Below are 57,671 nucleotides of genomic sequence, written 5' to 3'. Positions count from 1 at the left end.
GAATGGCAGCAAACTGCGAATATGCGTGCCTATTTGGGTTACATGTATGGTCAACCAGGTAAGAAACTTAACTTTATGGGCGCTGAATTCGCACAAACGGGGGAGTGGAACCACGATGATCAACTGCAATGGTTTTTGTTGGAGTTTGAGCGTCATAAAGGGGTACAAAACTTAGTCCGCGATTTGAACCACTTGTATCGTACACACAGCGCGCTGCACGAACTGGATTGTGATCCTCAAGGGTTTGAATGGCGTCTACAAGATGCGGCTGATGCGAGCATTATCGCTCATGAGCGGATCAATAGTGCAGGTGAGCGCGTGTTGGTGATCACCAATTTTACGCCAGTACCACACGAAGCGTTTCGTTTAGGTGTTCCTGTCTCGGCCACTTATCACTTGCTCTTGAATACGGATGAAAAGCGGTATGGCGGGAGTGGTTTTGACGTCTTATCGGTCGTCAACAGCGAGCGTGTGCCGAGCGAAGGGTTAGCACAATCACTGCGGTTACGTATTCCACCGTTAGCGACGTTATTTTACAAACTGAATTAGCAAAAAAAAGCCAGTCGCAATTGGGCGGCTGGCTATCTATTTGTGAACAAAATATTCACTAACAACGTCAGTTGGCTAGGTGACCCTCGGCTTAAAAGGGTCACTTATTACAATGCAATTACCGTGCCAATATTTTTTGGTGACAAAACCAGCAAAATGGACTGATTTTCGCAGTTTTATAGCGTCGTGTTTCATAATTGCATTTGCAAATTGCAATTGAGAGGCAGTTCGCAAAAAATCCGCCTCATTCAACATCCTTACATTACGTTCATCAAATAAGCGCCAAGCTTGAGAGTAAGAAAATCCCTAAGGTACAACTGATAAAAGAAAACACCGTCGTTAAGGCGATAATGTTTGCAGCGAGTGGTGCATTTCCTCCCATCGCTCTCGCCATGACATAGCTTGCGGCAGCGGTTGGTGCTCCAGTCATTAATAGAATAATCCCGACATCCATACCCCGAAAGCCAAACCATAATGCAGCGCTGGTGATCAACAGCGGTGACCAAAGCAGTTTGTAGCGAGTCGCAAACCAAGTCGATCGGGAATCATTTTTTAGTGATTGGATATTCAGTGAGCCACCGGTGCAGAGCAAAGCAAGAGGCAGAGTCATGTTGGCAAAATAGTGTCCTGCTTCGCTGATCATAGTAGGGATCGGTAGCGCTATCGCATAACACAACACCCCAAGTAGGATAGCGATAATCAACGGGTTCTTTGTCAATGTTTTGAGTATCGTTGTGAGTGCTTTTGTGCCTTGAGCTTCGCCTTTTGGCGTTAAGGCGATCACCGCTTGAATATTATATAAGACAGTGGTTGTTGCGACATAAATTGCGGCTAATGCGACGCCACTATTGCCATATAAATTCGCGACGTATGCCAAGCCTATGATTGCGGTATTGGCTCGAAAGCCGCCTTGAATGATGACACCTTGATCTTGAGGATGATCAAAGTGTCGCTGAGTCATCCAGCAGGTAAACAAGAAAAAAATAAAATTGGCAATGAGACCAAACACAATCAAGGACAGACTGGAAGAGAAGTCATGCTCGGCACCGACAATACTGAGAAAAAGCATCGCCGGGAGTGTGACTTGAAAAACCAGTTTTGAGGCGACATCAATAAAATTATCGTTAATCAACTGCACACGCTTGAGTAATACCCCCAACAGTAACATTAAACAAATCGGGCCGGTAATGGAGGCTGAAAATTGCAGTTGGGTGATGAGCGCTTGCATGATAGACCTTCCAATGGAGAGAGTTTTCATTCTTTCATAGATAAGCAAGAGCGAGAATAGCCAATCCATAAAATCTCTCTTTTGCTAAGGGGGGACCTTTGTTTAAGTCACGCTTTGTTGTGCAAACTTTGTTAATGATTTTCGTGCTGAGAAGCGCATTCATTTCAAGCTGTTAAATTGTTGCCCATAGTTTTGATAAGGTTAACAATTTCGCAATAATAATTATCCTCTCGTTTGAATCTATGGGATCATATTGGCTGCCGTTTGGCCCGATAAGGAAAAATAATAATGAATCGAAACGAGAATGTCCCATTGCCCAACAATACCCGTGAATGGTTATTCAACCGCAACAGCTTGATTGTGTTAGCGGATATTGCCCTGTTTTTTATCCTACTGAATACCTTACCTTTTGCCCCTAATGTCGTCCTTGGATTGAGCATTTTAGCGTTTATCGCTGTGCTATGGTTAACCGAAGCGTTGCATGTCACGGTAACTGCGATTTTAGTGCCGATATTAGCGGTGATATTTGGAGTATTTGAAACTCAGGCTGCACTGAATAGTTTTGCTAACTCGATCATCTTTCTCTTTTTAGGCGGATTTGCGTTAGCGGCTGCGATGCATCGTCAAGGGCTGGATAAAGTCATTGCTGATAAAGTGTTAATACTGGCACGTGGGCGCTTTAGTGTCGCGGTGTTCATGCTGTTTGGTGTCACGGCTGGCCTGTCAATGTGGATCAGTAATACGGCCACAGCGGCGATGATGCTACCTTTAGTGCTTGGTATTTTAAGTAAAGTTGACCAAGACAAAGGCCATAATACTTATGTATTTGTGCTGTTAGGTATTGCTTATAGTGCCAGTATCGGTGGTATTGCAACGATTGTTGGTAGTCCTCCGAATGCGATTGCCGCGGCTCAAGTCGGGTTATCCTTCTCTGAGTGGATGCAGTTTGGTTTGCCGACGACTATCGTCATGTTACCTATTGCGATGTTGCTACTTTATTGGATGCTTAAACCCGATCTAAAAGGGCAGTTCGAGCTCAATCACGAGACGGTGAGTTGGGATAAAGGGAAAGTGGTGACTTTGACCATTTTTGCCTTGACCGTTTCATTGTGGATATTCAGTAAACCGGTGAATGAACTTCTTGGTGGTTTTAAAAGCTTTGATACGATTGTCGCCTTAGGCGCGATTGTTCTGGTCTGTTTTGCACGAGTGGTTCACTGGAAAGATATTGAAAAAACCGCCGACTGGGGGGTATTACTGCTGTTTGGTGGTGGTATCTGTCTCAGTAATATTCTCAGACAGACCGGAACTAGCGTGTTTCTGGCCAATGAACTGAGCTCGATGATTTCAGACTTAAATATTTTACTGATTGTTATCGTGATTGCGGCTTTTGTGGTGTTTTTAACGGAGTTTGCCAGTAATACGGCCAGTGCCGCATTATTAATTCCGGTGTTTGCTGGTGTTGCTGAAGCTTTAGGTGTTTCACCCGTGATACTGTCGGTGTTGATTGCGATAGCGGCATCGTGTGCTTTCATGCTCCCTGTGGCAACGCCACCGAATGCGATTGTTTTTGCGACAGGACATATTAAGCAAAGTGAAATGATGCGAGTAGGGATGGCATTGAACATCGCTTGTATTGTGATTTTATCAGCGATTGCGATGTTATTCTGGAATTAATCGGGACCGCTCATCGTCTCTGCTGTTGAAAACGATAAAACCCCAAGCTTATCTTTGCATACTTGGGGTTTTATTATGGGCGAATATCGTGATGTTTACTGATTAATAAAGTGTTTGAACTTTTCTTGAGTGGCGGCATCAGCCTTGTTGTACCAGAAATACAGCATCTCTTCGGCGGTATTATCGATCGCCTGTGGAGTTTTCACGTTGGCGGGTGCTGAAGTGGTGGTGACGATGGCGGCAGGGCCTCCTGCACGATTGTATTCCAACAATTCTTGCTGATAGTTACGCCCTATTTGCATCCCGGGTTTGATCAGTCGATCTTGCTGGAGAGCAACAGACTGCCCGTTAGAATCTTGCAGTGACCAAGTCAGATGACGGATATTGTTTTCCGCGTCAACGGCGTTACGGTAGGTTGGTAGATCAAAGGTTAGATTGGTCTCTTGCGCAGAAAAAGTCGCAACAATCACTTCACTTTCCACTTGAATACGATCATTACCTTGTGTGAAATAAGGTTGATAGCGGAAGACGATCTGTTGTTGTCCATCTTCTAAAGTTAGTGTTTTTTTTGCAGAAAAAAAACCGCCAGAAACCGCAGGTTTCTCTCCATTAACCACCAACATATTAATACTATCAGGAATATCAATGGTGACTTTAGCTAGGGTTGCGGCACTAAAAACAATCGCAAAAAGACACGATAATGGCTTGATGGCATTCATCTATTTTATCCTATTGATTACTTGAAGAAGGGAAGACTGTCAGGGTGCCGCTTGTCCGTGATAAAAGCAAGTTTTCACATCGGTAATCACTGAGCGTTCATCAAAATATCATCTTTCGATTCGCTTCAATATACGCTTACCTATCCTCAATATGAAACGATGCGAGCATAGCCAAAAATAGCCGTTTTTCTACTCTATAGGATAAAAAATCCGTTTTTTTGGCTGAAGATTGCCTTTAGCATGTAACACGTTGAATCTGTCCCATTCATTGCTCGTTGTGCCTCGAAAACTCTGGAACTCCATTTTTCAAACGCTCACAAGTATCAAATACTGTCTCAGATGTTTAACCAATCATAAGAGAGACGGATATGAAGCGTACTATTCTGTGTTCGGCGGGGATGGCTTTTGCCTTGTCGTTCACTAGCACGGTAATCGCAGCGCCAAGCGCACCAAATATTGATGTATATGGCTCAAATAACCTGCAGTTTTCTAAAATACAGCTAGCAATGGAAACGACCGCGGGCTATCACCAAATGGTGCAGTATCGAGAACAAGCACCTATTTCGATTACCTTTAATCAATGGAGCGGTGAACGCGGGCATACTTATAAAATTTTATTTGATGGTGTGGAAGTGGCCTCTGGGCCGATCAGTGGCAGTCAAACCACCGCCAACTTCACCTATGATAAAGGTGGCCGTTATCAACTCCAAGTTGCAGCCTGTGATGATTCTGGGTGTACGACCAGTGCGCCAGCAGAGTTAATTCTGGCTGATACCGATGGTTCACACCTTGAACCTCTGACCATGAACGTTGATCCGAATAATAAATCCTATTCACTGGACCCTGATACCGTCGTTGGTACCTATTTCGTTGAGTGGGGCATTTATGGTCGTAATTATACGGTGGATAATATTCCAGCCCATAACTTAACGCATATCTTGTATGGTTTTATCCCTATTTGTGGTCCGAATGAGTCGGTCAAATCGGTCGGTGGTAATAGTTATAATGCCCTTATGACGGCGTGTCAGGGAGTCCCTGATTACGAAGTAGTGATCCACGATCCTTGGGCGGCATACCAAAAAAGCTTTCCTCAAGCAGGGCATCAGTATAGCTCACCGATCAAGGGTAACTATGCGATGTTAATGGCACTTAAGCAGCGTTATCCCGACTTAAAAATCTTGCCATCGGTTGGCGGATGGACGCTATCCGATCCTTTCTATGATTTCACGGACAAAGCGAAACGCGATACGTTCGTGGCATCGATGAAACGTTTTTTACAGACATGGAAGTTTTATGATGGTATCGATATCGATTGGGAATTCCCCGGTGGTAATGGCGCTGCCCCAGATTTAGGCGATCCGATCAATGATGGACCAGCTTATATTGCCTTAATGCAAGAGTTACGAGTGATGTTGGATGAACTTGAAGCTGAGACGGGGCGCTCTTACGAGCTCACTTCTGCGATAGGTGTCGGTTTCGATAAAATAGAAAAAGTCGATTATGGTCAGGCAATTCAATATATGGATTATATCTTTGCGATGACCTACGATTTTTATGGTGGTTGGAATAACGTCCCTGGCCATCAAACGGCACTGTATTGCGGTAACTTTATGCGCCCAGGTCAGTGTGATGGAACAGGCATTGATGAAAACGGTGAACCGTATAAAGGCCCTGCTTACACCGCGGATAACGCAATTCAATTATTGCTAGCCCAAGGTGTACCAGCCAATAAGCTTGTTCTTGGGGCTGCGATGTATGGTCGAGGTTGGCAAGGTGTGATGCCTGCTTCGTTGACCGATCCTACCGATCCGATGACGGGGGTTGCGACCGGCAAATTAACGGGCTCAACAGCGCAGGGAGTCTGGGAAGATGGTGTTATTGATTATAAAGGCCTTAAAGCGTATATGATTGGTGATAATAACCAAGGGATTAATGGCTTTGAATACGGTTATGATGCCCAAGCCGAAGCTCCTTGGGTATGGAATCGCACCACAGGGGAATTGGTCACGTTTGACGATCCGCGCTCGATTAAAGCCAAAGGGGCTTATGTTCGTCAGCTAGGTTTAGCCGGTTTATTCTCATGGGAAATTGATGCGGATAACGGCGATATTCTTAATGCTAAGCATGAAGGGCTTGCTCAAGGATCGAACCCGCCAGTTAATCGTGCACCAATTGCTGATGCAGGTATGGCACAAACCGTTGTCGCTCCAGCGACCGTAACCTTAGATGGCAGCGCTTCCAGAGATACCGATGGTACGATTGCCAGCTATTACTGGGAACAAATTGCTGGGCCAACCGTGCAACTCAGTGATGCGAATCAAGCTCAGGCGAGTTTTTCGATTGGTGAAGTCACTCAAACCGAAATCTTCCGTTTTAAGTTAACCGTAACAGACAATGAGGGAGCGAGTGGTTCCGCGACGGTTCAAATTACTGTTAAAGCCGAAGACGGTGGTGTGGAAAATACGCCTCCCGTTGCGATTGTCTCTGCGCCTTCTGAAGTGAGAACTGGTGAGCAAGTGTTGGTTGATGCTTCGGCATCTTATGATGCGCAGCAAGAGACGCTGAGCTTTGATTGGCAGGTACCAACTGGGCTTGAAGTTCAGATCAATGGCAGTCAACTGATCTTCACCGCGGGTTCTTATTCCGTTGATACCACGCTTAACTTTACGGTAACGGTCAGTGATGGTGAGTTGAGTAGCTCAGCATCCGTTTCAGTCATCGTTTTAGCGACCAGCAATAATGATCAATGTGACAATCTATGGAATTCCTCTGCCGTTTATGTCGGTGGCAACCAAGTAACATGGGCTGGTAAAGTGTGGGAAGCCAAATGGTGGACACAAGGGGATGATCCTGCTCAATCCGGTGCTTGGGGGGTATGGAAAGAGATAGGTGTTGCGGACTGCGCTACCCAATAATGCCTTATTACCTCTCAATGAGTGACATTGAGCGGTAGATTGACAGGCTTTGCCTTAGGGTAGGGCCTGTTTCTTTTTTTGCGTTATCTCCTGACAGATGATGCTCAGTTTCTTTACCTCACTCACACAATCGACCCAAATCGCTAACCTTTCTCAATCATGAACTATAATTTTTGATGCGAATAAACCATTTCGTAGAGAGTCTCTCATTTATTTCTAGCCTAAAAATTATAATGCAGGATGCCGAAAACAAATAAATAAGCGCTTCTCACACGAAGCACGACAAGGTCATAACGGGGGATAGCGTATGTTTAAAAACCTTTCACTAAAGAATAAGTTGGCTATCTCAGCCAGTATTGCCATCATCGTCGGTGGCGTATTGGTTGAAGCCGTATCGTTTAATGCCGCACTCGGGCGATTGGATATCGAAATCGAGCAACGTTTGCAAAGTGCGACCTCTTCTTATAATCAATACGTTTCTGATTGGCTGGTCTCGAAAGAGCGAGCGCTGACTTCTTTATCGCAAGAGGTGAAACCAGAGGCGATTGTTACCCACCTTAAACAGGTTAAGCACTCCGCCGATTTTGATAATGTATTTTTGGCTTATCCGGATGGCTCACAACAGAATGCCAATGGTGTGGTATTACCACCAGGCAATAACGATCCTCGTCAATGGGGATGGTACATTAACGCCAAAGCTAACCCCAATGCCGTGTTCATGGATAATCCTACCGTCGCCGCTGCGACCGGAGCCAATGTGGTTTCTCTTGGTAAAGCGATCAATTTACATGGGCAAACATTAGTGCTTGGCGCCGATGTGGAGATCACCGATATTCTCAATAGCATGAAGCAAACCATTTTGCCCGGCTCTGGTTATATGTTTATTGCTAATCAACAAGGCAATATTTTTACTCATGCAAACACTCAGTTATTAAATAAGAATGTCAGTGAGTTGGGACTGAATTTTCGCGATATTCAAACGGCACAGCGGTCTGGTCAATACAGTAAAGTGATGATCAATGGTCAAGAGAATGTGCTATTTGCACGTGCGATTGAAGGCACAGCGTTAAGTACGGTGATTGTTATCAATTATTCATCGTTGATTGCTCCTCTCTTTGATGCGCTCTGGGGACAGTTGTTGGTTACCTTTTTAGTCGTTGTGGTCTGTACGGTCTTATTCAATGTGCTGTGTAATATTTTATTCCGTCCGTTAAGCAATGTTTCGCATGCCTTAGAGCAAATCGCCAATGGGAGCGGTGATTTAACCCAACGTATTCAGGTTGAAAACAATGATGAAGTGGGAAAACTAGCAGAGAGCTTCAATACTTTTGTAGCAAGCTTACAACAACTGATTGGTCATATTCGTCAGCAATCTGAGCAATTAACCGCGCAGTCTGAGCATGGTGCGCAGCGAGCCAATCAATCGGCTTCTGAATTAAGCCTTCAGCAGCAAGAAGTCACCATGGTTGCAACAGCGGTGACCGAAATGGCATCGGCGACACAAGAAATTGCCTCTCACGCTGAGCAAACCGCTCAAGCAGCACAGAATTCAGCCACCAGCACCAATAATGGCCGTACTTTAGTGCTTAATACCAAGTCGTCGATTCATCATCTTGCTAAAGAGGTGACGCAAGCCAGCTCGGTTATTTCAGCCCTTAATCAACACGCACAAGAAATCTCCACCGTGTTAGCGACCATTCAAGGTATTGCTGAACAAACGAACCTATTGGCGTTAAATGCCGCGATTGAAGCGGCGCGAGCAGGCGATCAAGGACGAGGTTTTGCGGTGGTTGCTGATGAAGTTCGAGTATTATCACAGCGCACTCATACCTCAACCGAAGAGATAAAATCGACCATTGATACGCTCCAAGAAACGACTAAACGAGCCGTTGCATTGATGGAAAGTAGCTCAAGTTTGGCGAATAACTCTGTTGATGATGCCGATAAAGCGACACATGCATTAGAAGAAATCAATGCTGCGGTTGCTCTGATCAGTGACATGGCGACCCAGATTGCGACAGCGGCGGAGGAGCAAACGCACGTTACGGGTGAAATTACCCAAAATGTGACGGCGATTAAAGATGTGACTGAGCAGTTAGTGGAAGGGGCTGAAGATAGTTTGAGCCAATCGAATCAATTGAAGCAGCAAGCCGCCGAGCTGAGCGCGAAAGTGGCGACGTTTAAAGTGGGTTAGTTGACGCTTACCGCCTTCGCTTTGCAAGGCATACATTTGACCTAATCGGTCATTAAAACGGCCCCTCAGTGTAGACTCAGGGGCCGTTTTATCGTTCGTGTGCTTTTATTTATTGATGAGTTACCGTTTGTGAGTAACGACGGGATGGACGGGTAAAGAAAATCGCTACAATCGCCGCAAAAGCTAATGAAAAGCAGTAATAAGAGTGAGCTACAATCTCCAAGGGAGAGAGTTGGAAAATCGATCCAAGTAAGAGTACTTGTGCCCCATACGGCAGGATACCTTGCATCACACAAGAAAAAATATCCAACAAACTTGCCGAACGACGTGGTGTCACTGCATGCTCTTCGGCTAGCTGACGAGCAATACCACCAGAGACGATGATAGCAACCGTATTGTTAGCCGTACAGGTATTGACCATTGCGACTAAACCAGCAATACCTAACTCACTAGCGCGACTTTGCGCTGCTGGGGTTTGTTTTTTGGCTAAGCGCTGGATCCAACGGCTGACCAGTTGAGTTAAAAAAGCGAGTCCTCCTTGGCGACGCATCAGTTCACTTAAGCCACCAATCAACATCGACAATAAGAAAATCTCCTGCATATTGCCAAATCCACGGTAAATATCTTGTCCAAAATTCGTTAAGGCATAGTGATCACTTTGCCAAAGCCCGACACTACCAGCCAATACAATACCTACGGTTAAGACAACAAACACATTGATCCCCGAGATAGCCAGCACCAAAATGGTCATATAGGGCAATACTTTTAACCATTCAATAGCAGAAGTATCAGGGGTTTGTGTTGCGGTACTGCTAAACGCGAATAAGATTAAGGAGAAAAAAGCGGCGGGGAGAGCAATGCGAATATTTTCACGAAATTTATCGCGCATTTCACAGCCTTGTGAACGCGTGGCGGCGATGGTGGTATCTGAGATGATGGATAAGTTGTCGCCAAACATTGCACCGCTCAATACGACTCCAGCGGTTAATGGGAGGCTCATACCGGATGACTGAGCAATGCCTAATGCCACTGGCGCAACGGCGGCAATGGTACCCATTGATGTGCCCATCGCCGTGGCGATAAAGGCCGAAATAAGAAAAATCCCCGGTAAAATCATTTCACTTGGGATGGCTGACAGTCCCAAATTTACCGTTGCATCAACCCCACCAGATGCTTTTGCTACCGCGGCAAAGGCGCCGGCCAATAAGTAAATCATACACATCGCGATAATATCTTGATGGCCAACACCACGTAAAAACTGTTCGATAGCCCGATTCAGAGATTCTTTACTCAGCAATAGCGCGATGATCACGGCAGGTAAAATCGCGATAGGGGCAGGGAGTTGATAAAACGCAAACTCAACCCCTTGAAACGTGAGATAAGCGCCGACACCAATAAAGAGTGCAAGAAACACGAGTAGAGGGAGTAAGGCGATCGCCGATGGTGTAATGGGAGTAGATGAGTTTGAAGACATGGAACAACAACTTTAATGATCAACAACAAGGAGACGCAGCCTAATCGTTCCAGTAGGGTTTGTCAAATTTGGCCATCTAAACATCTAGATTCTTATATGTCTTTCATTGCACTATTGAATGGATAAGATAATGCGATTTTTTCATCTAATTTTCCCATTATTTGAGAAAGCAATGCTTTCAATCGTTTAGAATTCTCGATATATAAGAATGTAAGTTTGAGCGATAAAGCAATAAAGGCTAAAAAGAACAACATGAATGAAGCAAAAACAACAACCAGTCAGGTTAATGAGAAATCGCTACAGTTATTGATGCAAGTTGCCGTCAATCATGAACCGGTTTCGGCTAAAACGTTAAGTGATCAGCTGCAAGTGCCATTGAGTAGCTTATATCGACATCTTAAACTGCTTAAAGAATGGAACTTAATAGAAGAAAGCCCACACGATAAAACGTTAATTATTGGCCCTGCAGCACTGCTGCTCATGCACAGTTATGAGACCAGCCAACATAATTTAGACGCGGTAGAAGCCGTACTGAGTCGTTTACAGAAACAGACTGGTGAAATGGCGGCCTACATGGTTCCGGTGGGATACCGAGCTTTGTGTGTCAGCCAAAAAGAGAGCATGCAGGCACTTCGATGCAGCTTCGTCCAGGGTCAAAGTCAACCCCTGCTTCGAGGTGCCTCATCTAAAGTGATGTTGGCGTTTATGCCATCTCAGCGCTGTGAAAAAATACTGCGCTATTTTGGTGAAGATCATCAAATGGAAAAATGGCAAATCGAATTAGAGAAAATTCGTCGCCATGGTTATGCCGTGAGCACCTCTGAAATTGATCCTGGAGTTTCTGGGATCAGCGCTCCGGTAATGAAAGGGAGTAAATTGATCGGAGCAATTTCTGTTATGGCACCGGCTCATCGTGTCGAGACCCATCGGCAACGGATCATTTTACATGTATTACAGGCCGCGCGAGCGTTGCCACCAGAAAGGTAATTCATCATGCTTAGTCTATTCAAACGCTACCGTCTCAGTCGTCCTGAGTCTCAGTCGATGTCTGCTTTTACGTTTTGTACTGTGTGCGAACAGATAAAGCCGATGTCTCAAGTAGAATTTGAATTGGCTCAGCAAAGTTTAGAATTTGCCGCCGATTGGCTTTACCAACAAGGTATCCATGCCCATTACGCTGATGCTGGTCATTTGGTCTTGCATGATCCTGCCGATACTCGTTTTCGTGACTTGCTCAGTCATCATTTTACTTTGCATTCGATTCCGGTGATATTAGGCAATTGCCATGAATTGTTGCTCAATGCCTTACCGCTGTTAGCGCTCGATAATGACGAACTCGGGATTATTCATATTGGCCATGAATTTGAATTAAAACAGACCTTAGATCGTCAAATTGGGTCTGCCTATCATTTTGCATTATCTCGTTATGCTCAGACGCGGTTACTCTATTTAGGGATTGATGCCCAGCGAGTAAATAGCCAAACCTTAGATTACGCAGAAGATTTAGGTTGCGATTGGTTAACCGATCAAGAATGTCACTTTCGGCAACGAAATCAGGTCAAAAGCCAATTGAATCATTACATTGAGCACTGTGACCAATTGCTGATTTCTATTGATCTGGCTTCATTGATCCCATTGAATCGATTAGATGAGCATCATGTTATTGATTGCCAAATGGTGCTGCGTATGCTTCGTCAGCTGGTTCTCTCTGGTAAAGTAAAAATGATTCAGTTAATCGGAGCCAAAGATAAGTTGATCTACTCTAAGGAGACGAAAGCGATTATTGATGAGCTGAATCGGTTGTCTGTTGATATGGCTGGTTGAGTGTTTAAAGTGATGGCGGTTTGGCTAAGAACAAGTACCCTGATTAGGCGTCGATTATTGCGTAACCGTCGAAGATCGCGTTTTTAAAAAATTGACAAAGAAATGAATAGAGTTTGATAGAAGTGGATAAAAACTCGTTTACACTCCTTAGCCTCAAAGTGGAGGTGTAAACGTGTTGAAGCAACCAATTACTCAATCTAAATTTGGATTGATGCTATTAATAGCGCTCATGCTGCTATTAATCCCCATCAGTCTTGTCGGGACACAAGTCAACTTATTCGCTTTAGACGATGATCGTCTGACCCAATGGCTGGTCTTACTCACTCACTCTGCTGGTAAAGAAGGGTTTTTGCTGACTTTAGTGGTACTGATTGGCTGGACTTGGTATCGCGTGCCTGAGTGTCGACGCCAATGGCTAGATAAAGCGATGCAACTCGGGGTACTGTTAGTTCTGGCGATGATCCTAAAAACAGGCATCAAACACGTGACTCAAAGCCCTCGTCCTTACACTGAAGTGATGACTCAATCACTCACTCTGCCTTCTCCGCAACACTTTTATCGCTTAGATGCCCAGCAACAAGCGTTAGCGATGGAGCAAATGAACGGTAAAGTCTCTTCGGCACGTTTAGCAGTGTGGGAACAAGAGCGAGATTACTCTTTCCCTTCAGGCCATACCGTGTTTGCTGCACTCTGTTTGCTGTTTTTTGGTGGTATTTGGTTAGAGCAAAAACATCGATTAAGCGCTTTGCTATTATTAGCTTGGAGTGGCTCTATCGCTTTTTCTCGCTTATGGGTTGGTATGCATCGGCCGGAAGATTTATTTGCAGCGGTTTTGTTAATTGGTGCCTTGTATCTCTTCGTTCCGAAACGGTATCCTTGGGCTTGGCGCTATTTACCGTCTTTTTTACGTTATCAAAAACAATAAAAAATGGGCATTACGCCCATTTTTTTCGAGTATTAATGGCCTATAGTGCACTGGCCACGACACCAATTAAACCGCCAAAGACTCCGCCCCATACAACGAGCCAGCCTAAATGTTGTTTAATCATTTTCTGGACAATTTCTTTAACCATTTGTGGCGTTAACTCATGTAAACGTTGATTGATAATCTGCTCAATATTGGTTTTGATTTCATCCAGCATCGCCGGAGACTCAAGCTGGGTTTTTAAGGCGTTTTTGACGGAATCGCTCTGACTGATGTCGATCATGGACGCTTGCATCTTTTCAACAAAAGGAGTTCTAAGCGGTTGCAGTGCGTCGGCACCGCCAAACATAGCCAGCATTCCACCAAAGGAAGATTGCTGAATCACCTCAACCAAGGAATCAAACGCTGGATTAAAGTCAACCTGAGCAATTACCGGTTCAAGATTGATGGATTGCGAACTGCTCATTTCTTGATTGAGAAAACGCTCAATATTCGCATCAGTAAAAAACTGCTCCATCATCAGAGTCTTAATCGCGTGTTTAAAATCATCGAATCGCGCAGGGATAACCCCTGAACCATAAAGAAAAGGCACTTTTTCAAATAACATATGAATGGCTAGCCAGTTGGTCACCGCACCAGAAAAAGCGAATAATCCTGCACTAAACATCATAGGATAAGAGAAGTAATAACCACCGATTAATACCAGTAAGGCAATGAGGTTGGTCATAATGCTTTTGTTGTTCATGATAAAGTTACACCAAAATGAAATGTCCCAAAGGGACGAAAGAGATAGAAAAAATTAGCTAATATTGTTGAGTCGACGTCGTATGAACGTTGGTTGCATGGGAGGCAGCCAACATTCATCACTATGATGATAGGAAGTACTCACTTTATACCTATCGATTACGCCAAATCGTCTTCTTCACCACCAATAAAACCGCCAGTCTGATGTGCCCAGAGTTGTGCATAGATGCCATTTTGTTGAATCAACTCTTGATGAGTGCCCTGTTCAACAATGTGTCCTTTATCGAGTACAATCAAGCGATCCATAGCGGCAATAGTCGATAGCCGATGGGCAATCGCAATCACGGTTTTATTTTGCATCAGTTCATTGAGGCTTTCTTGAATGGCGGCTTCGACTTCTGAATCGAGCGCTGAGGTGGCCTCATCCAACACCAGCAGTGGCGCATCTTTAAGTAGCACTCGCGATATGGCAATCCGCTGACGCTGTCCACCTGAGAGCTTAACGCCACGTTCGCCAACCTGTGCATCATAACCGACGTTACCAAATGGGTCGGTTAAAGTTTCAATAAACTCATGAGAATGCGCCTGACGTGTGGCTCTTAACATCGCTTCTTCCGAAGCATTGGGGTTGCTGTATAAGATATTTTCACGAATCGAACGATGGAGCAAAGAAGTATCTTGCGTCACCATACCAATGGCTGCGCGCAATGAGTCTTGAGTCACTTCTGCAATATTTTGACCGTCGATTTTGATAGCGCCACCTTCTACATCGTGAAAGCGTAGCAGGAGATTAACCAACGTTGATTTCCCAGCTCCGGAGCGACCGACGAGGCCAACTTTTTCTCCAGGTTTAATGGTCAGGTTGAGGTGATTGATCACCCCTTTATTTTCACCATAATGAAAACTGACGTTTTCGAACTCGATTTTCCCTTCACGTACTTGCAAGGATTGGGCATTAGGGCTGTCTTCAATCGCAATCGGTTTAGAAAGCATTTTCATGCCATCGACCACCGTGCCCATGTTTTCAAACAGAGCACCAACTTCCCACATGATCCATTTTGACATGCCGTTGATACGCAGCGCTAAACTGATGGCAATCGCAATCGCTCCAACAGTGATCGCACTGCCCATCCATAAATAGATCGACATAGCAGCAATCGTAAAGACCAAGACATAATTGGCGATTTCGACGCAAATATTAAAACCGGTCACCAAGCGCATTTGGCGGTGCACCGTATCGAGAAACCCTTCCATGCCTTGCTCGGCATAATCGGTTTCACGTCGGCTATGAGAAAACAGTTTGACGGTCATGATATTGGTATAACTGTCAACAATTCGCCCAGTCATTAGCGACCGAGCATCGGCTTGCTCGGTAGAGACTTTTTTTAATTTCGGCACGTAGTGCACTTGAATCGCGATATAAGCGGTAAGCCAGAGCAACATCGGCAGCATGAGTCGCCAATCGGCTTGAGCTAAAATAAACAGCATGGCCGAGAAATAAACAATCACATAGACAAAAACATCCAATGTCTTCATGACCGTTTCACGTACCGCTAAAGCGCTTTGCATCACTTTCGTGGCAATGCGACCGGAAAATTCATCTTGATAGAAAGATAGGCTTTGTTTGAGTAAGTAACGATGTGCGAGCCAGCGTATCGACATCGGATAGTTACCCAGCATGGTCTGATGAATTAATAATGAATAGACTGAAACAAGGATTGGCATGCCCACTAAAAGGAGCAGCCCTAGACCCATCAGTGTATTGCGATTATCACTAAGAAATGTCTCTGGTTGGCTGGTGGATAGCCAGTCGACCAAGTGTCCCATAAAACCAAATAGAGACACTTCAATGACGGCGATTAAAGTACTTAACAGCGCCATAGTGATCAACGGTTTTTCAAAACCTTTGGTGTAGTGTAAGCAAAAAGCCCACAAGGTATTGGGTGGGCGCTGTGGCTCGTGTTTAGGGAAAGCATCGGTCAAACTTTCAAATCGTTTATACATGCAAAAACCTTAATCTACGCTCTATAGTTTGGGAGAAATAGCGTTTCTAATAAATAGGGGACATCAATGAGGAAGCGCTGTTATAACAGAAGTAGTGTGGGAGATCAAAATCGCTATTATCGACAGCAAGTAGGTGGTCGAGCCGATGAACACCTACTTGCTAGAGGCTATTTGTGCGATTTTTTCCGCGGATGGCTGTGCAAAATCGCCATCGACATGGGAAGGAGAACAACCTCATCTTTTACCGAATCTTGATGTACGGTACGCATATTCGTATCACAGATCACACACCATTCTTGCTCGGTTTCTCCTGGCAGTGTAAAGCGTGTATTGGCGTTGGTTTGATTAATCAAATAAGCGAGCTCTTGGCCATGATCACCAATGCCAATATGCAGTATCACCGAGTTACGTTGATTCCAGTCATCCTGCTCCATTAATGTCCCGTCATTGCGTCGCCAAAAAACACGGTTTGAATTGCGTGTTTCACCACTGAAGGCGCGAATAAACGGCACCATATAACGCTGACGAGCAGCAACCATCTCACCGAGCCATTGTCTGAAATATTCTTTACGTTCCGTCAATTGCCAGTTTAACCAACTGATGTCGTTATCTTGGCAATAAGCATTGTTGTTACCTTGCTGAGTATGTGAGACGACATCAGCGGTAAGAATATGTGGGATCCCAAACGCAAACAGTAAGCTAGCCATAAAATTACGTTTTTGTCGCTCACGAATGGTACGAATGACCATATTATCGGTATCGCCTTCGAAGCCATAATTATCTGAGCGATTATCACCATGGCCATCGCGATTTTGTTCACCGTTGGCTTCATTGTGTTTATGTTTGTAAGAAACGAGATCTTGTAGAGTAAAGCCGTCATGATAGGTGATGTAGTTGACGGTCAATTTATAGGGCCACTGTGAGGCGCTGTATAAATCGCGTGACCCCATGATTCGTGTGGCAAACTCTTTTAAAAAGCCTTGATCGCCACGCCAAAAACTTCGCGCGATATCTCGTAATTTATCGTTGGTTTCATTCCAGCCAAAAGGAAAGTTACCGACTTGATAACCATTTGGACCAATATCCCATGGTTCGGCAATCAACTTCACTTGTTGTAACACAGGGTCTTGGGCTACGGCTTTAAAGAACGCAGCTTCACGACTAAAATTATCGCCATTACGGCCTAAGGTTGCTGCTAAATCAAAACGAAAACCATCAATCTGATACTCATTGACCCAATAGCGCAAAGTGTCCATGACAAGATTTAAAGTGGGCTGATAAGTGAGATTAAGCGTATTGCCGCATCCGGTAAAATTAGCGTACATTGAGCCGTGCTTGAGGTAGTAATTAGGATCAAGCCCTTTCAGATTAAAAACGGCACCCCCTTCACCACCCTCAGCCGTATGGTTATAGACGACATCCAAAATCACTTCGATACCTTGCTTATGCAGCTCGCGGATCACGGTTTTCAATTCCTGTACCGCATCACTTTTAGCGTAACGTGGGTCGGGCACCATAAATAAATATGGGTTATAGCCCCAGTAATTGACTTTGCCCATTTCAAGTAGATGAGGTTCATGCATACAGGCAGCGATAGGCAGTAGTTGCAATGTATTGATATTTTGTTGCCGATAAAAGGTCAACATTGGTTCACTAATTAAACCCAAATAAGTACCGCGTTGTGATTTAGGGACATTGGGGTGAAGTTTAGTCAGCCCCTTGACATGGGTTTCAAAAATGACCATTTCATCACGTGGCCGTTTAGGGCGTTGCACGTCTTGCCAGTCAAATTGATCATCGACCACGACACATTTGGGCAAATCAAAACTACCAGTTGGTGTTAACGGCGGCTGATAGGTCAGCGGGCCATCTAAGGCCTGAGCGTAAGGGTCAGACAGATAAAATAGCTCGCCTTCGACTTGAGTAATAAAACCGTAACGTTGTCCCGCCTTAACGCCTTCCACGTAGGTGTGCTGGATACCAGCATATTCGTGATCCAAAGGATGGGTATGGTAGCTGCCATCGACATGAAAAAGCGCTAACACAATATCTTTGTTAGCGGGGGCGAAGACAGCAAAATTGCATCCATCGTTATCGAGTGTCGCACCGAGTGGGTACGGCTGAGAGAGCATGGCTTTCATGGTAAGTTACCGTTGTTATTCTATTTTCAGTCACTGACTTATTAAGTAAAAGGCTTTGTCAGCATAAGGTCAAGCGCCTAGTCACAAATATTATTATGTAATTTTATTTCACTCTTGCGGTTAACTTATTGTGAAACAGTGATCACTAATACATTTTGTATGAATTAATGGTGTTGGTTGGTACCTATCCCCCCCCTAATTCCGTGATCAACCTATTAAAAACACCATTCGGTAAAAAAACTCATCCTCTCTCATCCCCCCTAAATATCGTTGGGGTGGAGGACCTCACCCTTCTGTGCTTTTAGTAACCTTCTTCGTAGCTGAAACAACGGGAGATTGATCCCGTCTCACCTCTGCTTTTCGTGATTCATTTCTGCCTTTATGAGCCACGTTAAAGTTGAGGATAAAAAAGAGTAAAAACCCTAAATGGAGTTAACAATGAAAAAAGTAAGTGTAATTGCTGCCGCAGTGGCTGCTTCTTTAGCAGCAGGTTCTGTTTTTGCTGTCGATTTTAATGGTTACATGCGTGCTGGTACGGCCATCAGCAATCATGGTACTGGTGATCAAGCGTTTGAGAAAAATGGCGTAGGTCGTCTAGGGAATGAAAATGACAACTACTACGAGTTTGGTTTTGCCAAAGAGTTAAAAACTGGTGAGCAAACTTGGAAAGTTGAATCAATGATTGCCAGCTCGGACGAAGGTAAGAGTGGTTGGGAGAGCAAAGAAATTAACGTTGCTCAGTTTAACGTGCAAGCAAAAGGTTTGTTTGCCTCAGATCCTGATGCTGTTCTTTGGGCTGGTAAACGCTACTACCAACGTAAAGATATCCATATTACGGACTTCTATTACCTAAATACATCAGGAACTGGTGGTGGTATTGAGAATGTCTCTGTTGGTAATCAAAAACTATCTGTTGCATTGATTCAAGATGGTGCTCATGTAAACTCAACCGGCTATATTTTTGATGCTCGTCTAGCGAATATTGGTGTATGGGATAACGCTTCTTTAGAACTTGCTGTTGCTTATAACTTTGCTACTGATAAAGATAATGTCAGTGAGCAAGCAGACGATGGCGTACTACTTAGTGCGATTTTACATCAAGGTTTAAGCAATGGATTTAACCAAACTATCCTACAATACGGCACTAATGGTTACGGAAATCAAGTAGCGGATTTTGGCTCAGGTGCGTGGTATGACCGTGGTACGTCAGCTAATAATGATGCAAGCGCGTTTCGTTTGATTAACTGGGGTGTAATGAGCCTTGGCGAACAGTGGGAAATGGGCCACCAATTAGCTTATATGAACGGCTCAGATATCAGCGCCGCGAAGTTAAGTACAGACCAATACTCGGCAGTAGTACGTCCGATGTATAAGTGGAATGATACGATGCGCACTGTCTTTGAAGCCGGTTATCACGGTGGTAAGAAAGCTGCAGGTACAGAAACCGAAGACTTTGGTCATGCTAAGTTGACTGTTGCTCAAGCTTGGGCAATGGGTGATAGTTTCTGGTCTCGTCCTGAGTTACGCGTTTATGGTAGCTATCTACACGATACAAAAAATGATGATCGTTTCGGTACAGGTAATGATTCAGAGTTTGTTGTTGGTGTGCAAGTTGAAGCTTGGTGGTAAACTGCTAACAGTTTCACATTATTAAGTCCATAGATAAATAGCTGACTTAGGTCAGCTATTTTTTTAAAGGTTTATGCGAATCTTTAAAAAAATAAAATAGGGGATCCTTATGTATTTTCGAGCATTATTATTAGGAGGCTGCATTGCTTTAGCGGGGTGTCAGTCTAACCCGCTTATCGAACAGACTTCTGCAGATTCAGCAAGACAACAATTTGAAATGGTTGCTCAATTACAAGCTACCAAAGTAAGGCTGCCTAGCACAACGAAGGTCTCTATCACGCCTAGTACACAATATTTAAAGAATGATTTTATTTCTAGCCCTGTCGCGATGTTTGAAATCCCAGCAGATCGAGGTCAACTTTCTTTGACTGTAACGAGTGAAATTAAAGATACTGTTTTTTATCCACATGTCATGATTACCGACAAGCAAGGTCAAGTAATTGAGTCATTTGATAGCGCGAGTTTTGAGTATCGTAAACCTCGGCTTAATAAAGGAAATCGCTTAGTTTCTGAACTGGATTTTTTTCCACCTCAAGGATATAGCACACTCTATTTAATCGTTTATACAAAATCATCTGATCTTCAGGCAAGTACATATGTTGCACATCCTGGCCGCATTGACGCAGAGGCTCGCGGTAACTATATGCCTGAACTTAAAGATATTCCAATACCTCATCATTTAACGGGGACCATTGAGCTTGATGTTGCCGGTCCAAGTTGGTTGTCATTCAATCGTTCTCCATCTAAAACGTCAGTATCAACCGAAGCCGCAACAGTTCAGCCAGATACTAAAAATTATTATCACACCGCTATCCAACAAGCGGTTGCTGCAAATGATATTCCTAAAGCACTTGGTCTGTTGGATGAAGCTAAAGCCTTAGGTATTGAGAGTGCACAAGCTGTATTTGTGAAAGCTGTTAATAGCAGAACTCACTAATGAGCACTTTAGAACATTTGGGGTAGCGCTAGGGTTGATTTTTTAAGCCATGAACATGCCGCATTTTCTAATGCGGCATGTTCTTATTTAATCATCGAATGTGTTACTCTGCCTTGACTTAATGGTTAAAACCAACGTGTAGCTTTCTTTGTTTACTGAACGTTGTCGTCAGGAAGAATAATCAGTTTGATGATCATTAAGGTACTTTTATACACCAGCATCACTATTTTTCACGCTATGATTAGTCACAAACGGATTAAGAACTTTATTACATGAACACCATTGGAATTGCTATTGGCGCTACCGGTCTCTCACTCATCCTGATTTTTATCTGGATGATTTCGCTATCGATCCGTAAAAAACGCCTAGAAGCAGAGAAGAAAGCGCGTGAAGAAGCGTATCGTAAAACGTTAGAGCGAATGCGTGAGCAGGAGAAAAAAGATCGGCTTTTTAAAGCGGAGTCTGGTCATGTACCGACGATGCTGTTCCTTGCTAAAGAAGCGGAACGAAATAACCTCAAAGAAGCGTTGTTTTGGTATGAACGTGCAGCGAATTTCGACAATATTAATGGTATGTACGGCGTAGTGCGTGTCTGTGGGAAAATTCGTGAAGATGTGTTAATTAAAGAAAAAACCAAATTTTGGCAGCAATTTATTCGAGCGGTTGAAGGTGATTTGGCAGCAAAACTCGCCACTGGAGAGGCGTTGATTTATGGCCGAGGGACGGAAGTTAACGTCGTTAAAGGTGTTGAGCTCATTCAAGAGGCGGCAGAAAGCCAACACATTGACGCCATGCTGTTTATGGGAGAATGGTGTGTTTCAAAAGACAATCTATCACCATCACCACAAGATTCGTTTTATTGGTATTCAAGAGCGGCAGAGCTTAATAGCTTAGAAGCAATGATCAAGCTGGGCCTCAATTATCTCGATGGTGTGGGTGTGGCGCGAGATCATGCTAAAGGTTGTTATTGGTTAGAGCGGGCGGCAGAGAAAGGTCATCCAGAAGCGATGTACCTCGCGGGTAAGGCATGGATAGAGCAGGGAGAAAATGGCAATGAAGTCGCTTATATATGGCTATTTTTGTCGGCGGCTTTTGGTCATAAGCCAGCGATTTCTTTACGAGATCAGGTGGGTACTAAGATTGGCGTCGACTCCGTCGTTGAGTTGCAATTTCTTGCGAAGCCACTACAAAGGAAAATAGCCACTTATACCGTCAGCAATCATGGCATTATTCGTGCGCTTAATAAGTTTTATAAGCGTTCGGTACCCATTCCGAAGAAAGGGGAAGACATTGGCCCAGAGGAGCGAGTGGAAGTTCCTCAAGGTGAGGATAGCGCTCAAGTGAATGAGCTAACCGCCGATGTTGAAACCGATCCAGCACGATTGGACTTTTCACACAGTCCGATTGATAAACCTAAAATTCCTTAATCTTATCAAGTAATACAAAGTAGTCGTTGGCTGACTGAGCCATGCTATTGATTATCTCTGTTGGATAACTTGCCAACAAAAACGCCCCTTAATAAAGGGGCGTTTTGTATTGTGCACAGACGCTTTATCAGATTAAGCTTGGTTCTGTTTCGCCTGACAAACGGCAGCAGTAAACACCACATCGGTTGAGCTGTTGAGCGCTGTTTCAGCAGAATCTTGAATCACTCCGATAATAAAGCCAACCGCGACGACTTGCATTGCCACATCATTTGAAATCCCAAATAAACTACAAGCAAGAGGTATCAAAAGTAGCGAACCGCCCGCCACTCCAGAAGCACCACAGGCTGAAATTGCCGCGACAACACTCAATAATAATGCGGTGAAAATATCTATTTCAATGCCCATGGTATGAACGGCTGCTAGCGTTAATACGGTAATCGTAATCGCTGCACCGCCCATATTAATCGTCGCACCAAGGGGAATAGAGACGGAATAAGTATCTTCATCAAGCTTTAATTTCTCACACAGTGCCATATTCACAGGAATATTTGCTGCGCTTGAACGGGTGAAAAAGGCAGTCACTCCACTTTCACGTAAACACTGGAAGACTAATGGGTAAGGGTTACTTTTTGTTTTTGCATAAACGATGGCAGGGTTGACAATTAATGCAATGAAGAGCATCGCACCTAGCAAGACAGCCAGCAGTTGAGCATAGCCGATTAGTGCATCAAATCCGGTTGAGGCAAAGGTGGATGCAACAAGACCAAAAATACCAAATGGGGCTAAGCGGATAATAAAGCGAACAATTTGTGATACACCATGGCTAAGATCTTCAAATACCGACTTAGTGGTAGCGGAAGCATGATGCAGTGCTAAGCCAAGGCCAACCGCCCATGCAAGAATACCAATATAGTTGGCGGACATCAGCGCGTTGACTGGGTTATCGACTAACTTGTATAAAAGTGTTTGGATGACTTCGCTAATACCCTGAGGTGGTGTCGCTCCTTCAGCTCCGGCAACCAGTGTCAATGTGGTTGGGAACATAAAGCTTAACAAAACCGCCGTTAATGCGGCCGCAAAGGTACCGAAAAGGTAAAGCACCACGATGGGGCGCATATAAGTGTGTTTGTTTTTCTTTTGGTTAGCGATTGAAGCGGCGACCAAAATAAACACTAAAATCGGTGCAACGGCTTTGAGTGCGCCGACAAATAGATTACCAATCAGGCTCGCACTTTCTGCTCTTTCTGGTGAAATAATAGCCAGTGCGATGCCTAGCACGATCCCAGCTAAAATTTGTAATACCAGATTTCCACGAGCAAAACGGGCAAGGAGAGAGTTGCTTTGCATAATTATCCCTGTGTTCAAATGTAATTATTAGAGTGTTGAGCCTTGAAATCGAACCAATGGGCAGATCTGATCAGTGTTCAACGACGGATTCGATGCGTTGAGCAGCCAATGTGGTTGGTCATCATCCGTTTCAAGGCATTGTTAGCTTCAGCGATCTTGTTTAGTCAAGATCAATCCGTGCTATTTACTTCAGTGATGATTGACTGAAGGTAGCCAATAATAATCACCCGATATCTGGTGTCTAGGTTTAATTACTCACAATCATGAAAAATATCGATGTAAAATGAAAGTAATTGCATTACTTTTATGTTGTTAGATTATCTCGGTTATGTTGTTGAAGTGTGAATTCAATGGTGAGCACATGAACTCGCTTTAATGGCTCTGTTCACGCTGAGCAATTTTTTCTAGTCCAAGGACGATAATCACCGCACTTAGCATGCATAGTATGGCAATGCCTAATTGTGCTGGTTGATTGGTGAGTTGCTCGTAATCCCAAGGCAATAGGTTGTGCTGTAATACCGGAACTTCTTGGCCACTGGAGTTGGTTCGCCACGTTAACGTTTCTTTCCACGGCCAAATTTTAGGTAGTGTTCCCATCATCAGACCCGTTAAAAAAGTCAGAGTGACATCTCGATAACGTTTGAGTAGCCATGATAAAAGATGGGAAAAGCTGGTAATGCCTAGGATACAGCCAAACATAAATAAGCTCAGCATATCAATTTGTAACGTCTTGACAGCATTGAGGATCGGAGTATACATGCCGAGTAATAGAAGAATAAAGCTGCCTGAAATGCCAGGTAAAATCATTGCACAAATCGCAATGCTGCCTGCTAGCACGATATTGAATGTTGTCACATCGAGTTGAATAGGATTAATCATGGTGATGGTATAAGCGAAGACACCACCGACGATAAAAGCGAGAAAACGTGAAGCCTGCCGTTTTTCTACTTGCTGCAGCATATGCCACACCGAGACCATGATTAATCCGAAGAAAAATGACCACGTGGGAATAGGTTGGTTAACTAATAGCCAAGAGATGAATTTCGCTAAGGTAAGTATACTGGTAAATATACCACTGAATAAAACCAATAAAAATCCGCCATTGATATGGCGAAAAGTGGAGAGAAACCCATGTTGTCGCCAATGTTGGATTAGGTGTGGGTTAATACGCCGAATACTTTCTAATAAAGTATCATAAATTCCGGTAATAAAAGCGATAGTGCCGCCAGAGACACCTGGAACAACATCTGCTGCTCCCATAGCGATCCCTTTTAAAAATGTGCTGAGATAATTCATTATACTGACCTAAAGGTGGCTATTAAGCGATGGAGAAGTATAGCGAAGTCCACTTCCCCCTCCTACCGTTGTTATTGCTAACCGCGATTCATCACTGAGCTTGAAGGCTTTAATCGCTGCCGTGTTTGAGTGTGATCTAAACCTTGTTTTTCTGAGTTTAATGATGCTTTTTTGCAATTAACCGAATGAAAATATTAGTAAATATAACGCCAGTCACTGATTGCAACTTTAAATATAATTAAACCTAGTGCATAATTTGTTGCGGCCCTTCTTAAGCCGAGGGCCGTTTTAATCAACTGACGTTGTTAGTGAACGACAATTTGTTCACCCAATACAAGCCAGTCGCCGTGTTGCGACTGGCTATTTTTTTGTTGTTAAGAAAATGATGTTTTATTGAGATGATTTCGTCAGCATCAGTTTAGTACCATTGAACTTCAACTGTCCGAGCAGCGTTTTCGCACTTTCTCTTCCTGACTCGTCAAATTTCAAGCCATACCGAACGTGATGAATCGAGCGCTGTAGATTGCAAATTCGTCCAGTTAGAGGCGAAAAAACTTGGCTATGCTGTCGCTCAGTCGAGATATCAATACTGACATGATCGCCAACTTGCCAATGGCGGCTTAATGGTGGTGTGATAAAACGGCAACCATTTTTCGATAGATCTCTCACCTCACATTCAGAACGTTGGTTTTCACAAATCACACGAGCCGCTAAATTAACCTCATAACGGGGTTCTTGACGCAATTGCGTCACTTGCATGGTATTGGGGATAGAAAGTACCAAAAGAGCCAAAGGATCTTGAATGGTATGCAGTAGTTGGCTACGGAAATGAATTTTTGCCCCTTCACCGCGCGATGAAATAGCGCGAATATGGATCCAAAAACCTTGCTGGAAGTAATAATTCAAGTCATCGGCTGAAATTTTAGGCGTTTCAATCAGTAAATAAGTGTCTGAATGAGTACCAATAAACGTGGTTTTGCAAAGAAATTTTGTTCCTACCGGTGTGGTAATACTTAAGGTTAACTCACTGCCATGCTCTACCATCGCTAAAGCATCAATACTGTTGACCGTGGTGACGGTATCGGCTGTTGATGGTGGTTTAGGGTGAGCCAGTTTTTCATGATTGATTAATGACGTTGTATGCATAAATGCTCCGCGTTCAGACTCTTGGGTGTAATCGTTGCTTTGTCGATTTTTTATGGGGTCTGAATTCGCTTTTTGTTAAATTTATAAAAATAATCAACGGCCGATCTTAGGTGGATTCGAGGCCTTTTCCAAGCAATTTAAGCAAAAATTAAGCGTTTTAGATCAAGTTTGTAGTTGATGACTATTCACTACAAACTTGATTGCGGCCATTGGCTTTCGCTCTGTAAAGCGCTTTATCAGCACGATAGAAGGTTCGCTGAGTATTTTCACCATCACGATGGAGGGTGATACCAATACTGACGGTGAGACCTCGTTCGCCTAATATGGTTTGCCAATCGTAATTGACGATACGTTCTCGGAAGGTATCGGCATGCATGATGGCTTGATCTAATGAACAGCCTTCAAGAATGACTAAAAATTCTTCTCCACCAAAGCGCACACAGGAGGCTCCACGAAACTTAAAATAATCGGCAAGCGTTTCAGAAACATGAGTAATCGCTTTATCACCGACTAAATGGCTTAATTCATCATTAATCGATTTAAAGTGATCAATATCCACCACTAAAAAAGCAAAGGACGTCTCGTGGAGCAGTAAATCTTTCAGCTTTATTTCTAACCAACGGCGGTTATGTAATTGAGTCAATGGATCGGTGAACACGTCTTGTTGTAATTGAGCAACGGTGTTTTTTTGATGCTCAGTCGTTTCTTTTAGCTCACGATTTTCTTGTTCAGAGAGAATCAGTTTTAATTGTGGCTCAAAACGAGCCAAGCGGCGCAGCTGAGCCGCACCCAGTTCACCAATCGGAATACGTTTTACTAAGTCAGACTCTAAGCGAAAGCCTTTTTTCTCATAATATAAAGCGCGTTGATAGTCGCCTTGGCGTTCACACACTTCACTGAATGCCGCATACAGACTCTGCTCTAAAATCGGTACGTTAAGTTTCTTAAGACGTTTTTCCGTGGTAGTGAGTAGCAACGCGGCCATGTGTGCTTTATCTAACTCTAATAAGCAATAAGCTTGTTCAATGCGTATCATGTTAGATAGCCACATCGAATGGACGTTACCACTGACGTATTGGACATGGGATAGTCGAGTGACTGCTTGATCCAGTTGACCGTGTTGACGACATAACTTCGCTTGATACAGCGCAATTTGCCCCATCAAGGTTTTATCACTGACCAAGATACTGAGCTCTTCGCACTCCTTGAGTAAATCATAAGCCGCCGAAAAACGTTGAAGATGCAGATAGCAGGCCAGCATATGTAATTTATAACGTAAGCGTAACGATCGGCTACTGAGAGCGTGGTCAAGCGCATCGATTTTTTGGTAATAACGCAGCGCACGGTTATGATCGCCGTAAGCATCACATAAGTTTCCCATCCCAAGTACTGATTGTGCAAAGTCATCAATATAGCCATGGGTGACGGCAAGGTGGGAGATAGTCACGTATTCGTTGAGTGCCGCATGGTAGTGGCTAAGCTCAATTAAGCGTTCGCTGAGACTCTGTTTAATACTTAAAATTAGCTCAATGTTTTTGCTGGCACTGAGCAGTTCCAGTGCGGCATTTAACTCCTCAGAGCTGGCTGCTAATTGGTTTAGTTCCGCGCGATACTCGGCACTCAACGTAAGACACAAGGCTTTTTCTTCAGGAGAATTGGCGATATGTTGATAAACATGATGCCAAAAGATGATCGCTTCTTCCCCATTCACGGCGGTGACGTCTAACCCTGCATCCTGAATTTTATTGAGCAGTGTTTCCATTGGCCTCTTCCTGTGCTTGAAGTTGTTCTAATTGTTCCAAAGTAAACGGAAAACTCAAGATATCATGCCAAGTTAATCGTGGTTTTGGTCCGGTTAAGCCTTTGCGTTGCCATGGATAAACATCCAATATTTGCTCAAGGGTATGATAAAACTGCTGGGCTTGAGGGCCGGTTTCCGCCAACAATAACGCTAATCGTGTTGGGCTTAAACGAGATAATAAATCCGGCGCGACACATAAGGTATGGATGATTTCCGTGCAGGTATCTAAATAGCAGGGATCGTCATGACGAATGATCAACACGCAATGTTTACTTTGCTTTAATTCCGCTTTGTAAAGCATTAGCTGCTCCCACCAGTAGTTCTCGGATACCACATTAGATAAATGTTTTTGTGGATCATATTCATACTGGGAGCGGATACGATGAGTGAGTTTTCTAGCCCGCTGCTCCAATTGCCGTTTTGAGAGGCGCGCCTTATCTAACCCTAAGTGCGCGGTATGTTCACGTTGCATGCTAAGAGAAAGCTGTCGATATTTTTGAAAAGCGGCCAAGGCTTGCGGGTAATTACCACACTCTTCCGCGACTAACGATTGTTGATAGCAAATTTGCGAGAGTAGCTCTCGATCATCGAATTTCTCTGCAGATTGTTCGGCCAAAGCGAGTAACTGACCAGCTTTATCGATGTCTTTACGCAATAATTCTAATCGTGCGCGGCTAATATAAGCGTGAGCTTTCATCCATGGCAGGTTATGTCGCTCAGCTAAATCATGCGCGCGTTGTGTGGCTTGTTCGGCATCCGCTAAACGTTCTAAACCCAATAATGCGAGGCTACGAAAATCCCATATTTCTGCTTGCCAAGTTTGATCGGCATGAGTTTGCAAGGCTTCTTCTGCGCCATCGAGCACAGAAAGCATATCTAAGTAATGATTGAGCAGATAAAGGTCCCAAGCCCATAAAATCCGAGCTTTGCCTTCTAACCAAGCGATTCGACAATTATTGGCGACTTTGACGGCTAATTCATGGGTAGAACAAGCCAGTTGATAGTCATGAGTCATGCGCCAAATATTACCCAGTCCGATAAGGCTTTCGATTAGGATTTCGGTATCATCGACAAGGGAAGCTTGCTCAAGCGCATTAATCCAATACTGTTGTGCGGTGTAATATTTTGCTTGTCCCCAGAAGTGCAGAGCATGAACATGAAAAATTTCGGCGAGATAATCATCATTATCTTGGCTGTGTTGGTGGAGATAAGCTTGCTTAATGGTTTTCAAACCAAGGCGATAATCGCCATTGACCCAAGCGCAACGTGAGAGAATGATCTGTGATTGCAAGATACCCTGAGAATAATCCAACTGCTCGGCTCGAGATAAACATTGCTGAGCGATAGGGATGACCTGTTGAGGTTCAGAATCAATTCTCGATTTTAGTTGTTTAATTTCCTGTTCGAGGAGGCGCTGATACTTATCCAAATGATCATCCTTATCAGTACCATGCTGATTGATTAACCTTAGGCTATCTTTCCTAATCAAGGATGATTGAACCTTTTTGTGCATGGTCTTTAGGCTTAAGCTTATCTCTATCGACAAGTAATGTACTGTGAATTACTCGATGACACCGTATTTATTGATCTTAGTTCACATTTCTTGATTCACCCCAAGGTGCGGTAAGAAAGTCACTTCCCTCTTAGTTTAGTGTGAATACGTGATGGGGTCGATAGACCTTGTGTTCGAGTCTATAACCTTGATTGAGTACTGAATACCGCCCGCAGGGGATGAAGAGTGTTTTTGCGGGCGGTTTTTAATGCTGCCGGAGGCTGCGTTATGATAAAAGCTCTTTTAATGTTAAAGGATGTTGAGTTACACCTAAGTTTTGTGCTGCGGTGAAACCATATTTATCTTGATAACAGAGGTTATGCCAAGCACGGAAAATATCCAATAACGGCAAGATGCCACCGGGACGTAATTTACGACGCGGCTCATTAATCAGCGATTCAAACAGTAATTGGAAGCGCTGTTGGTAGAAAGCTATTTGACGGGTGGAAGCGATCGATAGCCAATGCTCGGGATCGGGCTGATTACCCGCTAAATAACAGATCCCTTTCGCGCTATTCTGATGATTAATAATCGCCCATCGATCTCGCCACCAGCCCATGAGAACGATATCGATTTTGTTGAATGCATGATGGTTTGACCAGGTTTCATCCTCTTCAACGTACATCAGATGTACGGTGTTATTTTGGATGCGAGGTAAGCAAACACTCATTGATGCGGAGCGTAATAAGGGATCTTGTGGCATGAAAATCGTCACAGGTTTATCGCTGTGACACAGATCGAGCACATGCAGATAATGAGCATACGCGGTATAGGGCGGGCGAATTAATGCTCCTTTTGAAGGATAATCAAAACGCGTTAAATTCCCCATTGGGTCTTCAACATTGCCTCGCGCTAAAATCGTTTGATATTTTTGATCAATCCGTTCCCGTAAAATAGATGAAGAAACTGACAGCGGGAGGTTTGATTCTGAAGAGTAATCTTTACTGACAAAACGTGCAGGTAGATGATAAGGATCGTGATCGTTCGTTCCTTGCGCCTGTTCATGGATTGAATAGTTGACATGCTGACACAAAATATAACCGGTTTTGGCATCACCCGTTGCCATCCACAGCGCACCATTATTGCTGCGAGGTTGTAGCGGCAAATAATAAGAGGCTAACTGATACGCCTTGGCGTGATTGACCCATCGCGCGTCAATCATGGCTAATTTACGTCGACATCGGCTGGCAATGTGTTCGACGTGATCATAAAAAGTTTTAGGATTGATGTGTAACTTGCGGCAAATCTCGCGCACAGAATATCCGGTAAACAGCAAGCCGAGTAAGCTCTCTTGTAATAAAAGTTTATTATTCGAACCTGACCATTTATCGACAAAAGTCGAGTGGCACTGTTTACAGCGATAACGCTGTCTGTCGCCACTGTAACCAAAAGCGTGATAAAGGTGTTTGTGAGTGTGCACCGATAAGCCAAAATTTTGACAATTATCGCGCCGGCACGCGGGCAAACCATCACTGTGTTGCTGACGTAAGCGATGCAGCTCATTAAGCACATCGCGATTATTAAGTAAGGGGGGGAAAGCTCCACACTCACGACAAACCATCGTTGGCCGCTTTGGGTTCGCATGTTGCAGAACATAATGTTTTGCGTCGCTCAAGCCAAAGTTATCACACGCCAATGTTTTACAAAAGTTGAGTTGCAAACCTTCAGCGGCCGCTGGTAATTGGTCGTTAGACACGATCTCCCCCTCGGGGTAAAAAATTAAAGGTTGATTGCCGTATCGAGCGCAATAGTCATCATCTCATGGAACGATTTTTGACGTTCTTCAGAGCTGAGTTTTTCACCACGCAAAATATGATCAGAGACAGTGAGAATAGCGAGTGCGCGAGCGCCGTGCTCAGCCGCAACACCATAGATACCAGCGACTTCCATATCGACACCTAAGATGCCTAGCTTTTTCATCTTTTCAAAAATTTCTGGCTCTGGAGTATAGAAGAGGTCGGCAGAGAAAATATTACCAACTTTAACTGGAATTTGATGAGCGCGCGCTTGGTTAACTGCGGTTTCTAGCAAGTCATAATCGGCCACTGCAGCAAAATCATGCCCGCCGAAACGGATACGGTTTACTTTAGAATCGGTTGATGCGCCCATCGCGATCACCACATCCATTAAGTTAACATCATCACGAACAGCGCCACAGCTACCGATACGAATAATATTTTTTACGCCGTATTCAGCCAGCAGTTCGTGTACATAAATGCTCGCGGATGGAATTCCCATGCCGTGACCCATGACGGACAGTTTGACACCTTTGTAAAAACCGGTGTAACCGAACATGTTACGGACATCACAAACTTGGGTCACATCGTCTAAATAGGTTTCGGCGATGAACTTTGCGCGAAGCGGATCGCCAGGCATCAAAATGGTTTCTGCAAATGCGCCTGCTTGTGCGTTGATATGTGGGGTCGCCATCATTTTTCTCCAAGAGTTAATCAGTCACAATAGTTAATTACGATTATTGTTGACTGATGAATGTTCAGTTGCAGCAATACTATCTTGTCGTACCAGTACTCCGTGAGAACTAAGTCACAAAAACACCTTGATAATCTTTTGAATCCCTTATTGATAACTAAATCTGTTTAATTTGATGGCGCAATCGATTTGTTAATCGTTTGAATCACAAAACACTGGTTTTCTCGCTGTAATTTTAGGCTTTTTAGCTGCTTAATCGAATAGGGAGACAAAAGATGCTCAGTTTCATGTACAAAAAAATAATTTGTATAACTTTGCGGAGCTGTGCTATACCTTATACAAATAAAATAATTGTACAACCGTGAGTGATGTTACCCAACATTATCGTCATTAGGAGAAAAAAGATGGAATCGACCCCTATTCGCGTTGGTATTAGCGCTTGTGTACTCGGTGAACCGGTTCGCTTTGACTCTGGGCATAAAGTAAGCAACTTTGTTACCAAAGAGTTGGCCAACTTCTTCGAATTTGTTTCCGTTTGTCCCGAAGTCGGTATGGGGCTACCAGTGCCACGACCAACCATACGTTTAATGTCGAATAATGAACGCATCGCCTTGGTGGAAACAAAAGATGCCAGCCGCGATCATACGGCGGCCTTACTCAATTATTCCGAGCAGAAAATAGAGCAGCTGCAATCTGAACATTTATCCGGCTATATCGTGTGTGCTAAATCGCCGACTTGTGGCATGGAAAGAGTCAAAGTCTACGGTGAACGAGGCGGTGCTGAAAAAAATGGCGTCGGGTTGTACACGCAACAATTAATGCAACGCATGCCTTGGTTACCGGTTGAAGAGGATGGTCGATTAAATGACCCTGTGCTGCGAGAAAATTTTATTACTCGCGTTTTTTGTTTAAATGATTTTTACCAATCGCTTGGCTCACAGCCAACGGCAGGCAAAGTCGTAGAATTCCATTCGCGTTATAAACTCTCTTTAATGGCTCATCATCCGATGTCCTACAAAGCTTTAGGGCGTTTAGTCGCGGAAGTGACCAAATATCCGACCGACACCTTTATCGAGCAATATCGCTTAGGCTTAATGCAAGCACTTACTCACCGTATTAGCCGCAAAAATAATACTAACGTGCTAATGCACATCCAAGGTTATTTTAAACGCTCTTTGACCGCACAACAGAAAGCCGAGTTAGCGCGAGTGATCGATGAATATCGTCAAGGTTTATTGCCTCTGCTCGCGCCTTTAACGTTAATTAAGCACTATTTATCCATGTATCCTGATGAGTATCTTAGTCAGCAGCGTTATTTGGATCCCCACCCACAAGCATTGAGATTACGTTATGGACTATGAGGCGAAGCACTATGCGATTCGTGAAGTTGCTGAGTTAACCGGCGTTAAGCCTGTAACGTTACGTGCTTGGCAGCGTCGCTACAGCTTGTTGCAACCTTTACGTACCGAGAAAGGGCATCGGCTGTATACCGAACAGGATATTCAGACGATCCAAACCATTCAGAGCTGGTTATTAAAAGGCGTCTCGATTGGCAAAGTAAGTCAGTTGTTACACAACAATCAGCTACCGGAAAGTGAGGTGCTGGACCCGGGTGGAGAGCTTGAAGCGTGTTCGGCGTTACTGGACGCGTTGGCTAAATTGAAACGAGCCAAAGCCGCGAATGTGATTGCCACGGTAATGAAAGAATACCCTTTGGATATTATTGAAGCGCAGTTTGTGTTGCCGGTGATTGAAGCTCTGGAAAAGGTCAAAGGACCATTACGCTCGCTGCAAAAGGGGCTGTTTAGCAGCCTGATGCTCAGTAAATTATCGAGTATTCTCGAATCGGAAAATAAAGCGGCGCATCGTGGTCCTTGTTTGTGTATCAGCTTTGATGGACACGGTAGCATTCTTGCTTGGCTTTGGGCGGTAATGTGGGCTGAAAAAGGCTATCAAGTGACGTTTATTGAAGGCGTTGACGATATGAGTGGCTTGCTCCAGCACGAGAGTTTGCACGACTGGCAAGGAGTGAGTGTGTTTTCACATCGAAGTTTAGCAGAAGCGCAGCGCTCTGCGTTGGCTCAGTTGAAAACCCAACTGCAGGATCACTTGGTCTTATCCAGTGTTTTGGATGTCTTAACCCATCAGGAGAATGAGTCATGAAACTGGTCTGGTTGCGCCGAGATTTGCGCGCGATAGATAACACAGCATTACAGAAGGCGATTGCCAGCGGTGAATCGGTTTCGGCCCTTTTCGTGGCCACACCTCATCAGTGGCAACGTCATGACTTGGCTCCGATCCAAGCGGATTTCATTTATCGCCGTTTGTTTACTTTGCAGCAAGAATTAGCGGCATTAAATATTCCTTTATTTTACAAACAGGTTGATGACTATCAACAAGCAAGTCAAGTGGTCAGTGAATTTGCACAAAGCTTGTCGGTCAATCAAGTGTTGGTCAATCGCGACTATGAATGGAATGAACAGCAGCGGGATAGCCAAACTGAACAGGCATTAAGTACGCTCGGAATTGGTTGGTTAGCTTGTGATGATAAGTGTTTACTTACGCCTGGGCAGGTATTAAATAAACAAGGCGAGTATTTTAAAGTCTTTACACCTTTCAAACGGGCATGGTTGAGTCGGTTTACACCGCCAGTCATCGTTTCAACTCCAACTGCCGCAGTCAATCCGTTGTTAGGTTCTGAACACAATGCGTTGTGGAATGAGAGGCAAGACTTTGCTTATCCACGAGTATCGAGTGATCAATGGCCCGTAGATTTTGAAACTGTACGCCACCAACTACGTCAGTTTTGCCAGCAATCGATCGATGATTATCATCAGCAACGTGATTTTCCTGCTCAGGAAGGCACGAGTCGGCTTTCTCCTTATCTGGCGATTGGCATGCTCTCGGTGCGGCAATGTATTGCGCGAATGTATGCGCAATCGCAATCCGCCCTGTTATCTTCTGGCGCAGAAATCTGGTTGAGTGAATTGATTTGGCGCGAGTTTTATCAGCATCTATTGGTGTTTGAAAGTAAATTATCGAAAGGCAAAGCTTTTCATTCATGGGGTGATCGACTGCAATGGTCGGATGATAAGCAAGCTTTTGCTCGTTGGTGTGAGGGTAAAACTGGCTATCCGATTGTCGATGCGGCGATGCGGCAATTAAATCAAACCGGTTGGATGCATAACCGATTAAGAATGATCGTGGCGAGTTTTCTGACCAAAGATTTGCATATCGATTGGCATTGGGGAGAGCGCTACTTTATGCAGCAATTAATCGATGGTGATTACGCTGCGAATAATGGCGGTTGGCAATGGTGCGCTTCCACCGGTTGTGATGGTCAGCCCTATTTTCGAATTTTTAACCCGATCACTCAAGGTGAGCGGTTTGATCCCAGTGGGCAATTTATTCGTCAATGGGTGCCTGAACTGGCCAGTGTGCCTACTGCCTATATTCATACGCCTTGGAAATGGCCTGGTGTTAAGTCTCTGTTATATCCTTCACCGATGGTTGATCATAAAGTAGCAAGAGAAGTAACCTTACGTCTCTATAAAGAAGCAAAGGATAATCCTATTGATGTTGCGTAACGGGTTTCTCATCGGTTTACTCTGGTTAAGTGGGCTCGCCTCTTTGCAAGCGGCAGTCTATGAGTTGCCTAAAGAGGGCAGCCGCCTAGTCGGGCGGATGCATTATCATGAAGTGCAAGAAGGACAAACGTTGGCGCAGATAGCAGGCCAATATGATGTCGGTTTTCTGGCTTTAATGGCGGCCAATAAAGGCGTCGACCCGTTTCTCCCCCAAGCGGGTCTAGTGTTGACGATTCCTTCACAGGTCATTTTACCTGAGGTTGAGTATCAAGGCATTTTGGTCAATCTTGCCGAGTTGCGTTTGTATTATTTTCCACCTAATACTCAGCAGGTGCATATTTTCCCGGTTGGAATTGGTCGAATTGGCCGTGATACGCCAGAAATGACCACGCAAATCAGCCAAATGCGCCGTAACCCAACTTGGACTCCGCCGCAGTCAGTACGTAATGAGTATTTGCAGCGTGGTATTGAGTTACCCGCGGTGGTTCCCGCCGGTCCAGATAATCCGATGGGTAACTATGCGATGCGCTTAGCCTATGGTTCAGGAGAGTATCTGATCCATGGTACTAACAAAGACTTTGGGATTGGCATGCGTGTGAGTGCGGGCTGTATTCGTATGGATCCTAAAGACATTGAGTGGCTCTTTCATCAAGTGGATCGCGGAGTAAAAGTGCGGATCATCGATGAGCCGATCAAAGTCACCTTAGAGCCTGATCGCAGTGTATACCTTGAAGCTCATGAGCCTCTAACCCGTAGTGATGGGAGTAAAAAATCCCTTGATTTGCCAGTTGAGTTAACCTGGTGGCTGAGCGCCTCTCATCAATCTGACGCACGTGCTCGAGCGGCCATTGCTGCGCAAAATGGTTTCCCGGTACAGGTGGTGGCGCCATCGGTCAGTGATGATTGGTGAGAATCGTTTACCTTTGTGATTATCCTAATTCATATTTTTGTCACATATTTGTAATAATGTGCGTTCCGCCAATGGGATAGGGTTACCTAAAATCGTGGTTCCTGTGCTATAGTCCGGCCCGGTTATGGCCATGCAGCCTGTTGCGAACTTGAGTTTTTCCTTGGTTTCGACTCACAACCTATCCATGAGTCAGAGTATTCCACTACGATAGGAACAAGTAAATTGCAGGCTAGGGCGTGTTGATTTTTAGCTGAAAAAACATCGCTAAAGGTCAATTCGCCCTAGGGACATCTTCTCTTGTTCTATCCCAAATGATTTGGCGATAGAGGTTATAGCCACAACGCTATCCGATAGCATCGGTCATTTCTGTTGATGTAAAGGAGCCTATTGGCCCAGAAAGACCCGCTTTCGCGCACGCTCAACAGCAAAAAGGAGCGCAACCACCCACTTGTGGTGTGCTCCTTTTTACATTTTAAAGGGTAAACAGCGTGAGTTAACCATCGCTTATTCCACCCATTAAATCAGCCTAAGGCGCACAACATTGGTTGAGATACGTATCTTTGTGAACGTGAGCTATCGAATAGACTATCCCATTAACCCTCAATCATCATGGAGGATGAAGAGCATATTATGATGAGGTTGTATGAATCATTTAATTTCAGTTGGGGCACTGGAGTCCTTTTTAGTGGCGATCAGCGTACTGTTTTTAGGCCACTTTGTTAATGCTAGGCTACCGATTTTAAATAAATTCAATATACCAGAGCCGATTGTCGGCGGTTTAATTGTTTCATGCCTGATCAGCATGCTGCATTTTTATGGTATGGATTTAGAGTTTGATTTACCGCTGCAAAATACCTTTATGCTGATGTTTTTTGCCACTGTTGGCTTAGCGGCGAACTACACGCAACTTATCAAAGGCGGGGCCAAGGTGTTTCTCTTTTTGGCCATCGCGTCGTTTTATATCATTATCCAAAATGGCATCGGAGTCTCTATGGCGACTGCGTTAGGCTTGGATCCATTAATGGGCTTAGTGGCAGGGTCGATTACGCTTTCTGGCGGACACGGTACTGGTGCCGCTTGGTCGCAAACTTTCCAAGAGATGTATGGCCTTGATAATGTGCTTGAGATAGCCATGGCATCGGCCACCTTCGGTTTGATCATTGGCGGCTTAATTGGTAGCCCGGTCGCTCAGCGTTTGGTAAACAAACACAATATGGAATCTGTGTATGGTCGAAGCTCTAAAACCCATGAACGGCATCCTGAAATTATCACCTATAACGAAAATGAGGAAGATAAAGTCACCGGAAAAAAGGTGGTTGAACAGCTGTTCTTTTTGATTGTTTGCGTGGTTGGAGCGCGATACGTTTCACAATGGGCAAGTACTTTAGAAATCCAATGGCTGATGATCCCTGATTTCGTTTATGCCTTGTTTATCGGAGTGATCATCACTAACGTACTCGAAGTGACGAAAGTTCGTAAGCTCGATACTGAAACCATCGACATGCTGGGAACCGTCTCGCTGTCCTTATTTTTGGCGATGGCGTTGATGAGTTTAAAGCTGTGGAATGTGCTCGATTTAGCCATCCCATTTTTAATTATCCTCACTGTACAATCCATCGTCCTCGCTTTCTTTACCTACTACGTGACTTTTAAATTCATGGGTAGCAATTATGATGCTGCGGTGATTGCTGGTGGGCATTGTGGTTTTGGCTTAGGAGCGACACCAACCGCAGTGATGAATATGGGTTCGATTGTCAATCGTTATGGTCCTTCACCACAAGCCTTTATGGTCGTGCCGATTGTCGGTGCGTTTTTTATTGATATTGTTAACCTGATCGTTTTGCAAGGGTATATTAGCATCTTTGGTTAAGTCTCGTTTTGAGACGATGACTGAGGTTAGCGTTTGAATTACCTCCAATAGAAAGAAAGCCCAAGTCGCTAAACGCCGCTTGGGCTTTCTTTTTTCCTTCCTCTTTTTCTGCCATTGTTCATATCTCCTTCCTACTTGCAGCTGTAGGGGTGTTGGCTACGTTCGTTCACCCTAATCACATAGCTTATCTATGCTCATGGGGATGGTGAGAGCCATCCGTGGCTCTCACCAAAGGCCAGCCTACGGCTGTTCAAATTTGTTCCAGACAAATTTGTCACTCACTTGCCGCCTAACTGCAACTCCAAGTTGTTTGGCTATAAGCAACCTTTTTCAATCATGATTCTGTGTGAGGGCTGATGCTTGCCTTTTTCTTAAATTACGAGAATTAATAGCGATTAATTTGCTTTTTATTCTTATTTTTTGGGAATTAAACAGCAATTGGTTCTAGAAATAGAAGCTATTGCTAGGCACCCTGCCAAAGTACCCATTTCAATTAGGGAATCACCGAAATCATACATGTAGTTGAGAGGTAACATGAATCAGGTTATTGCTATTGGTCCCCTAGAGTCTTTTCTAGTGGCAATCAGTGTGCTTTTTTTAGGGCGTTCTATTAATTTTCACATCCCGATCTTGAAGAAATTCACCATACCAGAGCCGATCGTCGGTGGCTTGGTGGTCGCCAGCGTATTGACCATATTACATTTTAATGCGGTAGATATACGTTTTGATTTGCCGTTACAAAACACCTTTATGTTGATGTTTTTTGCTACCGTTGGCCTTGCCGCGAATTACACTCAATTGGTTAAAGGCGGTCTCAAAGTCTTTTTATTTTTGGCTGTCGCTTCTGTTTTTATCGTTGTTCAAAACGCCGTAGGCATTTCGTTAGCGACTTTGCTTGGGTTAGATCCGTTAATGGGGCTGATTGCGGGTTCGATTACCCTGTCAGGCGGTCATGGGACCGGAGCGGCTTGGGCACAGACTTTTCAAAATGCCTATGGCTTAGATAATGTGCTCGAAATTGCCATGGCTTCTGCGACTTTTGGCTTAATCATTGGTGGGATCATTGGCAGTCCAATGGCGAAAAGATTGATTGATAAACATCATCTACAATCTGACTACGGTATTGGCAATCAAACCCATCAGCGCTTTCCTGAGCTTGTCACGTACAACGAGCATGAAGAAGACCGTGTGACTGCTAAAAAAGTAGTTGAAAGTTTAGCTACGATTTTACTGTGTGTCACAGGGGCACATTATGTTAGCCAATGGGTGGCACATTTTCAGATCGCTTGGTTAATGGTTCCGGATTTTGTTTATGCGCTCTTTATCGGTGTTGCTATCACCAATCTGTTGGAGGTGAGCAAAATGGGTAAGATCGATACCGAAACGGTCGATATTCTAGGCACTGTATCGCTGTCATTATTTCTCGCAATGGCGCTGATGAGCCTTAAGTTATGGAATGTGTTTGATCTTGCGCTGCCCTTTTTAATTATTCTTAGCGTTCAATCGGTGATATTAGCGCTGTTCGCGTATACGGTGACTTTTCGAATAATGGGCAAAACTTATGATGGCGCGGTGATGGCGAGTGGCCATTGTGGTTTTGGCTTAGGGGCGACACCAACGGCAGTGATGAACATGGGATCGATAGTCAACCGTTATGGACCTTCTCCCCAAGCTTTTATGGTCGTGCCGATTGTCGGGGCCTTCTTCATTGATATTGTGAATCTGATCGTTTTGCAAGGGTACATCACTCTATTGCGCTAATGTTGATTATCCCCTTTCGAGTTAAAGCGGTAGCGTTAAGTCGGAAAGGGATAAGTTCCGTAATGCTCTCTCGATGACGATTAACGCTTTTGTAGGGTGATGAATCAGATTTTACTGACTATTCATTTTGCGCATCTCTAGGTACGATAACCAGATACCATTTGATACTCTCACCGTTAGTGACTGGCGAAAAGGTAGGTATCAGCAAATGGGTTTGGTTGATCACGCGAGGAGTTGGTTAATTAATCGACGATCACGCTAAGGTTAAGTCAGTAAATCGAATCTTGTTCTATACTTATGCATATTGTTCATTACCAAAATATGTGTATTTATTTGAGCGCTAGAAGTTGTGATGCTTGGCTCAACGGAATCAATCAGCGGTCGTCATTCGCAGGATAGTAAGCAGCACATAGCAGGAGGAGAGGAGCATGCATCGTCAGTGGTTTAAAACAGCAATTACCCTGCTGTTGCTTGCTCTGTTAGTCGCTTGTAGCCAAGAAGAATTAGAGCGTCTGGCTGATAGACCGACGTTCTCTTTTGAAGGTAAGTACGATAATCAGCATAATCAAGATATGCTGCTCTTCAAAGACGGTGAAGTGGCGTTTGAGTCGAACGGTACTCGTTTGTGGCAACGCAGTTTTATCGTTAAAGATAATCAATTGGCGATACAGTTTCGGCAAAGTTCGAAAGAGAAGCGGGATGATTTAGTGATGCGTATTCACGGTGGCGGGGAAGTTTTAACCTGCAGTGCGTGTGCGTTGTACCAGATGAGCCATGTCTGGGTACGTTTAGATGCTGATCCACAAAACAACTAACGGCAGTGTATGGTTTAGCGGTACTACCGTAAATGCTGGTCGTTGATCAATAAAAGCAAGGCAGAGGATTTGATGATGATCATCCCTCTGCCTTGATTTATTGAGCGTTGCTAGCGGTGTCGATGACGGTTTTCAACACCATAGCAATGTTGAGACAAGGTTAGGTAAATAGTCCTTGGTTGAGCAGTAGGTGCACGGCAATACTCGCTACGTAACCCAGCATGATCACCGGAGCCCATTTTAAGTGGCCGACAAAGGTGTATTTACCGTGTGCTGCCCCCATTAAAGCCACCCCAGCCGCTGAACCAATAGAAAGTAAGCTACCACCAACGCCCGCAGACAAGGTAATTAATAACCAGTTGCCGAGCGACATCTCCGGTTCCATACTCAATACCGCAAACATAACAGGGATGTTATCGACAATCGCCGACAAGATACCCAGTGCAATATTTGCCCACACAGGATCCCATTGGGTATACATCAGCTCCGACATCAAACCTAAATAACCGAGCAGGCTTAGCCCGCCGACACACATCACTACGCCGTAGAAAAACAGGAGCGTGTCCCATTCGGCATGAGAAATACGTCGAAAAACATCGAAAGGAACCACAGAACCGAGACGTTTTAACGCGGCCTCATCATTTTTCGCCATCGCCATTGCGGCTTTTTTAGCTAATGAGCTGGCTAATGTTTTTCTGAGGAAATAACCAAAGAATTGTAAATACCCAAGGCCCATCATCATGCCAATCACGGGTGGGAAGTGGAATAGGGCATGAAAAGAGACGGCGGTTGCGACGGTAAAAATAAACAGTGCGACAATTCGTCGTGCGCCGCGTTTCATTTCTACCTGTTCATAAACTGCGTCTGGCTGCTCTTTGGGTAAAAACCACGACATAATGAAAGCAGGGATCAGATAATTGACCACTGAAGGTACAAACAGATCCATAAACTGCATAAACGTGACATGACCGGCTTGCCATACCATGAGAGTGGTAATATCCCCAAATGGACTGAATGCCCCCCCTGCGTTAGACGCTAAGACAATATTGATACACGCCAGATTGACAAACTTGGTGTTGCTACCACCAACTTTCATCACGACCGCGCACATCAGTAGTGCGGTGGTTAAGTTATCGGCAATCGGTGAGATAAAGAAAGCCAAAATACCGGTTAGCCAGAATAAAGTTTTAAAATTAAAGCCTTTACCGACCATCCAAGCTTGCAGCGCATCAAATAAGCGTCGCTCTTCCATCGCACTGATGTATGTCATGGCAACCAGCAAGAACAGCAATAGTTCTGCGTATTCCAGCAAGTTATGTTCGAGCGCTGCTCGTGCAATATCAACATTACCATGCTGTTGATAGGCATAGCCAATCATCGCCCAAATCAGTCCGGCAGCAAGCAAAACCGGTTTCGATTTACGCAGTTGTAAGTACTCTTCTAGCATCACCAGCGCATAGGCGAAGCAAAATAAAATTAAAGAGGCATAGCCAATCGTCGAATGAGTAAGTACAAGTGGTGCGTCATGGGTGGCATTACTTGCAGACGCGAGTTGAGGGATCAATAACAAGCCAAAACCGATCCACAGTCGATTCATTATAGGTACTCCAATAGTCAAAAACCGGCAGAGTGTACTGATTATTAGCTAAGTTGAATGTGAGATAGGTTATAAATGTTTAATTTGTTTTGCTTTTGTATCATTTTGTTAAATTTATCAATCAATAGCAGCATCAGCTTGATTCTAAAGCGTTACGTTGCCTTTTCTTGCTAAAATGACACAATACCGATTAACGGCGCTATGAATGCCCAGAAAAGAGAAAAGAGAAAAGAGATGGCTCGTCCTAAAATTCCCAGACACATTTGTGGTGTGCCTGCACAAACGTGTTTCAAGCCTAACGGTATTCCGATGGCACAATTACCACGCGTCACATTAGCAGCCGATGAGTTTGAAGCGATCCGATTAGTCGATTACCAAGGTTTACAACAGCAAGAGGCGGCGTTGGTCATGGGCGTATCGCGGCAGACACTCGCTAATTTAGTCAAAGCGGCCAGACGTAAAGTCGCGGACTGTTTATTGCATGGTAAAGCGCTGATGATGGAAACGCCCTCTGAATAAGTCGTGGGTATGTTTTCAATCACCAGCGGTTTGATACGAAGTGCAATATCGTCTGAAGTTTAAACAGCTTTAGTGTCGGAAGCGGTCATAACGAAGAAAGTGGTCGATTTGCTCGGCAACGGAATGATTAAACAGCATGCTCGTATGAGTGGTCGATATCGCGATGTGATCCGTCATGCCAGCTATTTTGGTTTCTTGTACGGTAACGGTGCCATCGGAGTCCAGTTGATCACGCAGTAAAAGGCTGCGCAGACCTAAAGGTATTGTACCGGCAATACTGCCAAGCTTTTGCGGATAGCGCCATTCGTCGTGGTGTTGTTTTAACCCAAATTCGGCAGAATTACCTAATGCTGCCCCTAAACCTAATTGCTCAATTTTATTGACGATCGAAGCGCCTTGCAAAGGAGAGCCAATGGCGACGACATGGGAGACGGTATCACCAGAAGGCGTGCGTGATTCTAGATAACGTTTAATCACCAATCCGCCTAAACTGTGTCCGACTAAAGCATTGTGGGAACCATGAGCGATCGCCCGGTCAAGGCGGCGGAAAATAGTCTCATCATCAATGGCTAGTGAGTTGTAGCTAATGGTTTGAGTACGATAACCCAATTTATGCAGACGATGGCTCAGAGGATGCATTACCAATCCATGCATATAGAGTCCATGAACAAGAATAATCTGCATTGCTTCCTACCTATCTATTATCAGTTGACCTCATCACCGTTACTGTACATGATTTTCGATCGGTTAACCTCGTAAACAGGTTTGAAAATAGGTCACTTCGTGACTAGCCAGACGATAAACGGTGGCTGGCTTGCCACCTTTGCCTTTACAAGAGGCGGCCATCTTATTGGTACTGACGATCACTCCGGTATTGATCAAGCGGCGTTTAATGGTCATACGATTGACTTCGACACCAAATTTGGCGTAGGCGTCAATAATGTCAGCCACTAAAAACTCTTTTTCTAATGAAAATAATACTACCGACGTGTATTCAACCGCAGCGCGTAATTTTTGCCATGCATGCTGAATTTGTGCGACATGATCAAAAGCCAGTGCCATTTCCCCGTTAAGTAGGGGAGGAAGATCAAACCAATTGGCTCGTTCGGGGTCGATGCCAAAATCTTCGATTTGTTTAACATTAGAAGCGTTTAATAAAGCGTAATGAGAAATGCTGACACTCCAGCCATTCGGATCGCGTTTGGGGTTGCCATCAACCAGCGGATCGCTGATAAAGTTGGGATAGGTATGGACTTTTTGCCGACAAATACGTCGTCTCGCCGCATCAAAATCCTCATCGACCGGTTCACCACCATGAGCGGTCATATCTTCGTCATAGACTATCCCACCGGGCAATGCCCATTTACCACAATCCGGCCGGTTCGGATTAGACCGTTTCACCAATAAAACTTGGATAGATTTTGGCGCAAGACGCAGGCAAATCATATCGATAGTGACAATCATAATGGGCTCTCTTATCAACAACGGGTCTATTCTAGGTAAGTGGATGATGATGGTCAAATGTAAATAACACTTTGTGACAAACATGATTTGGATAACAAACGTGCTGCATTGTACCTATTTATAACGAGGTTAATTGGCGGGTGACTAGGTTTGTCACAAAAGTTGACAAACTTGCAAGGGTAATTTATTGTTCGCCAAAAGTTAGCAACACGTTGTTACTAACGCAATGACTGAATAAAACCGAACGAAAGGATGGCATCATCATGAGCGATCGCCTGTTTTCTCCTCTTTTTATCCGCAGTTTGCTGGATCTTGATGCCTATAAAATCAATATGATGCAGGCTGTTCATTCGTTGTATCCGGATGTTGAGGTGCGCTATGAATTGATTGTACGCAGCGATGAAGACATCAGTGGCTTATTAGAAGAAGTTCGCCAAGAAATCAATCATTTGGCTTCACTGCGTTTTTCGGATGCTGACATTGTTTATTTAGAGCAACATGCCCCACACCTTAATCACACTTTTTTACAGTCATTACGCTATTTCCATTTTCAACCAGAGCGTCAAGTGGAAATGGGGATCATTAAGCAAGAGGGCAAGCGCCAGCTACGCATAGCGATTCAAGGTACGTGGCGAGACACCATTTTGTATGAAACATTAGTGATGGCTTTGATCTCGGAAGTTCGTAGCCGTCGTCACTGGGCGCAAGTGCCCGCCGAGTTACCGATGCAAGTATTGGCTGATAAAGTGCAAGCTTTAAAAGCAGAAATTGCTCAGCGTGGGATCAGCAACTTCTCATTAACCGAAATGGGTACGCGGCGACGCTTTTCCAGCCAAGTTCAGCGAGATGTGATTGCTTACTTACAACAAGAAATTCCCGAGCAGTTATTAGGCACCAGTAATTATCATTTTGCTCGTGAATTTAATCTCAAGCCGATTGGTACGATTGCTCATGAGTGGTTTATGGGCCATCAAGCGTTGGTTAATGTCGGAGACTCACAACGCGTTGCCCTTGAACAGTGGCTGCGCGCTTTTGATGGTCAGCTTGCTATTGCGCCAACCGACACCTTGAATATTGATGCTTTTCTCAACGATTTTAACGTCCATTTAGCGAAAGCGTACGATGGGGTACGGCATGACTCAGGTTGCCCATTTATCTGGGGTGATAAGATGATTGCTCACTATGAGAAGCTTGGCATTGATCCACGTAATAAGCTGTTTATTTTTTCTGACGGGCTTAATTTTGCGCGAGCACTTGATTTGTGTGAATACTTTGCTGGTCGGGTGCCAGTTTCGTTTGGGATTGGTACTTTCTTGACTAACGATCTGGCGGATTGGAAAAATGCGCAAGGCAAAGTCTATAAGCCACTGTCTATCGTGATTAAGTTAACGGAATGCCGCGGTCGACCCGTCGCCAAAATCAGCGATGAGCCACAAAAAGCGATGTGTGAAGATCCTATCTTCCTCGCCAATCTCAAACAGCGTTTCAATATCGAGGTCGATATTGATGCGTTGATAGCCGAGCTGAAACAAAAAAAGCATACGAAACGACATTACATCGCCGCCGCTTAATTGAGTTCTATTTGCTAACCACTATCTTTTTGATGGTGGTTTTTTCTTTTATGGGCTGCTGACTATCAAATGCTTTCTATGATAAACAAACCTTTACCCCAAGAGCGGCATTGGGCATGATGAAGATAGTCTCGACATACTAAAAGAGAAGATTCAATTATGACTTACCACCCAATAAAAACCGCCGTTATTGGCTATGGCTACTCGGCAAAAACCTTCCATTTACCTTTTATTCAAAGTTTACCTGAACTGACATTGTGCGCGATCAGTTCCAGTCAGCAAGCGGCGGTCGAAGCTGATTGGCCACAAGCTCAGTGGTATCAAGATGCAGAGAGTCTGCTGGATAATAGCGATGCTGAGTTAGTTATCATCACCGCGCCCAATGATGTCCATTTTCCTCTAGCAAAGCGAGCGCTAGAAAACGGTAAGCATGTGATCGTCGAAAAACCATTTGTCACCAGTGTCGAAGAGGGACGGGCCTTGATCGCTCTTGCGCATCAGCAAGGTCTGTTACTGAGTGTCTTTCATAATCGACGTTGGGATGGGGATTTCCTCACCGTGCAAAAACTGATTAAAGAGGGACGATTAGGTGAAGTACGCCTGTTTGAGTCACATTTTGATCGCTATCGCCCGCAAGTACGTCAACGCTGGCGTGAACAGTCACAACAAGGTGGCGGAATATTGTTTGATCTTGCTCCTCACCTACTTGATCAAGCGCTGGTGCTGTTTGGTTTACCACAAGCCATTAATGCCCAATGCCGTATAATGCGCCCCGATGCGCAAACCATTGATTACTTCAACCTCATCTTACACTATCCCGATCACCTGGTGCATCTGCACGCTAACCTCTACAGCCCAGAGCCTAATTTACGTTTTAATGTGTTGGGCACGAAGGCCAAGTTTGTTAAGCAGGGGCTTGACCCACAAGAAGACTATTTAAAGCAAGGTAGAGTCCCCGACAGCCCTGAATGGGCAAAAGAAGATTTGACTCTCTATGGGCAGCTATACAGTGAGCAAGGCTCAGAATTAATCGAGACAGAAGTCGGTGGTTATCAACACTACTTTAAAGCCATTGCCGATGCGATTCGACTTGGCAGCGACAACCCAGTACCCGCAGAGCAAGCGCTACAAAATATTCAATTGATAGAGATGGCGCTGCAAAGTAGCGAGACAGGGAATATTCTAATTGTTGATATTTAAAGAATAAATCAGTCTTGCACTGTAACTATTATTTAATTAAAAAGGGGATTTTCTTATCCCCTTTTGATATATAACTCATCATGTATTAACCTTTTTATCACAATCTAATCGTTTTCTTGATCTACTTTATTATTTGCAATGTGAGATAACTCAATAATATTTTTCGCATTGAGTTTTTCTAATATTCTATTCTTATAAGTACTTATTGTTTTGCTACTCAATATCATTTCTTTTGCTATTTCTTTATTGGGCATACCAGAAACTAAATAATTGAAAACTGTCAACTCTCGTGGAGAAAGAATGGATAGATCATTATCTTTTTCTATTTGTTGTTTAAAATTTAACGAATCAGGAAAATATTTATATCCAGAAGAAATAGCTTTAAGAGCCTCAATAACATATGATATATCTGCATTTTTAGATAAAAAACCGGATGCTCCCGATAGAAGGGCTCGATTAGCATAAAAGTTGCTAGGTTGCGCAGTTAAAACTAAAACTTTAGGTGGATTATCAATATTCTCTAGCCTTTTTATAACTTCCAGACCATCTAACATAGGAATACCTATATCTAATAAAAGAATATTAGGTTTTTTAAGTTTAGTTAAATTTAAAGCATCTACACCATTATCAGTCGTAGCAACAACTTCGTAACCATGTTGAGTAAGTAAAGCTGACAGGGCCATTACAATAACTGGATGGTCGTCAACAATAATGACAGTGTTTTTATTCATCATAAGAGAGTAATCATCATAATACAGAAAAAGGATGTAAGAATAAAACAACTATCCCTGATTTTATGTAGGGTAATTCTTATGTCTCATTGGCTTTATTCCTATAGTTTAACTTTTAGCTGTAAACTATATTGGATGATTATTAAGTCACTTGGTGTTTGATATGATTGCGGCTATTGTTGATAATAATAATTCTTATTTCAAATTGATGTTAGAATGTAGAGAGTTAACTAAAAAATTACAGATTGATTCAATAATGTTTTTTAAAGATAAAGCAAGTTTAATGGAATGGGATTCTAATTATACTTATAATGATTCTAAGTTGTTTTTAGTTAATCCTGAGTTTTTAAAAAATGAAGATCTTATATACATGTTAAATAGAGAGGGTGGGGTGAGCAATTATTTGGCAATAATTGCTGGGAGAAGTGATAAAATAGATTTGTCTTGTTATATAGAATATGTGAATTGTAAGTATTTAGGTATGTTAGATAATGATTCAACTTCAATTAAAAAAGTGTTTTTTATATTAAAAAGATTAGAGTTATTACAATGAAAAATGAATGTAAAATTGATCTTAATATAATTAAAGATGGAATTGTCAATAATGAGTTTTTTGGTTTTTTTCAGATGAAGATTGATATTCATAATGATATGATAATAGGTTTTGAAGTTTTAGCTAGGTGGGATTGTAGATGGTTTGGAAAAATATTAGATCCTAAGTTTTTTTAAATGGAGTTAAAGAGCTGAATCTTCTTGATAAGATGTTTATTTCCATTTACAAGTATGGCCTTGATTTCCATAAAAAATTAAGTTTTATAAAAAAAGACTTCACTTTTTCTTATAATTTAGATATTAGTCAGATAAGAAATAGAGAGTTAATGGAGGAGATTGATTGGCTGGCGGAAAAGTTTAAATTAGATAAAAGTTTAATTGAGATTGAAATAACAGAGGACGAGAAGGATTATTATCCAATTGAAACAAAAGAAAATATTTTATATTTGATTGGTAAAGGATTTAAGGTATCTATAGATGATTTTGGTACGGGATATTCTTCATTGGAAAGACTTTGTTATTATCCATTCTCAGCTATAAAGCTTGATGCTGTTTTTATAAAAAATATAGAAAACAGCACAAAGCAAAAAAACATAGTAAAAAATATATTAAATCTAGCAGATGATCTTGGTGTAGATGTTATATTAGAAGGTGTTGAATCAAAAATCCAGTTAGATACTGTAAAGTTGTTAGGTTGTAAGTATGTTCAAGGATTTTATTATTCTGTTCCTTTGTCTAAAAATAATACTTTTAAAAAAATAATAAAGTATCAATAGAAATTATATTATTAATTACTTCTATCGTTTACGCAGATAATGTTTAGTCTAGATGATGTTGGCATTATTGTACTTTTTCCTGTAAGGAGCAGTCCTTTTTCATCATGCCCCCAATAAGGTAAATCCTTTGGTAACTTCTCATCAATAAAAACTTCAGTTAGTAACAAATTTTTCCATTCATCATGAGATGGAAGTCTCATATTAATATATTCACAGACTTCAGTAGCTTCTACATAATTAAGTCTATTCCATGCCTGATTGTTCTCAACATAAAATGGAATTTTTGTTGATGTGACATAAGGAAGAGAAAATTGTAAATTTTTAACTATCTTAGACATTCTTATGCTTATAGGGTCGCCATTAAAATTTTTCTTCTCACTATTATTTATATTTTTCATATTATGCTTACTACTTATGGTATCTTTATTGGTTTTATTTGAATTTATAAAAACTTCGCGTAAAAACGCATTTTCAAATCCTTTGATTGATTGTACGATTCTTAGTGTGTCTTTAGCTTGGTCATATTTTTCTATTGGACCAATAAGGCATCTATCAGCTTTAAATTTTTCATCAGGTTTTAATAAAATATCATAAGATATTTTATTATGGAAATGACTAAGATCATTCAAAAAGAAAGGTTTTCTGAACATTCCACATTGAATCCAAAATACTGAATCGATATTTTTTGGTTTTTTATCATGCCATAAACTACTACCTATTGGACAGGAAGACTCTAATATAGGGGGTAGATTATTATTTTCTTGGTTAACTTTACAGGGGAAACCATTAGCAAATCCTTGAGTGGGAAGTAGAATGATAATGAATAGAGTTATGTATAAATACATTGATTTATTATTAAATTTCATAGTGTTACAAAATAGTTATTTAAAGAGTTAGTTTACAATATAAACTATAAATTTTATAAAAAAAAGTAGAAATAATAAATTTTTAGATAAATATAAACCCAATCCATGCGAGGAATTTTCCTACATTCTGCAAAGAATGATACTACATTCGAGGTGTTATTTTTAGTTTATTATATAACTGAATTGGTTAGCCCAATTGAAAAAGCAGTGTAACTAAATGAAATTTAATAATTTAATAATTTAATAATTTAATAGAGAGTAAAATTATGTTTAATAAAAAATCAGTCTTAGCCGTTGTTGTTGGTAGCTTGGTTTCAGGTGCAGCGTTTTCAGCAGTGGATGACACTGCTCGTGTTGATAACCTTAAGTGGGTCGCTGATATTACTACTCAAGTACCAAATGGTAACATTGTTATTACAGATATTAATGATAAAATTATTGAAGCTGGTCATGAGTTTGACTTAGGTCGTGTAGCTCCAGATTTAAGTTTTGACTACAACTTTGGTAGTGAAGCGATTCTTAAAGCCTGGGGCTGGGAAGATGCGAATGACGACGGCAAACCACAACAAAATGAATTAACCGATCTTGTATCTGCGGCATGGACTGTGAATTCTGTCCGTTATCACGCTGTTTCAGGTGGTGCTGTTACGCCACTATCAAGCGATATCACTGTACAGATTAATGGTCAAGAGGTGACGTTAGGTGCTGAGGATATTACAGAAGCTTCACAACTTTCAATTCTTCTAAAATCTGATGCTCCAACGGAAGAACTAGAAAATGTCTCTAAAGTTGTGGCAACGATGTCTATTACTGCACGTCAAGACGTTTAATTAGTATAACGTTTCTAATATAGTCTTAGGCTGTATTTAAAAGCCTGCAGTAAAAACTGCAGGCTCTACTTTAGAGGGTGTTATGTCATTATCTATAAACCGCCAATTAGCATATTTCATTACAACTATATTGTTTTTGTTTAATAACTATGCACTTGCAAAACCTATAGCACATAGTATGACAGTTAGCACCTCAATTGACAAAAGTGCATTTTTTAATGGTGATATTTCCATTAAATTCAAAGATGAAATTCTTTATCCAGAGATAAATAAAGATACAGATGAAATAATGCCAGTGATGACACAAGTCTACGTTGAAGCAACATTACTTAATGATTCATCAAGTAAGCAAGTGAATCATGCAATTACATTAACCAGAAATGTGTCACAATGCTACAAATTTAACGAACAAGGGATTAAAACAGGTATTGATGATATTACAGATAATGATAGAAAAGAATTTACCACTGTATACTTAGATGGAATTATTTTAAAAGATAATATGCCATTGGTACTTCATTTTCAAAACAAAAACACAGATGAGAATTTTTCATCTTTGTATGAGTTTAAACTAAAGTTTGGAAAAATTCCTAATGAGGCCATTTCCTGTTCCGGTGATATCCAGTTGATGGTAGGGTTTGATCTATGATATTCAAGAAAACATTTCTCGTTACTGGCTTACTTATAACAAGTTTTAGTTTAAGTTCATCTCCTGTTCCTGATGAATTCAAAAACCTTTTTGAAGTTAAAAATCGTGAAGTTACAGCGGTCGGAATTGATGGAACGGAAGTTACTATCCTAATTTATGCTGGATATGATTATATTCAAATTAAAGATAAGGCATCACTAGAAATCTATAAAAATTTTTTAGAACGTAACGGAATTGAAAAATCGCAAGTAGATAAAATAATCTCTGAATTGAGCTATGGCCGAAAAAATAAACCAGTTTGTTCTGGTCTGATTGAGCGGTGTGTTCACATTCCAGAAAAATATGACATCTACTTTGATTACTATACAAATAAATTTTATTTTTATGCGAACCCAAACATTTTAGTTAAGAATATAAATTTTAGTGATGAAATTATTTATGTCGATCCTTTGAAAGAAAATTGGTCTATCATAAATCATATTGATGCTTATGCTAATGTATCTAAAGATAATGAAAATAGCTTTAGCCTTTATAATAGTTCGGTTTTAGGTTTACCATATGGGAATGTTGTTAGTGATATTTATTATCAAAATGGAACTAATGATATCAAGCTAAATGAATTAAATTATAATTTAGAAGTAGAAAACTATCGTTATGTTTTAGGTTTAACACGCTATGGAGCGAATACAAACTCAACCTCATTTTTAAACGCTAAGAATAATAATAAAGAAATAGGTTTAACGGTCAGTACATCAAAAAACTTGATATCTGGTCCTAAAAACCAGACTCAAAAATTATTTTTCTTTGCTCCTAATGAAGGTGTATTAACTGTATATAGAGATGACAGAATTATTTTGCAGAAAAATGTTTCTGCGGGTCAAGGATACATTACAAATGATGAGTTACCGAGAGGGCGCTATGAAGCTATTTTTGTGATTTCTTCAGGAGGAAGTGAAATATCCAAAGAAGTAAAAAGTGTTTATAACACCAATAGTGATGTACTTGCAGTTGGTAGTTATGACACTTCTTTTACTATGGGAATATTTGATGGATATGCAAGTACTCAACAAGATGATCATGACTTTTCCGGCAATGGTTTCTTTAGAAGTATGCTTTCTTATCGCCCTTTTGAACCACTAGTTGTTGGAGCTAGTTCAGTTTTTACTAAAACAGACTCTGCTTTTACATTAGGAGCTAACGCCTATTTGCCAATGAATGCTCGCTTAACATTAATCGGTGAATACTTTATTAGTGATGCTTATTACTATGACATGTCATTAAATATAATTGGATGGGATCTTTCTTACCAAAAGTTTAGTGGTTCAGAGGAAGCTAATTTTGCACGTTACTTCTATGGAAGAAATAATTTTTCTAGAGCGACGATTGGCAAAGGATTTGGTTTGCCTTACTCTATTTTAGGTTATATGAATTATTCATATTATAGCAATGATAATATATCATCGGAAAAATCAAATAAATTTGAATCATCTCTGTTAGGGTTAGGATTGAGTACCTATATTTTAAATGGGACCTCTTTACAGCTAAATTTAGACTATGACTTCAAACAATCTAATAGTGATAATTTTACAGCACAACTGGCAGTAAGCATTCCGTTCGGTAATGATTTTTCAGTTCGTTCTCGTATGGATACAAGAGGTGACGAACTAAGAAGCTTACGAACAACGGTAAAAAAGGAAAATTTATTTTCTAACACAAATAACATACAAGGTGATTTAACAATTGGTCATAATTACTATCCAGATAATCATGATGAACATACCTATGATATGTCTGTCAATACAACATTAACAGATGATGCTTATAAGTTAACCTCGTATGTGTACGCAAATAGTAATAATAATCTATCGGGAATTGGATCATTTTCTTCAAGTCAGATCATTACAAAAAATGGTTTTGCAGCAACAAAAAATAAATCAAATTCTTATTTAATTATTGATTCTCAAAACAAAATAGACTCTGAACATTGGAAAGAACAAACAAAAGGCTTATTGCTTGTTGAAGAAAATGGTAAAGCTAGAACTAAGAGGTTTATAGAGAGAAATAAAGAGGTAGTACCTCTTCGCGACTACCAAAAATATCGTTCTTTTATTGATAGTGATACAGTTGGTCTTAGAAATTCGGGTGAAAAATTTGCCGAATCCTATTCTTTACCAGGAACAGTAAAATATATTAAAACTGATATGGCGAGAGTGTTATCTTTCATATCAGGTTTCAGAGATATTTTCGATAATGAGATTTTAGATATCAATTGTAAAGGTGATGCTTGCTTATCCAATGAGATGATTACTTACGGAATATATAAAGTCTCAGTAAAAGAAGGAGTAGGCTTTCATTTAGGAAACGAACAACTGGTATGTTTCATTCCACCAGTGGAAAAATCAACCATGTTGAATTTTGGTTACAATTATTGTGTGCCAAAATTGGAGCCTATGGAGCAATACGTAAGTAGAAACGAAGATCAATCAATAACACTAAAATTTGTCGGTGGATTTAATAAAAAAGATTACAGCCAATTTATTAAAAAACAGATTGAATCAGTTATAGCTAAAAATGAAGATGTTATTGAAAAAGAAATTGGAGAAGTTGTCTATGTATATGTAAATAACCAACATACAGCGATGAGTAATAATAATGTAGAGTTATTGTATAACATACAACGTTTTGCTAAAGATAATGAGCTGTTAAATGGTGAAAGCATTTTCACTTTAGTTAATCTATAATCAATTAATTTAGGAAACATAGATAATGAAAAAGAATTTTATTTTTGGTTTGATTTTTTTATATCAAATATAGCTAACGCCCTGTCAATAGATACAATGTTACTTGTCGGTGATAAATCAGGTAATGGTGTTTTTACATTAACGAATGATGACTCATATACTACCTATGTATCGGGTTCTATTATCAAATTTGATGTTCAAGGAGAAGAAATCATTAGGACTCCATACGATAATTCAAACCTAATGGATTGGGAGATTACATTAACGCATCCACAAGTTATTATAGAATCAGGTTTAAAAAGAAATGTCGGTGTTCGTTCTTTATGTATTGGAGAGTGTAATTTTGATAAAGATAGAGTATATCAAATTAACTTTGCTCCAGCTCCATACTCTGAAAATGAAGGGGAAGCTCCAGTCGTAGCATTAAATGTTGGCTATGCACCACTTTATATTATTCCAGCACATGAATCTAAAGTTTCATACAATATAGAAAACAATGGCGAATATCTTTATGTAGAAAATACAGGTAATACTTTCCTTAGAGTAGGTATTGATCAATGTACTAAAGAAATAATTAATAACTGTCGTGCGGCTTTTACTGTTTTAGCCGGAAGAAAGAAGAGCTTTTTGTTACCAGAGGGGATACAAAGCCATACACTGAATGCGGTGATTCTTAATCATGATAGTACTTATGTAAGAAGAGTTAGGCTGACACAATAGTAAAAACTCAGAGGAATTATAATGTATAGATGGCGAATAATAGTATTGGCATTTTGTTTTGTTGCATTTCCTAGTCTATCCGCAACACTAAATATTAGTCTTAACGGTGATGAAATGTTACTCAGAAATGCACAGCAAACATCATCGACTCACCTTTATACTTTGAGTGACTGGCAAGTAGTCAGTAATTTAGCTCCAACTACCCACTGGCAGCCGGGTATGATAATGACAGCGATTAATAAATTTGAACTAGTTGGGCCTGGAGGTAAAGTTGATTTGCCAATAAAATTAGTTGGTATTGAGTATAATACGGCAGGTGTTTCAGGTTTAACTCGTGAGGCTATTCCGATTGTCACTGGAACGGTTTGTAATAATGGTACTTCGTTTTCAGGAACGAGTGTTTCTCTCTCGGTCTTTCCTAACTCATTAACATCGATTGGTTTATCATCAGAAAGTTGTTTTTCTAATACCAGTTTTCTACTTTCAAGTAACGTTCAGCCTTTTTATTTTGTTAGACCTATATTTTATTTAGATAAAGATGCACTTGTCACTGCATTTGAAGGTTTAAGTGACCCCATTGGTGGTATTTATACTGGTAGTATACCTGTTAGTTTAAAATATTATTATAAATCCAATGGTATTACTACTTATCGTAATATACCCATGTCTTCATTTTCTGTACAATTAGAATATAGCCCAGAGTATTTAAAAGAGATCATTGCTGATTCCAAGAAAACTATTGAACCCATTTATGATACAACAAATTATACAGCATCAGGTGAAACACAATTCTCTATTAATGTAAATGGTTATTTTCAATCAGGTATAAGGATGGTTTTTCCTAATAGAGAATATAAAATGAAAAGGCTAATAAAAGATGAAACATTTTTCAAAAAAAGTGAGATAAACTATTACATACGTTGTCCTAGTTGTGAAGTGGTTTCTATTGTTGAAGATGGTCAGCTAACTGCACAAGCAGCTCAACCAGTAGAACGGCGAGTATCAACAGCAACTAATTCATTTGAATATGAGCTTTTAATTGGTTATGAACATGTCTCTGCAGAAGAGCTAGAGTCTGGTGAACATATAGATACGTTTACAGTTATTTTTGAAGAGATATTATAATGACTATACAAAAAAAATTACAATTATATTTTTATCATTTTTATCATTTAATTTTGCTCATTCTAATGATGATGTTTATAATGAAAGCGAGAGTTATTTCTATGCTGGTCAGAAATTAGGATGGGCTAGGTATAGTAATAATTGTGATGATAAAGTAAATTGTAAAATAGATACTTTCGGATACTCTGTTTTTTCTGGTTTCCAGTTTAATCGTTGGTACGCTCTAGAAGCTTCGATCAGTAGTTATGGTAGTCCAGATTATAAAATAAATTCTGATTTTATAGAGAGTAATACGAGTATTTGGGGTGGGGAAATATTAAGTAAATTTAGAGTTCTCGATATAACTAGTCATTTACATGCCTATGCTAAGTTGGGATTGGGGTATCAATACCTTAATCAACCTTCATCATATACAAATAAAAGTCACTATTTTGGCTTACTGGGAGCTGCAGGTTTAGAATATGACATAACAGATCAATGGTCTTTAAGAGCAGAGGTTCAGCATATAGATTTTAAAGAAAAAGAGGACAACTTTAATCAAGGTAAAGATGTTACATTTAGCTCAATTGGTTTGAGTTATAAGTTTGGTCAGTCCAGAACGAAGACAGTTTTTCAAGAAGTTGAAAATATTGTTGAAAAAACTGAAATTCAGCAAGTAAATTATGAACTTGTTTCAGAAAGTTTTTATAGTAACTTTGCAAATGACAGTTATGAACTAATCTCAGCTAACGACATTGATAAGCTAATTCCTGAAATTAAAAAATCTCAAGGTATGATTACTATTGTTGGCCATACTGATAGTATTGGTCGACCATTGTATAATTATCAGTTATCGTATAAAAGAGCTCAATCAGTGGCAGATTATCTTATTAAAAATGGTATTAAATCCGACCAAGTTGTTGTTATTGGAATGGGGGAAGATAAGCCAATTGCAGATAACCTAAGCTATGAAGGACGAGCAAAGAATCGACGTGTTGAGGTTATTTTCAATAGATTATTAAAACATAATAATAATATTGAAACCTATTAATTTGATACCCATCATTTAAATGAGTATGTTGATCATGAATGATATAAAAAGAATAAGTATTCTTCTGTCTGGATTACTTTTAGCTGGATGCAATGGAAGTGATGATAAAGATATTATCGAGCGGCCTCAATCTTCACCGAGTGCATCAAATATTAACGCCTCTTTACATAATATAACTAGAACCGTGTTAATAGATAAACCTACGACTATAGCCTTAGCTAAGCGTAATAATGAACGTATTAGTGATATTGAATTAATTGCCGAAGTAAATGAGTTTGACTGCTATAATTTCAATATCAATGATTCAGAATTAGTAATAAATCCAGATACAGTGGGTAACTGTATCTATCAATATCAAACTGAGTCGTTTGATGGATCTTCCGGTAGTCAGGGAATTT

At 41.9% G+C, this 57,671-nt stretch carries 48 protein-coding genes (2 of these 48 cut by a window edge); 30 read left to right on the top strand and 18 right to left on the bottom strand.

The window, feature by feature from the left end:
* A protein-coding gene (gene glgB, locus FKQ60_RS09525) for a 1,4-alpha-glucan branching protein GlgB (protein WP_332397885.1) crosses the window boundary here: on the top strand, nucleotides 1–549 show its 3' portion. It extends 1,650 nt beyond the left edge of the window; the window shows 549 of its 2,199 coding nt (coding positions 1,651–2,199); the start codon falls outside the window, past its left edge; the stop codon is at nucleotides 547–549.
* A 271-nt stretch (nucleotides 550–820) separates the two neighbouring features.
* Here glgB and FKQ60_RS09520 read toward each other — a convergent pair whose 3' ends face one another.
* A complete protein-coding gene (locus FKQ60_RS09520) occupies nucleotides 821–1,777 on the bottom strand; it encodes an AEC family transporter (RefSeq protein WP_170906372.1) in 957 nt (318 codons plus the stop codon).
* 288 nt (nucleotides 1,778–2,065) lie between these two features.
* Between FKQ60_RS09520 and FKQ60_RS09515 the strand changes: the two genes are divergently transcribed.
* Entirely contained in the window at nucleotides 2,066–3,454 is a 1,389-nt protein-coding gene (locus FKQ60_RS09515; RefSeq protein ID WP_170905213.1) for a DASS family sodium-coupled anion symporter, read from the top strand.
* Nucleotides 3,455–3,549: 95 nt separating this feature from the next.
* Here FKQ60_RS09515 and FKQ60_RS09510 read toward each other — a convergent pair whose 3' ends face one another.
* Nucleotides 3,550–4,173 carry a DUF2057 family protein gene (locus FKQ60_RS09510; protein ID WP_170906371.1) on the bottom strand — a complete coding sequence of 208 codons (624 nt, stop codon included), beginning with the start codon at nucleotides 4,171–4,173 and terminating at the stop codon, nucleotides 3,550–3,552.
* 368 nt (nucleotides 4,174–4,541) lie between these two features.
* On the opposite strand from FKQ60_RS09510, the gene FKQ60_RS09505 reads away from it, so the two are divergent.
* Both FKQ60_RS09505 and FKQ60_RS09500 read left to right on the top strand, forming a co-directional pair.
* Nucleotides 4,542–7,088: a glycosyl hydrolase family 18 protein gene (locus tag FKQ60_RS09505; RefSeq protein WP_170906370.1), complete on the top strand. Its 2,547-nt coding sequence runs from the start codon at nucleotides 4,542–4,544 to the stop codon at nucleotides 7,086–7,088.
* A 307-nt stretch (nucleotides 7,089–7,395) separates the two neighbouring features.
* The gene (locus FKQ60_RS09500) at nucleotides 7,396–9,282 is read left to right on the top strand and encodes a methyl-accepting chemotaxis protein (RefSeq protein WP_158145262.1); all 1,887 of its coding nucleotides are present in this window, start codon (nucleotides 7,396–7,398) and stop codon (nucleotides 9,280–9,282) included.
* A gap of 109 nt (nucleotides 9,283–9,391) precedes the next feature.
* Here the strand turns inward: FKQ60_RS09500 and FKQ60_RS09495 are convergent, their stop codons facing one another.
* Nucleotides 9,392–10,756 carry a Na+/H+ antiporter NhaC family protein gene (locus tag FKQ60_RS09495; RefSeq protein WP_170906369.1) on the bottom strand — a complete coding sequence of 455 codons (1,365 nt, stop codon included), beginning with the start codon at nucleotides 10,754–10,756 and terminating at the stop codon, nucleotides 9,392–9,394.
* A gap of 252 nt (nucleotides 10,757–11,008) precedes the next feature.
* On the opposite strand from FKQ60_RS09495, the gene FKQ60_RS09490 reads away from it, so the two are divergent.
* From FKQ60_RS09490 to FKQ60_RS09480, 3 genes are all read left to right on the top strand, one after another.
* Nucleotides 11,009–11,743 carry an IclR family transcriptional regulator gene (locus FKQ60_RS09490; protein ID WP_004396815.1) on the top strand — a complete coding sequence of 245 codons (735 nt, stop codon included), beginning with the start codon at nucleotides 11,009–11,011 and terminating at the stop codon, nucleotides 11,741–11,743.
* 6 nt (nucleotides 11,744–11,749) lie between these two features.
* Nucleotides 11,750–12,580: an arginase family protein gene (locus tag FKQ60_RS09485; RefSeq protein ID WP_170906368.1), complete on the top strand. Its 831-nt coding sequence runs from the start codon at nucleotides 11,750–11,752 to the stop codon at nucleotides 12,578–12,580.
* A gap of 172 nt (nucleotides 12,581–12,752) precedes the next feature.
* Nucleotides 12,753–13,505 (top strand): phosphatase PAP2 family protein, encoded by a 753-nt coding sequence (locus FKQ60_RS09480; RefSeq protein WP_308169249.1) that lies wholly within the window; start codon nucleotides 12,753–12,755, stop codon nucleotides 13,503–13,505.
* 40 nt (nucleotides 13,506–13,545) lie between these two features.
* Here the strand turns inward: FKQ60_RS09480 and FKQ60_RS09475 are convergent, their stop codons facing one another.
* From FKQ60_RS09475 to glgX, 3 genes are all read right to left on the bottom strand, one after another.
* Nucleotides 13,546–14,250 carry a DUF445 domain-containing protein gene (locus FKQ60_RS09475; protein WP_170906367.1) on the bottom strand — a complete coding sequence of 235 codons (705 nt, stop codon included), beginning with the start codon at nucleotides 14,248–14,250 and terminating at the stop codon, nucleotides 13,546–13,548.
* A gap of 158 nt (nucleotides 14,251–14,408) precedes the next feature.
* Complete coding sequence (locus FKQ60_RS09470; protein ID WP_170906366.1) at nucleotides 14,409–16,253, bottom strand: ABC transporter ATP-binding protein; 1,845 nt, start codon at nucleotides 16,251–16,253, stop codon at nucleotides 14,409–14,411.
* A gap of 167 nt (nucleotides 16,254–16,420) precedes the next feature.
* Complete coding sequence (glgX, locus tag FKQ60_RS09465; RefSeq protein ID WP_170906365.1) at nucleotides 16,421–18,394, bottom strand: glycogen debranching protein GlgX; 1,974 nt, start codon at nucleotides 18,392–18,394, stop codon at nucleotides 16,421–16,423.
* Between the two features lie 438 nt (nucleotides 18,395–18,832).
* Between glgX and lamB the strand changes: the two genes are divergently transcribed.
* The 3 genes from lamB to FKQ60_RS09450 all read left to right on the top strand — a co-directional run bounded on the left by lamB (nucleotide 18,833) and on the right by FKQ60_RS09450 (nucleotide 22,387).
* Nucleotides 18,833–20,023 (top strand): maltoporin LamB, encoded by a 1,191-nt coding sequence (gene lamB, locus FKQ60_RS09460; RefSeq protein WP_170906364.1) that lies wholly within the window; start codon nucleotides 18,833–18,835, stop codon nucleotides 20,021–20,023.
* Nucleotides 20,024–20,132: 109 nt separating this feature from the next.
* Complete coding sequence (locus tag FKQ60_RS09455; RefSeq protein ID WP_170906363.1) at nucleotides 20,133–20,960, top strand: MalM family protein; 828 nt, start codon at nucleotides 20,133–20,135, stop codon at nucleotides 20,958–20,960.
* Between the two features lie 272 nt (nucleotides 20,961–21,232).
* The gene (locus FKQ60_RS09450; RefSeq protein ID WP_170906362.1) at nucleotides 21,233–22,387 is read left to right on the top strand and encodes a tetratricopeptide repeat protein; all 1,155 of its coding nucleotides are present in this window, start codon (nucleotides 21,233–21,235) and stop codon (nucleotides 22,385–22,387) included.
* Between the two features lie 132 nt (nucleotides 22,388–22,519).
* On the opposite strand, the gene sstT is transcribed toward FKQ60_RS09450, so the two are convergent.
* The 7 genes from sstT to deoD form a co-directional block, all read right to left on the bottom strand.
* Nucleotides 22,520–23,734, bottom strand: a complete 1,215-nt coding sequence (gene sstT / locus FKQ60_RS09445) for a serine/threonine transporter SstT (RefSeq protein WP_115152763.1) — start codon at nucleotides 23,732–23,734, stop codon at nucleotides 22,520–22,522.
* Between the two features lie 372 nt (nucleotides 23,735–24,106).
* A complete protein-coding gene (locus tag FKQ60_RS09440; RefSeq protein ID WP_170906361.1) occupies nucleotides 24,107–25,030 on the bottom strand; it encodes a DUF368 domain-containing protein in 924 nt (307 codons plus the stop codon).
* 390 nt (nucleotides 25,031–25,420) lie between these two features.
* Nucleotides 25,421–26,074 carry a flagellar brake protein gene (locus tag FKQ60_RS09435; protein ID WP_249374287.1) on the bottom strand — a complete coding sequence of 218 codons (654 nt, stop codon included), beginning with the start codon at nucleotides 26,072–26,074 and terminating at the stop codon, nucleotides 25,421–25,423.
* A gap of 283 nt (nucleotides 26,075–26,357) precedes the next feature.
* Nucleotides 26,358–27,938 (bottom strand): GGDEF domain-containing protein, encoded by a 1,581-nt coding sequence (locus tag FKQ60_RS09430; RefSeq protein WP_004396804.1) that lies wholly within the window; start codon nucleotides 27,936–27,938, stop codon nucleotides 26,358–26,360.
* Nucleotides 27,919–29,406, bottom strand: a complete 1,488-nt coding sequence (locus FKQ60_RS09425; protein WP_170906359.1) for a hypothetical protein — start codon at nucleotides 29,404–29,406, stop codon at nucleotides 27,919–27,921. Before FKQ60_RS09425 ends, FKQ60_RS09430 begins: the two co-directional genes overlap by 20 nt.
* 349 nt (nucleotides 29,407–29,755) lie before the next feature.
* Nucleotides 29,756–31,225: a lactate dehydrogenase gene (locus tag FKQ60_RS09420; RefSeq protein WP_346009510.1), complete on the bottom strand. Its 1,470-nt coding sequence runs from the start codon at nucleotides 31,223–31,225 to the stop codon at nucleotides 29,756–29,758.
* Nucleotides 31,226–31,248: 23 nt separating this feature from the next.
* Nucleotides 31,249–31,959: a purine-nucleoside phosphorylase gene (gene deoD / locus FKQ60_RS09415; protein WP_004396801.1), complete on the bottom strand. Its 711-nt coding sequence runs from the start codon at nucleotides 31,957–31,959 to the stop codon at nucleotides 31,249–31,251.
* Nucleotides 31,960–32,363: 404 nt separating this feature from the next.
* On the opposite strand from deoD, the gene FKQ60_RS09410 reads away from it, so the two are divergent.
* From FKQ60_RS09410 to FKQ60_RS09380, 7 genes are all read left to right on the top strand, one after another.
* Complete coding sequence (locus tag FKQ60_RS09410; protein WP_158137191.1) at nucleotides 32,364–33,320, top strand: DUF523 and DUF1722 domain-containing protein; 957 nt, start codon at nucleotides 32,364–32,366, stop codon at nucleotides 33,318–33,320.
* Nucleotides 33,310–34,122 carry a MerR family transcriptional regulator gene (locus FKQ60_RS09405; RefSeq protein ID WP_004396799.1) on the top strand — a complete coding sequence of 271 codons (813 nt, stop codon included), beginning with the start codon at nucleotides 33,310–33,312 and terminating at the stop codon, nucleotides 34,120–34,122. Before FKQ60_RS09410 ends, FKQ60_RS09405 begins: the two co-directional genes overlap by 11 nt.
* Nucleotides 34,119–35,546, top strand: a complete 1,428-nt coding sequence (gene phrB, locus FKQ60_RS09400) for a deoxyribodipyrimidine photo-lyase (protein ID WP_170906358.1) — start codon at nucleotides 34,119–34,121, stop codon at nucleotides 35,544–35,546. The genes FKQ60_RS09405 and phrB overlap by 4 nt, the downstream gene beginning before the upstream one ends.
* Nucleotides 35,536–36,456 (top strand): L,D-transpeptidase family protein, encoded by a 921-nt coding sequence (locus FKQ60_RS09395; RefSeq protein ID WP_170906357.1) that lies wholly within the window; start codon nucleotides 35,536–35,538, stop codon nucleotides 36,454–36,456. Before phrB ends, FKQ60_RS09395 begins: the two co-directional genes overlap by 11 nt.
* 643 nt (nucleotides 36,457–37,099) lie before the next feature.
* A complete protein-coding gene (gltS, locus tag FKQ60_RS09390) occupies nucleotides 37,100–38,326 on the top strand; it encodes a sodium/glutamate symporter (RefSeq protein WP_004396796.1) in 1,227 nt (408 codons plus the stop codon).
* A gap of 534 nt (nucleotides 38,327–38,860) precedes the next feature.
* Complete coding sequence (gltS, locus tag FKQ60_RS09385; RefSeq protein ID WP_170906356.1) at nucleotides 38,861–40,087, top strand: sodium/glutamate symporter; 1,227 nt, start codon at nucleotides 38,861–38,863, stop codon at nucleotides 40,085–40,087.
* A gap of 428 nt (nucleotides 40,088–40,515) precedes the next feature.
* The gene (locus FKQ60_RS09380) at nucleotides 40,516–40,902 is read left to right on the top strand and encodes a hypothetical protein (RefSeq protein ID WP_004396794.1); all 387 of its coding nucleotides are present in this window, start codon (nucleotides 40,516–40,518) and stop codon (nucleotides 40,900–40,902) included.
* A gap of 160 nt (nucleotides 40,903–41,062) precedes the next feature.
* Here FKQ60_RS09380 and nhaD read toward each other — a convergent pair whose 3' ends face one another.
* On the bottom strand, nucleotides 41,063–42,499 hold the full coding sequence (gene nhaD, locus FKQ60_RS09375) for a sodium:proton antiporter NhaD (RefSeq protein ID WP_004396793.1): 1,437 nt from the start codon (nucleotides 42,497–42,499) through the stop codon (nucleotides 41,063–41,065).
* A gap of 234 nt (nucleotides 42,500–42,733) precedes the next feature.
* Here nhaD and FKQ60_RS09370 point away from each other — a divergent pair, with 234 nt between their 5' ends.
* Nucleotides 42,734–43,018, top strand: a complete 285-nt coding sequence (locus FKQ60_RS09370) for a DUF134 domain-containing protein (RefSeq protein ID WP_040905168.1) — start codon at nucleotides 42,734–42,736, stop codon at nucleotides 43,016–43,018.
* A gap of 69 nt (nucleotides 43,019–43,087) precedes the next feature.
* Here the strand turns inward: FKQ60_RS09370 and FKQ60_RS09365 are convergent, their stop codons facing one another.
* Both FKQ60_RS09365 and FKQ60_RS09360 read right to left on the bottom strand, forming a co-directional pair.
* Nucleotides 43,088–43,702, bottom strand: coding sequence for a cob(I)alamin adenolsyltransferase/cobinamide ATP-dependent adenolsyltransferase (locus FKQ60_RS09365; RefSeq protein WP_040905166.1), 615 nt, complete (start codon nucleotides 43,700–43,702; stop codon nucleotides 43,088–43,090).
* Between the two features lie 63 nt (nucleotides 43,703–43,765).
* Nucleotides 43,766–44,482: an NUDIX hydrolase gene (locus tag FKQ60_RS09360; protein ID WP_158145282.1), complete on the bottom strand. Its 717-nt coding sequence runs from the start codon at nucleotides 44,480–44,482 to the stop codon at nucleotides 43,766–43,768.
* Between the two features lie 263 nt (nucleotides 44,483–44,745).
* On the opposite strand from FKQ60_RS09360, the gene pncB reads away from it, so the two are divergent.
* A complete protein-coding gene (gene pncB / locus FKQ60_RS09355) occupies nucleotides 44,746–46,053 on the top strand; it encodes a nicotinate phosphoribosyltransferase (protein WP_170906355.1) in 1,308 nt (435 codons plus the stop codon).
* 159 nt (nucleotides 46,054–46,212) lie between these two features.
* Nucleotides 46,213–47,253 (top strand): oxidoreductase, encoded by a 1,041-nt coding sequence (locus FKQ60_RS09350; protein WP_170906354.1) that lies wholly within the window; start codon nucleotides 46,213–46,215, stop codon nucleotides 47,251–47,253.
* A 104-nt stretch (nucleotides 47,254–47,357) separates the two neighbouring features.
* Here FKQ60_RS09350 and FKQ60_RS09345 read toward each other — a convergent pair whose 3' ends face one another.
* Nucleotides 47,358–47,987: a response regulator transcription factor gene (locus FKQ60_RS09345; RefSeq protein ID WP_004396787.1), complete on the bottom strand. Its 630-nt coding sequence runs from the start codon at nucleotides 47,985–47,987 to the stop codon at nucleotides 47,358–47,360.
* A 160-nt stretch (nucleotides 47,988–48,147) separates the two neighbouring features.
* On the opposite strand from FKQ60_RS09345, the gene FKQ60_RS09340 reads away from it, so the two are divergent.
* From FKQ60_RS09340 to FKQ60_RS09330, 3 genes are read left to right on the top strand one after another with little or no spacing between them, the layout of a single operon-like run.
* Entirely contained in the window at nucleotides 48,148–48,537 is a 390-nt protein-coding gene (locus FKQ60_RS09340) for a hypothetical protein (RefSeq protein ID WP_170906353.1), read from the top strand.
* The gene (locus tag FKQ60_RS09335) at nucleotides 48,534–48,713 is read left to right on the top strand and encodes a hypothetical protein (protein WP_170906352.1); all 180 of its coding nucleotides are present in this window, start codon (nucleotides 48,534–48,536) and stop codon (nucleotides 48,711–48,713) included. The genes FKQ60_RS09340 and FKQ60_RS09335 overlap by 4 nt, the downstream gene beginning before the upstream one ends.
* 14 nt (nucleotides 48,714–48,727) lie before the next feature.
* On the top strand, nucleotides 48,728–49,312 hold the full coding sequence (locus FKQ60_RS09330; protein WP_272870383.1) for an EAL domain-containing protein: 585 nt from the start codon (nucleotides 48,728–48,730) through the stop codon (nucleotides 49,310–49,312).
* 11 nt (nucleotides 49,313–49,323) lie between these two features.
* On the opposite strand, the gene FKQ60_RS09325 is transcribed toward FKQ60_RS09330, so the two are convergent.
* Complete coding sequence (locus tag FKQ60_RS09325; RefSeq protein ID WP_170906350.1) at nucleotides 49,324–50,178, bottom strand: hypothetical protein; 855 nt, start codon at nucleotides 50,176–50,178, stop codon at nucleotides 49,324–49,326.
* Between the two features lie 266 nt (nucleotides 50,179–50,444).
* Between FKQ60_RS09325 and FKQ60_RS09320 the strand changes: the two genes are divergently transcribed.
* The 7 genes from FKQ60_RS09320 to FKQ60_RS09290 all read left to right on the top strand — a co-directional run.
* On the top strand, nucleotides 50,445–51,008 hold the full coding sequence (locus tag FKQ60_RS09320; RefSeq protein ID WP_170906349.1) for a hypothetical protein: 564 nt from the start codon (nucleotides 50,445–50,447) through the stop codon (nucleotides 51,006–51,008).
* Nucleotides 51,009–51,090: 82 nt separating this feature from the next.
* A complete protein-coding gene (locus tag FKQ60_RS09315; protein ID WP_170906348.1) occupies nucleotides 51,091–51,657 on the top strand; it encodes a hypothetical protein in 567 nt (188 codons plus the stop codon).
* A complete protein-coding gene (locus FKQ60_RS09310) occupies nucleotides 51,654–54,398 on the top strand; it encodes a TcfC E-set like domain-containing protein (protein ID WP_170906347.1) in 2,745 nt (914 codons plus the stop codon). The genes FKQ60_RS09315 and FKQ60_RS09310 overlap by 4 nt, the downstream gene beginning before the upstream one ends.
* Nucleotides 54,399–54,494: 96 nt before the next feature.
* On the top strand, nucleotides 54,495–55,118 hold the full coding sequence (locus tag FKQ60_RS09305) for a hypothetical protein (protein WP_004396782.1): 624 nt from the start codon (nucleotides 54,495–54,497) through the stop codon (nucleotides 55,116–55,118).
* A 21-nt stretch (nucleotides 55,119–55,139) separates the two neighbouring features.
* Entirely contained in the window at nucleotides 55,140–56,243 is a 1,104-nt protein-coding gene (locus FKQ60_RS09300; protein WP_170906346.1) for a hypothetical protein, read from the top strand.
* Nucleotides 56,227–57,273 carry an OmpA family protein gene (locus tag FKQ60_RS09295; protein WP_170906345.1) on the top strand — a complete coding sequence of 349 codons (1,047 nt, stop codon included), beginning with the start codon at nucleotides 56,227–56,229 and terminating at the stop codon, nucleotides 57,271–57,273. The genes FKQ60_RS09300 and FKQ60_RS09295 overlap by 17 nt, the downstream gene beginning before the upstream one ends.
* Nucleotides 57,274–57,307: 34 nt before the next feature.
* Nucleotides 57,308–57,671, top strand: partial view of a DUF1566 domain-containing protein gene (locus tag FKQ60_RS09290; RefSeq protein WP_170906344.1) — the 5' portion only. It continues 1,637 nt past the right edge of the window; only the first 364 of its 2,001 coding nucleotides appear in the window; the start codon lies at nucleotides 57,308–57,310; its stop codon lies off the right edge, out of view.

Origin of the sequence: Vibrio sp. A11 (assembly GCF_013048705.1) — a bacterium.
Classification (GTDB): domain Bacteria; phylum Pseudomonadota; class Gammaproteobacteria; order Enterobacterales; family Vibrionaceae; genus Vibrio; species Vibrio metschnikovii.
The sequence above is the reverse complement of the archived record's forward strand: the minus strand, read 5'-3'. Positions and strand labels throughout refer to the sequence as shown.

Bases quoted from the DNA above. Each gene is read 5' to 3' on its own strand.
- FKQ60_RS09520 (WP_170906372.1), bottom strand. From the start codon at position 1,777: ATGCAAGCGCTCATCACCCAACTGCAATTTTCAGCCTCCATTACCGGC.
- FKQ60_RS09515 (WP_170905213.1), top strand. From the start codon at position 2,066: ATGAATCGAAACGAGAATGTCCCATTGCCCAACAATACCCGTGAATGG.
- FKQ60_RS09510 (WP_170906371.1), bottom strand. From the start codon at position 4,173: ATGAATGCCATCAAGCCATTATCGTGTCTTTTTGCGATTGTTTTTAGT.
- FKQ60_RS09505 (WP_170906370.1), top strand. From the start codon at position 4,542: ATGAAGCGTACTATTCTGTGTTCGGCGGGGATGGCTTTTGCCTTGTCG.
- FKQ60_RS09500 (WP_158145262.1), top strand. From the start codon at position 7,396: ATGTTTAAAAACCTTTCACTAAAGAATAAGTTGGCTATCTCAGCCAGT.
- FKQ60_RS09495 (WP_170906369.1), bottom strand. From the start codon at position 10,756: ATGTCTTCAAACTCATCTACTCCCATTACACCATCGGCGATCGCCTTA.
- FKQ60_RS09490 (WP_004396815.1), top strand. From the start codon at position 11,009: ATGAATGAAGCAAAAACAACAACCAGTCAGGTTAATGAGAAATCGCTA.
- FKQ60_RS09485 (WP_170906368.1), top strand. From the start codon at position 11,750: ATGCTTAGTCTATTCAAACGCTACCGTCTCAGTCGTCCTGAGTCTCAG.
- FKQ60_RS09475 (WP_170906367.1), bottom strand. From the start codon at position 14,250: ATGAACAACAAAAGCATTATGACCAACCTCATTGCCTTACTGGTATTA.
- FKQ60_RS09470 (WP_170906366.1), bottom strand. From the start codon at position 16,253: ATGTATAAACGATTTGAAAGTTTGACCGATGCTTTCCCTAAACACGAG.
- glgX (WP_170906365.1), bottom strand. From the start codon at position 18,394: ATGAAAGCCATGCTCTCTCAGCCGTACCCACTCGGTGCGACACTCGAT.
- lamB (WP_170906364.1), top strand. From the start codon at position 18,833: ATGAAAAAAGTAAGTGTAATTGCTGCCGCAGTGGCTGCTTCTTTAGCA.
- FKQ60_RS09455 (WP_170906363.1), top strand. From the start codon at position 20,133: ATGTATTTTCGAGCATTATTATTAGGAGGCTGCATTGCTTTAGCGGGG.
- FKQ60_RS09450 (WP_170906362.1), top strand. From the start codon at position 21,233: ATGAACACCATTGGAATTGCTATTGGCGCTACCGGTCTCTCACTCATC.
- sstT (WP_115152763.1), bottom strand. From the start codon at position 23,734: ATGCAAAGCAACTCTCTCCTTGCCCGTTTTGCTCGTGGAAATCTGGTA.
- FKQ60_RS09440 (WP_170906361.1), bottom strand. From the start codon at position 25,030: ATGAATTATCTCAGCACATTTTTAAAAGGGATCGCTATGGGAGCAGCA.
- FKQ60_RS09435 (WP_249374287.1), bottom strand. From the start codon at position 26,074: ATGGTAGAGCATGGCAGTGAGTTAACCTTAAGTATTACCACACCGGTA.
- FKQ60_RS09430 (WP_004396804.1), bottom strand. From the start codon at position 27,938: ATGGAAACACTGCTCAATAAAATTCAGGATGCAGGGTTAGACGTCACC.
- deoD (WP_004396801.1), bottom strand. From the start codon at position 31,959: ATGGCGACCCCACATATCAACGCACAAGCAGGCGCATTTGCAGAAACC.
- FKQ60_RS09410 (WP_158137191.1), top strand. From the start codon at position 32,364: ATGGAATCGACCCCTATTCGCGTTGGTATTAGCGCTTGTGTACTCGGT.
- FKQ60_RS09405 (WP_004396799.1), top strand. From the start codon at position 33,310: ATGGACTATGAGGCGAAGCACTATGCGATTCGTGAAGTTGCTGAGTTA.
- phrB (WP_170906358.1), top strand. From the start codon at position 34,119: ATGAAACTGGTCTGGTTGCGCCGAGATTTGCGCGCGATAGATAACACA.
- FKQ60_RS09395 (WP_170906357.1), top strand. From the start codon at position 35,536: ATGTTGCGTAACGGGTTTCTCATCGGTTTACTCTGGTTAAGTGGGCTC.
- gltS (WP_004396796.1), top strand. From the start codon at position 37,100: ATGAATCATTTAATTTCAGTTGGGGCACTGGAGTCCTTTTTAGTGGCG.
- gltS (WP_170906356.1), top strand. From the start codon at position 38,861: ATGAATCAGGTTATTGCTATTGGTCCCCTAGAGTCTTTTCTAGTGGCA.
- FKQ60_RS09380 (WP_004396794.1), top strand. From the start codon at position 40,516: ATGCATCGTCAGTGGTTTAAAACAGCAATTACCCTGCTGTTGCTTGCT.
- nhaD (WP_004396793.1), bottom strand. From the start codon at position 42,499: ATGAATCGACTGTGGATCGGTTTTGGCTTGTTATTGATCCCTCAACTC.
- FKQ60_RS09370 (WP_040905168.1), top strand. From the start codon at position 42,734: ATGGCTCGTCCTAAAATTCCCAGACACATTTGTGGTGTGCCTGCACAA.
- FKQ60_RS09365 (WP_040905166.1), bottom strand. From the start codon at position 43,702: ATGCAGATTATTCTTGTTCATGGACTCTATATGCATGGATTGGTAATG.
- FKQ60_RS09360 (WP_158145282.1), bottom strand. From the start codon at position 44,482: ATGATTGTCACTATCGATATGATTTGCCTGCGTCTTGCGCCAAAATCT.
- pncB (WP_170906355.1), top strand. From the start codon at position 44,746: ATGAGCGATCGCCTGTTTTCTCCTCTTTTTATCCGCAGTTTGCTGGAT.
- FKQ60_RS09350 (WP_170906354.1), top strand. From the start codon at position 46,213: ATGACTTACCACCCAATAAAAACCGCCGTTATTGGCTATGGCTACTCG.
- FKQ60_RS09345 (WP_004396787.1), bottom strand. From the start codon at position 47,987: ATGATGAATAAAAACACTGTCATTATTGTTGACGACCATCCAGTTATT.
- FKQ60_RS09340 (WP_170906353.1), top strand. From the start codon at position 48,148: ATGATTGCGGCTATTGTTGATAATAATAATTCTTATTTCAAATTGATG.
- FKQ60_RS09335 (WP_170906352.1), top strand. From the start codon at position 48,534: ATGAAAAATGAATGTAAAATTGATCTTAATATAATTAAAGATGGAATT.
- FKQ60_RS09325 (WP_170906350.1), bottom strand. From the start codon at position 50,178: ATGAAATTTAATAATAAATCAATGTATTTATACATAACTCTATTCATT.
- FKQ60_RS09320 (WP_170906349.1), top strand. From the start codon at position 50,445: ATGTTTAATAAAAAATCAGTCTTAGCCGTTGTTGTTGGTAGCTTGGTT.
- FKQ60_RS09315 (WP_170906348.1), top strand. From the start codon at position 51,091: ATGTCATTATCTATAAACCGCCAATTAGCATATTTCATTACAACTATA.
- FKQ60_RS09310 (WP_170906347.1), top strand. From the start codon at position 51,654: ATGATATTCAAGAAAACATTTCTCGTTACTGGCTTACTTATAACAAGT.
- FKQ60_RS09305 (WP_004396782.1), top strand. From the start codon at position 54,495: ATGTTACTTGTCGGTGATAAATCAGGTAATGGTGTTTTTACATTAACG.
- FKQ60_RS09300 (WP_170906346.1), top strand. From the start codon at position 55,140: ATGTATAGATGGCGAATAATAGTATTGGCATTTTGTTTTGTTGCATTT.